The organism is Novosphingobium sp. NFX11 (assembly GCF_057376415.1).
On the sequence record NZ_CP080385.1, the window covers coordinates 62936 to 120606 of the forward strand.

General features: G+C 61.7%; 45 protein-coding genes and 10 pseudogenes (1 of these 55 cut by a window edge). 27 read left to right on the plus strand and 28 right to left on the minus strand.

The genetic code is table 11. The features are described from left to right. The 15 genes from KZO24_RS18080 to KZO24_RS18150 form a co-directional block, all read left to right on the plus strand. Window positions 1-11, plus strand: the 3' portion of a protein-coding gene (locus KZO24_RS18080; RefSeq protein WP_486487495.1) for a hypothetical protein. Its footprint begins 613 nt before the window's first position; only the last 11 of its 624 coding nucleotides appear in the window; the start codon falls outside the window, past its left edge; it ends in the stop codon at window positions 9-11. Window positions 12-95: 84 nt separating this feature from the next. Further along, window positions 96-1220, plus strand: coding sequence for a type IV secretion system protein (locus KZO24_RS18085; protein ID WP_486487496.1), 1125 nt, complete (start codon window positions 96-98; stop codon window positions 1218-1220). Then, a complete protein-coding gene (locus tag KZO24_RS18090; protein ID WP_486487497.1) occupies window positions 1217-2038 on the plus strand; it encodes a VirB8 family type IV secretion system protein in 822 nt (273 codons plus the stop codon). Before KZO24_RS18085 ends, KZO24_RS18090 begins: the two co-directional genes overlap by 4 nt. 35 nt (window positions 2039-2073) lie before the next feature. Further along, window positions 2074-2724, plus strand: coding sequence for a TrbG/VirB9 family P-type conjugative transfer protein (locus tag KZO24_RS18095; protein ID WP_486487498.1), 651 nt, complete (start codon window positions 2074-2076; stop codon window positions 2722-2724). Beyond that, on the plus strand, window positions 2717-3778 hold the full coding sequence (locus tag KZO24_RS18100; RefSeq protein WP_486487499.1) for a TraB/TrbI/VirB10 family type IV secretion system protein: 1062 nt from the start codon (window positions 2717-2719) through the stop codon (window positions 3776-3778). Before KZO24_RS18095 ends, KZO24_RS18100 begins: the two co-directional genes overlap by 8 nt. A gap of 325 nt (window positions 3779-4103) precedes the next feature. Continuing rightward, a complete protein-coding gene (locus KZO24_RS18105) occupies window positions 4104-4565 on the plus strand; it encodes an ATPase, T2SS/T4P/T4SS family (protein ID WP_486487500.1) in 462 nt (153 codons plus the stop codon). Then, complete coding sequence (locus KZO24_RS18110; RefSeq protein WP_486487501.1) at window positions 4496-4771, plus strand: ATPase, T2SS/T4P/T4SS family; 276 nt, start codon at window positions 4496-4498, stop codon at window positions 4769-4771. Before KZO24_RS18105 ends, KZO24_RS18110 begins: the two co-directional genes overlap by 70 nt. Before the next feature lie 529 nt (window positions 4772-5300). Next, complete coding sequence (locus KZO24_RS18115; protein WP_486487502.1) at window positions 5301-5630, plus strand: hypothetical protein; 330 nt, start codon at window positions 5301-5303, stop codon at window positions 5628-5630. Window positions 5631-6239: 609 nt separating this feature from the next. Continuing rightward, window positions 6240-7508, plus strand: coding sequence for a hypothetical protein (locus KZO24_RS18120; RefSeq protein ID WP_486487503.1), 1269 nt, complete (start codon window positions 6240-6242; stop codon window positions 7506-7508). Window positions 7509-7725: 217 nt separating this feature from the next. Beyond that, window positions 7726-8238: a hypothetical protein gene (locus KZO24_RS18125; protein ID WP_486487504.1), complete on the plus strand. Its 513-nt coding sequence runs from the start codon at window positions 7726-7728 to the stop codon at window positions 8236-8238. A 34-nt stretch (window positions 8239-8272) separates the two neighbouring features. Continuing rightward, window positions 8273-8602, plus strand: coding sequence for an RHS repeat domain-containing protein (locus KZO24_RS18130; protein WP_486487505.1), 330 nt, complete (start codon window positions 8273-8275; stop codon window positions 8600-8602). Continuing rightward, a complete protein-coding gene (locus tag KZO24_RS18135; protein ID WP_486487506.1) occupies window positions 8599-10167 on the plus strand; it encodes an RHS repeat-associated core domain-containing protein in 1569 nt (522 codons plus the stop codon). The genes KZO24_RS18130 and KZO24_RS18135 overlap by 4 nt, the downstream gene beginning before the upstream one ends. Before the next feature lie 412 nt (window positions 10168-10579). Then, window positions 10580-10843 carry a hypothetical protein gene (locus KZO24_RS18140; RefSeq protein WP_486487507.1) on the plus strand — a complete coding sequence of 88 codons (264 nt, stop codon included), beginning with the start codon at window positions 10580-10582 and terminating at the stop codon, window positions 10841-10843. Between the two features lie 459 nt (window positions 10844-11302). Then, a complete protein-coding gene (locus KZO24_RS18145) occupies window positions 11303-11566 on the plus strand; it encodes a hypothetical protein (RefSeq protein ID WP_486487507.1) in 264 nt (87 codons plus the stop codon). A gap of 458 nt (window positions 11567-12024) precedes the next feature. Continuing rightward, window positions 12025-12315, plus strand: coding sequence for a hypothetical protein (locus KZO24_RS18150; protein ID WP_486487508.1), 291 nt, complete (start codon window positions 12025-12027; stop codon window positions 12313-12315). 257 nt (window positions 12316-12572) lie between these two features. Here the strand turns inward: KZO24_RS18150 and KZO24_RS18155 are convergent. From KZO24_RS18155 to KZO24_RS18195, 9 genes and pseudogenes are all read right to left on the minus strand, one after another. Continuing rightward, window positions 12573-13049, minus strand: a pseudogene (locus KZO24_RS18155) (IS5/IS1182 family transposase); the annotation flags it as partial. Window positions 13050-13192: 143 nt separating this feature from the next. After that, a pseudogene (locus KZO24_RS18160) lies at window positions 13193-13732 on the minus strand (transposase); the annotation flags it as partial. Then, window positions 13723-15237: a group II intron reverse transcriptase/maturase gene (gene ltrA, locus KZO24_RS18165; protein ID WP_486487509.1), complete on the minus strand. Its 1515-nt coding sequence runs from the start codon at window positions 15235-15237 to the stop codon at window positions 13723-13725. The pseudogene KZO24_RS18160 and the gene ltrA, both read right to left, overlap by 10 nt. 648 nt (window positions 15238-15885) lie before the next feature. Then, a pseudogene (locus tag KZO24_RS18170) lies at window positions 15886-16558 on the minus strand (IS3 family transposase); the annotation flags it as partial. A gap of 84 nt (window positions 16559-16642) precedes the next feature. Further along, a pseudogene (locus KZO24_RS18175) lies at window positions 16643-16912 on the minus strand (IS5/IS1182 family transposase); the annotation flags it as partial. Continuing rightward, window positions 16912-17247: pseudogene (locus KZO24_RS18180) on the minus strand (DUF6444 domain-containing protein); the annotation flags it as partial. The pseudogenes KZO24_RS18180 and KZO24_RS18175, both read right to left, overlap by 1 nt. Window positions 17248-17893: 646 nt before the next feature. Further along, a complete protein-coding gene (locus tag KZO24_RS18185) occupies window positions 17894-18715 on the minus strand; it encodes an IS5 family transposase (RefSeq protein ID WP_271183144.1) in 822 nt (273 codons plus the stop codon). A gap of 259 nt (window positions 18716-18974) precedes the next feature. Beyond that, entirely contained in the window at window positions 18975-19787 is an 813-nt protein-coding gene (locus tag KZO24_RS18190) for a cyanophycinase (RefSeq protein WP_486487510.1), read from the minus strand. Next, complete coding sequence (locus KZO24_RS18195) at window positions 19784-19972, minus strand: hypothetical protein (protein WP_486487511.1); 189 nt, start codon at window positions 19970-19972, stop codon at window positions 19784-19786. The genes KZO24_RS18190 and KZO24_RS18195 overlap by 4 nt, the downstream gene beginning before the upstream one ends. Window positions 19973-20262: 290 nt before the next feature. Between KZO24_RS18195 and KZO24_RS18200 the strand changes: the two genes are divergently transcribed. Further along, window positions 20263-22998, plus strand: a complete 2736-nt coding sequence (locus KZO24_RS18200; protein WP_486487720.1) for a TonB-dependent receptor plug domain-containing protein — start codon at window positions 20263-20265, stop codon at window positions 22996-22998. A 54-nt stretch (window positions 22999-23052) separates the two neighbouring features. Here KZO24_RS18200 and KZO24_RS18205 read toward each other — a convergent pair whose 3' ends face one another. The 7 genes from KZO24_RS18205 to KZO24_RS18235 form a co-directional block, all read right to left on the minus strand. Further along, window positions 23053-23733: a Csu type fimbrial protein gene (locus KZO24_RS18205; protein ID WP_486487512.1), complete on the minus strand. Its 681-nt coding sequence runs from the start codon at window positions 23731-23733 to the stop codon at window positions 23053-23055. Between the two features lie 20 nt (window positions 23734-23753). Continuing rightward, window positions 23754-24080 (minus strand): hypothetical protein, encoded by a 327-nt coding sequence (locus tag KZO24_RS18210; RefSeq protein WP_486487513.1) that lies wholly within the window; start codon window positions 24078-24080, stop codon window positions 23754-23756. Then, complete coding sequence (locus KZO24_RS18215; protein ID WP_486487514.1) at window positions 24071-26281, minus strand: fimbria/pilus outer membrane usher protein; 2211 nt, start codon at window positions 26279-26281, stop codon at window positions 24071-24073. Before KZO24_RS18215 ends, KZO24_RS18210 begins: the two co-directional genes overlap by 10 nt. A 214-nt stretch (window positions 26282-26495) precedes the next feature. Further along, window positions 26496-26741: a hypothetical protein gene (locus tag KZO24_RS18220; RefSeq protein ID WP_486487515.1), complete on the minus strand. Its 246-nt coding sequence runs from the start codon at window positions 26739-26741 to the stop codon at window positions 26496-26498. An 8-nt stretch (window positions 26742-26749) separates the two neighbouring features. Continuing rightward, a complete protein-coding gene (locus tag KZO24_RS18225) occupies window positions 26750-27289 on the minus strand; it encodes a fimbrial biogenesis chaperone (RefSeq protein ID WP_486487516.1) in 540 nt (179 codons plus the stop codon). A gap of 17 nt (window positions 27290-27306) precedes the next feature. Then, complete coding sequence (locus KZO24_RS18230) at window positions 27307-27834, minus strand: Csu type fimbrial protein (protein ID WP_271183158.1); 528 nt, start codon at window positions 27832-27834, stop codon at window positions 27307-27309. A gap of 35 nt (window positions 27835-27869) precedes the next feature. After that, on the minus strand, window positions 27870-28427 hold the full coding sequence (locus tag KZO24_RS18235; RefSeq protein ID WP_370424454.1) for a Csu type fimbrial protein: 558 nt from the start codon (window positions 28425-28427) through the stop codon (window positions 27870-27872). A gap of 391 nt (window positions 28428-28818) precedes the next feature. On the opposite strand from KZO24_RS18235, the gene KZO24_RS18240 reads away from it, so the two are divergent. The 3 genes from KZO24_RS18240 to KZO24_RS18250 all read left to right on the plus strand — a co-directional run bounded on the left by KZO24_RS18240 (window position 28819) and on the right by KZO24_RS18250 (window position 30846). Beyond that, complete coding sequence (locus tag KZO24_RS18240) at window positions 28819-29493, plus strand: response regulator transcription factor (RefSeq protein WP_271183137.1); 675 nt, start codon at window positions 28819-28821, stop codon at window positions 29491-29493. Between the two features lie 97 nt (window positions 29494-29590). After that, window positions 29591-30595, plus strand: a complete 1005-nt coding sequence (locus tag KZO24_RS18245; protein WP_486487517.1) for a sensor histidine kinase — start codon at window positions 29591-29593, stop codon at window positions 30593-30595. Next, the gene (locus KZO24_RS18250; protein WP_486487518.1) at window positions 30478-30846 is read left to right on the plus strand and encodes a sensor histidine kinase; all 369 of its coding nucleotides are present in this window, start codon (window positions 30478-30480) and stop codon (window positions 30844-30846) included. The genes KZO24_RS18245 and KZO24_RS18250 overlap by 118 nt, the downstream gene beginning before the upstream one ends. 200 nt (window positions 30847-31046) lie before the next feature. Here the strand turns inward: KZO24_RS18250 and KZO24_RS18255 are convergent, their stop codons facing one another. Next, window positions 31047-31757 (minus strand): hypothetical protein, encoded by a 711-nt coding sequence (locus KZO24_RS18255; RefSeq protein WP_271183135.1) that lies wholly within the window; start codon window positions 31755-31757, stop codon window positions 31047-31049. Window positions 31758-32394: 637 nt separating this feature from the next. On the opposite strand from KZO24_RS18255, the gene KZO24_RS18260 reads away from it, so the two are divergent. Further along, window positions 32395-32538 (plus strand): hypothetical protein, encoded by a 144-nt coding sequence (locus tag KZO24_RS18260; RefSeq protein ID WP_271183134.1) that lies wholly within the window; start codon window positions 32395-32397, stop codon window positions 32536-32538. Between the two features lie 294 nt (window positions 32539-32832). Here KZO24_RS18260 and KZO24_RS18265 read toward each other — a convergent pair. Further along, window positions 32833-34972, minus strand: a pseudogene (locus tag KZO24_RS18265) (TonB-dependent siderophore receptor). Window positions 34973-35096: 124 nt separating this feature from the next. Further along, window positions 35097-35531: pseudogene (locus tag KZO24_RS18270) on the minus strand (transposase); the annotation flags it as partial. Window positions 35532-35800: 269 nt separating this feature from the next. Here KZO24_RS18270 and KZO24_RS18275 point away from each other — a divergent pair. Further along, window positions 35801-36196: pseudogene (locus tag KZO24_RS18275) on the plus strand (IS5 family transposase); the annotation flags it as partial. A 70-nt stretch (window positions 36197-36266) separates the two neighbouring features. Here KZO24_RS18275 and KZO24_RS18280 read toward each other — a convergent pair. The 6 genes and pseudogenes from KZO24_RS18280 to KZO24_RS18305 all read right to left on the minus strand — a co-directional run. After that, a pseudogene (locus KZO24_RS18280) lies at window positions 36267-36518 on the minus strand (transposase domain-containing protein); the annotation flags it as partial. A gap of 287 nt (window positions 36519-36805) precedes the next feature. After that, entirely contained in the window at window positions 36806-37567 is a 762-nt protein-coding gene (locus KZO24_RS18285; protein ID WP_271183130.1) for a GntR family transcriptional regulator, read from the minus strand. A gap of 104 nt (window positions 37568-37671) precedes the next feature. Further along, entirely contained in the window at window positions 37672-39396 is a 1725-nt protein-coding gene (gene nagE, locus KZO24_RS18290; RefSeq protein WP_271183129.1) for an N-acetylglucosamine-specific PTS transporter subunit IIBC, read from the minus strand. A gap of 8 nt (window positions 39397-39404) precedes the next feature. Then, window positions 39405-41942, minus strand: coding sequence for a phosphoenolpyruvate--protein phosphotransferase (gene ptsP, locus KZO24_RS18295; RefSeq protein ID WP_486487519.1), 2538 nt, complete (start codon window positions 41940-41942; stop codon window positions 39405-39407). 38 nt (window positions 41943-41980) lie between these two features. Further along, window positions 41981-43120 (minus strand): N-acetylglucosamine-6-phosphate deacetylase, encoded by a 1140-nt coding sequence (nagA, locus tag KZO24_RS18300; RefSeq protein WP_271183127.1) that lies wholly within the window; start codon window positions 43118-43120, stop codon window positions 41981-41983. Further along, window positions 43117-44139 carry an SIS domain-containing protein gene (locus KZO24_RS18305; RefSeq protein WP_271183157.1) on the minus strand — a complete coding sequence of 341 codons (1023 nt, stop codon included), beginning with the start codon at window positions 44137-44139 and terminating at the stop codon, window positions 43117-43119. The genes nagA and KZO24_RS18305 overlap by 4 nt, the downstream gene beginning before the upstream one ends. A gap of 537 nt (window positions 44140-44676) precedes the next feature. Between KZO24_RS18305 and KZO24_RS18310 the strand changes: the two genes are divergently transcribed. From KZO24_RS18310 to KZO24_RS18320, 3 genes and pseudogenes are all read left to right on the plus strand, one after another. Further along, a complete protein-coding gene (locus KZO24_RS18310) occupies window positions 44677-47394 on the plus strand; it encodes a TonB-dependent receptor (RefSeq protein ID WP_271183126.1) in 2718 nt (905 codons plus the stop codon). 84 nt (window positions 47395-47478) lie between these two features. Beyond that, on the plus strand, window positions 47479-49836 hold the full coding sequence (locus KZO24_RS18315; RefSeq protein WP_271183125.1) for an alpha-N-acetylglucosaminidase: 2358 nt from the start codon (window positions 47479-47481) through the stop codon (window positions 49834-49836). 62 nt (window positions 49837-49898) lie between these two features. Continuing rightward, window positions 49899-50953, plus strand: a pseudogene (locus KZO24_RS18320) (acyltransferase family protein). A gap of 112 nt (window positions 50954-51065) precedes the next feature. Here KZO24_RS18320 and KZO24_RS18325 read toward each other — a convergent pair. Next, the gene (locus KZO24_RS18325; RefSeq protein ID WP_271183123.1) at window positions 51066-51962 is read right to left on the minus strand and encodes a GGDEF domain-containing protein; all 897 of its coding nucleotides are present in this window, start codon (window positions 51960-51962) and stop codon (window positions 51066-51068) included. A gap of 234 nt (window positions 51963-52196) precedes the next feature. Between KZO24_RS18325 and KZO24_RS18330 the strand changes: the two genes are divergently transcribed. Further along, complete coding sequence (locus KZO24_RS18330) at window positions 52197-52925, plus strand: response regulator transcription factor (protein ID WP_486487520.1); 729 nt, start codon at window positions 52197-52199, stop codon at window positions 52923-52925. Window positions 52926-53105: 180 nt separating this feature from the next. On the opposite strand, the gene KZO24_RS18335 is transcribed toward KZO24_RS18330, so the two are convergent. Continuing rightward, window positions 53106-53465 (minus strand): hypothetical protein, encoded by a 360-nt coding sequence (locus KZO24_RS18335; RefSeq protein ID WP_486487521.1) that lies wholly within the window; start codon window positions 53463-53465, stop codon window positions 53106-53108. 78 nt (window positions 53466-53543) lie between these two features. Between KZO24_RS18335 and KZO24_RS18340 the strand changes: the two genes are divergently transcribed. Continuing rightward, a complete protein-coding gene (locus KZO24_RS18340; RefSeq protein WP_486487522.1) occupies window positions 53544-54248 on the plus strand; it encodes a hypothetical protein in 705 nt (234 codons plus the stop codon). Window positions 54249-54340: 92 nt separating this feature from the next. After that, window positions 54341-56425: a CHASE2 domain-containing protein gene (locus KZO24_RS18345; RefSeq protein WP_486487523.1), complete on the plus strand. Its 2085-nt coding sequence runs from the start codon at window positions 54341-54343 to the stop codon at window positions 56423-56425. A 268-nt stretch (window positions 56426-56693) separates the two neighbouring features. Here the strand turns inward: KZO24_RS18345 and KZO24_RS18350 are convergent, their stop codons facing one another. After that, window positions 56694-57626: a formylglycine-generating enzyme family protein gene (locus KZO24_RS18350; RefSeq protein ID WP_271183156.1), complete on the minus strand. Its 933-nt coding sequence runs from the start codon at window positions 57624-57626 to the stop codon at window positions 56694-56696. Between the last annotated feature and the right edge of the window lie 45 nt (window positions 57627-57671).

A 57671-nucleotide genomic window follows, 5' to 3' on the forward strand; every position in this document is an offset into this window, starting at 1 on the left:
GTGGGCACTGACAATTTTTCTGACGATCCAACAGCAAAGCACAATTTATGAATTGCCCGGCGCTTAGAACAGGTCAGGACTTTCTTGCCGGCACTTTGGCGCATATCGACTGCCAGGCGCAGTCGATCGGCAGCTTTGGCTGGGCTGGGCTCGCTGATCCGGGATCGCCCGTGTCGCTGGCGATAACCAGTGCCCTCACGATCTTCGTTGCGATTTTCGGTGTCCGGGTGATGCTGGGCTATCCGATCGGAATGCGCGACGGCGTGGCCGCGCTGCTCAAGGTCGGCATCGTCCTAACCCTTGCGGCAAGCTGGCCCGCGTGGCGGGTGCTGGGCTACGACCTGTTCCTCGATGGGCCGGCGCAATTGACCCATGCGATTGGCGCCGCCGCAGGCCTGCCCGGGAGCGCGGGTGACCTGGTATCGCGGCTGCAGACGGTCGATGAGGGCATCGCCGCGCTTAACCTCGTCGGCACTGGCCGGCTCGGCGTGGCCCAGGGCGACTGGTTCGAACTGGGCTTTGCGCGCATCGCCTACCTCGTCGGCACGTTGGGGCCGATGGCGCTGCTGCGCATTGCCACAGGCTTCCTGATCGCGATCGCCCCGCTGATGGGCGGGCTGCTGCTGTTTGCCGGCACTGCCTCGCTGTTCGAGGGATGGCTGCGCGCCTTGGTGGCGACATTCCTCGGCGCCATTCTCACCTCGCTTGTCCTCAGCGTCGAATTGTCACTTTTGGAACCCTGGCTGCAGGAGGTGCTGGACCAGCGCTCCGCGCAGCAGGCGACACTCGATGCACCCGTGGAACTACTGGTGATGAGCCTGGCATTCATGCTTATCTCCCTCGGCGCGCTGGTGCTTGTGGCGAAGCTGTGCTTCCATCCGGTGAACGCCAGGGCTGGGATCGAACGCTCGGAGGCAAAGCCCGAGGCAACTGAGCGACCGGCGCGCAGTGCAGCGGCGCCGTCTGCTGTAGTCACGAGCGAAGGCGCGGCAAGGGCGGTGACGGTGGCGAATGCCCTAACCGAAAACATCCGGCGCGAAGCGCGGCTTGGCGATGTGCTGCGCGGAGGTGAGGGCGCCCGCGCTTCAGGCGCCTCGCCTACGACAACCGGTCACCACCTAGCCGCTCACGGCGCGAGCGGAAATGCCCTTGGCAATAGCTGGCGCAGGCCTGCCGCGCGCGTCTCGCGCGCGGCGCAGCGCCGGGATGGAAGTCGATGAACGATATGAGCGACAAGACCTTGAAGCGCTATTACGAAGAGGCGGGAAGCTGGGCCGCCGATCGCAATCGCAGCGCATCGCGTTCGCGCAAGATCGCCTGGACCGTGGCCGGCATCGCCACAGGCGTGGCGCTCCTCGAGGCGATCGCATTGGCCGCCCTTGCGCCTCTCAAGACGGTGGTGCCATATACGGTGCTCGTCGATCGCCAGACCGGCAATGTCCAGGCGCTGAGCCCGCTCGGCAAGCAGGACGTCACCCCCGACGATGCGCTGGTACGCTCGCTGCTCGCGCAATACGTGACAAGCCGGGAGAGCTTCGAGATCAATGCGCTACGCGCCGACTATCGCAAGGTGGCGCTGTGGTCCGTAGGCGAAGCGCGCGATCGCTACCTTGCAGGCATGCAGGCGAGCAATCCGCAAAGCCCGCTCGCGACGATGCCGCGCGGCGCGGTGCGGGCCACGCAGGTGCTCAGCATCTCCTCGCTCAGCCCCACGACGGCTCTGGTGCGCTTCACCACGACCCGCAGCGATCCCGGCGCGCAGGCCGGAACGCCTGAGTACTGGGCTGCCGTCATCAACTATCGTTTTGCCACGAGCGCGATGAGCGCTGACGATCGCCTGCTCAACCCGCTTGGCTTCCAGGTCACCCGATACCGCAAGGATGCTGAGGTGGTGCCACCGCCTGAGGCACAGGTTCCAGAAGGGCAGCCGGTTCCCGGGCAGGCGCCGCTCCAAAACTCAGCTGAGCCCCAGCGTCAGCCTCAAGCCGCCCCGGCTGCATCGCCGCCGCGCCGCCAGTCCCCGGTCCGCCAGCCATGAAGACAGTGGCAGTAGCAGGATTGCTTGCGCTATCTATGGCAGGCAGCGCGATGGCGCAGGATGCCAGAGCCGACCCGAGGATCCTCTCGCTCTCCTCAGCTAGCAGCGGCACGCTTTACGTGCGCACCGCGCCCGACATGGTGCAGACCTTTCTGTTTGCCCCAGGTACGCGCATCACCGCGGTTGAACTCAGCGATCCGCGCGCCTTCTACGTCGTCGTCTCGGGAACCGCCGACAGTTTGACCCTTCGCGGAGCCAGGCTTGGCGGCAATGCAGTGATGACGGTGACGACCACTGCGCGGGCGTATGAGTTCTCGCTGGGGCCAAGCCAGGGCGATGAGGCGCCGCGCATCATTCGGCTCGTCCCACCGATGCAGAGCACGCCTTTCATGATGCCGCCCGCATCGGGCGACCAACAGCCGGCGAGCTACAAGGTTACCGGGGAGCGCGCGCTGCGCCCGAAGAGCATCCGCGACGATGGCCGCAAGACCTTCATCGAGTGGGCGAGCGATCAGGCGATTCCGGCGACCTTTGCCCTAGGCCCCACCGGTGAAGAACAGATGATCGACGGCTACATGCGCGGCGGATTGTACACGCTCGACCGGGTCTACGATGAGCTGATCTTCCGGATCGACCGTAAGGCTGCGAACGCACGGCGCCTTGAAGGGGAGAAGTCTGGTGGTTGAGCAAAATCTTTCACCAGCGACCAACGATATCCGTCCGCAGGTCACGCTGCGCAAAGGCAATGTGGCGGTCTGGGTCTTTGCCTTGGCACTCGTTGCTGCCGGCGGTGGCATTTTCTATGGCTTGCAGATGCGGCGCATTGGTCTCACCGAGGAGCCGCTGGTGCCACAGACGCAAATCAGCGGCATGATCGCCTCGCCGCCGCCGCTCGTCATTCCGCAGAACCTCGTGCGCCGGCCAATGGAAGCGGGAACCGATGGCTATCGGGCCGCACCGCCGCCGATGGTATCTGGAGGCCAGCCTCAAGCCTATCCGCAGATGCGGCAGAGCACTTCGGCGCCCGTGTTGCAGAGCCCTGCGCCGCCTTCCAGTTACCCAATTGCCGGTACATCGCCGGCGCCAGCGCAGATGGCGCCCGAGGGCGTGGTGTTTCAGCCCTCCTCGTCGTCCGGTCCCTCGCCTTCGGGCAAGGCAGACGAGAGCGCCAATGCCGGCGTTGGCCGTACCCGATCGAGCCGGTTGCAGGATCCGTCTGCGACCGTGCCGCAGGGTAGCGTCATTCAGGCCGTGATGGAAACCGCGCTCGATTCCACGCGGGCCGGATCTGCGCGCGCAATCATCTCACGAGACGTGATGAGCTTCGATGGCAGCCGCGTGCTGATCCCGCGTGGCAGCAAGCTGGTGGGCGAGTACAAGGCCGACGTCAGCCTCGGGCAAAAGCGCGCGCTGGTGCAGTGGCATCGCATGACGCTGCCTGACGGCGCGATTATCGATGTGGATTCTCCCGCCGCCGATCCGCTTGGGCGCGCCGGGGTCAAAGGCAAGGTCAACACCCACTTTTTTGAGCGCTTCAGTGGGGCGATCCTGCAGTCTGTGCTTGATGTTGGCGTAAGGGCAGCGACCAGTGAAGCCACCAACAACACCGTGATCATCGGCACGCCGACGTCGACGCAGACGGCTCTCTCCACACAGCAGAACAGCATCCAGCCCACGCTCAAGATCCGGCAGGGCGCCAGCGTCACCGTGTTCGTGGCCAAGGATCTGGTGTTTTCATGAAGACGGCAACTGCCTTTACCACACTGCAAGGACGAAACGACGTCTATCTCGGTTCGTGCCTTGCGCCACTAGCGGCCTACCTTTCCGCGCCCAACATAACCGACATCTACATCAACCGACCAGGTGAGGTATGGGTCGAGGCGCTAGGGCAGCCGCCTAAGCGACACGAAGCACCGGAGTTGAGCGCGAGCCTTCTCGATCGGCTCGCCCGCCAGGTCGCCGCACTCAATGCGCAAGGGATCAGCCGGGCGCATCCGCTGCTCTCTGGGGCATTACCCGATGGATCGCGTATACAGATCATCCTTCCCCCGCCACACGTGGTGCGGTGGCGATCGCGATCCGCAAGCATGTCTCTGCATCGATGCGGCTCGATGACTATCTCAGGGCAGGGGCCTTTGATGAGGCGGCTACAGCGACGCCCGCTCATTCGCCGATGCCGCAAGACGGATTCACCGACGCGCGAGCCATGCGTGATCGGTTGGCGTGTGCGGTCAAAGAGCGGCGGAACATCCTCGTCTCCGGTGGCACGTCCACCGGCAAGACAACTTTCCTCAATGCACTGCTGCACGAGATCGACGAAGATGAGCGCCTGGTGCTCATCGAAGATACGCCCGAACTGCAGATGACCCACGCCAATGCGGTCGGCCTGCTGGCGGTTCGTGGGGGCAGGGTGAGGCTGAGGTCACAGCGGAGGACTTGCTCATCGCTTCGCTGCGCATGCGGCCCGATCGAATTATCCTGGGCGAACTGCGTGGGCGTGAAGCGTCAACATTTCTGCGCGCGGTGAATACGGGTCATCCCGGATCGCTGACGACAATTCATGCCGACAGTCCCGAGCGCGCGATCGATCAGTTGGCGCTGCTGGTACTGCAATCGGGATCGGCGATGAACTGGGACGACATTGTCCGTTACATTCGCCATTCCATATCGATTGTAGTTCAACTCGAACGTCGAAACGGTGTTCGACGTGTCGTCCAATTGATGGATTTCTGAAGCCAAGACCGCAAGATACCGCTGCGGTTTACATCGGGATGCCGAATTATGAAGGTTCGCAAGATGAAGTCTCAACGGTTCGTTATCACAGCCGCCATCGCAATGGCGGCCATCCTCACGCCTTACGAGGCATTCGCTGCTGAAGGGTACACCAGCCCCGCGCAAGTCATGGATTTTGGACCGCGTGAGGTAAGTATCGATATCTATATGCCAGGTCCCGTTAGCCCCATGAATTGCTCGAGTGTGGGTTGATACCGGCTTAAGACCTCCGCATACAATTACGAAATGATCGCCTCGTTCATACTGACCCAGTTCGCGCAGAAGGCGCCATTGCGGCTGTATGTGAATGCCTGCGATAGCGATGGGGCTTCCGTCGTTGTGGCTGCCCGCACGATTTGATAGTCTTGCCGCAGCATGTGCGGCAATTTCAAATATTTAATTTGAAACGACTGGCCATTGCTGGCTGAGGTGCTAGCCTGATGTTCGGAAGTGGGGGCACTGCGTACGCGAGATGAGTATCAGGGGGATCATGCGAAAAATCTTCACAGCTCTGGCGCTGCTCGTGACATGTTTAGCCACTGCGGCTCCGGCGTACGATGCGCAGATCATTGGCAGGATCACGATGATCGAGCCGACCTACGTTCCGTCCCACATCGTGTTCAAGTCGGATAATGGTGCGGGCAGTTGTGTTGCTGGCGCCCTGCTGTCTTGGCCGGCACGTGGCAGTACGGCTGACGAGAAGATTGCCAACATTCAGGCTATCCTGGCCATGCTGCAGACTGCGAAAGCCACTGCGGGCAACGTCGCCATCTATGTGAATTTCGGCACTTGCACCGTTGAGTACATCCACTTCCTTTAGGCGGCAGTTTGGAAAGCGTCGCTTTCTTTGCCCATAAGATATGAGGTTCGTCGTGATCAAATATCGCAAGTGCGCATTGCTGGGAATGGCAGCGGGAGCGCTGCTCACTGCAGCGCCAGTGTTGGCCCAGGAAACAAAAACCTACACATATGACGTGCTGGGGCGGGTGACCGGGGTGCAAACATCGGGAGGTCCAGCCAGCGGTACCAATGCCGGTTACCAGTACGATGCGGCCGGCAACCGCACGAATGTTACCGTATCAGGATCACCCAATGGAAGCGCAGGCGGCGTTGATCCAGGTAGTGGGGCATCAACCGGGACAACCATGTACATAGTAGTGCCTCTCAATGGTTTCACGCTGATCCCAGTGACCCAATGAAGCGGGTTCTGAAGTCACCCAGCTGATGCACGCGCTTTCGCGCGAGCGGATCTTTTCTCATGCGGTCAAAGGCTACAGCGTTTAATGCGCCAGCTTCGACACCGCTGTGTCTCCTAACAATCGCAAGTCGCCGAATGGTCGGGGTGCGCGGTAGCGGCCATGAGGCGATTGAAATTAAATTGATTTTCCTTTGACGTGGCTGGCCACGAACTCTCTTGCGGGGGCATAAGATGATTACCAGTTTCAAACGGCTGTCGGCAAAAGCACGTCTGCGGGCTGTGATTTCTACAAGCGTCCTTGCGGTCGCCGTGCATGGTCAAGTCGCGCATGCGCAAGTCGCTGCGCCTGCGCCAGTACGCAACAACATTGATGCGAATGGCGTTGATCTGTTTCTTGGCACGATGAACTTTGATGGTCCGGAATTGTCCGGAGGTTCTGCGCCGCAAGGGCTTACGTGGCGAAAATTTGCACGTGGCAGCATCGCTATGGGTGATACCCTCGTTGCGACGCTCTCCGTCAGTGGAACGACAGTCTATGTTGCCTTTGGCGGGAAAACTTACCGTTTCACCCAAAATAACAGCACCTACACCTCCACCGAAGGCGACGGTAGCAAGCTGTCGAAATCGTCCGATGATTATACGTTTACAGCGCCAGACGGCACCCGGACCGTGTTTCGATCCGTGTACGTTGGTGGCTACCCCTACGGCTCTGTTCAAGGTGTCGTTGAAACGGTCACGAAGCCCGACGGTACTCTATTCACCTATTCGTATAATAGCATACAATCGTGCGCAGCTTCCAAGCCGGGTGCCAGCGGGCAAATCTGTACGCAGCGCCGAAATATTTACCGAATAGGTTCGGTAACCAGCAGTGGAAAGTACAAGCTGCAGTTCGTTTATGGGAATTGGGAAGGCAATTGGTCAAATCCTGACGAGGTCCCCGCGACAGAAGAGTTGCAAGCTTGGGGAAATATTACCTCAGTGCAGATGACTAACACGGCTGTTACCGGCTCTGTCGCTCGATCGCAAAGTTTTGGTTCTAGCTACAGCAATGGTACCAACTACATTACAATCACGGATTCTGCAGGCGGAGTAACAACCTACCGGGCGATTTCGGGTAAGCTGCGCGGTATTACCTACCCTGGCAGTCCGACTGAAAATGTGACGATCAGCTACGATAGCAACGGTCGGGTCTGGACTGTCGCCAATTCGAAGGGCACGACGACCTACACCTACGCGGACCTCGAGAACAATCGTACCGTAACCGTAACCGACGGTATCGGGCATGCGACGACTTACGTGTTCGATATTGCCAAACAGCGGCCTGTGACTGTCACGAACGGTGAAGGTAACACTACGACCCGCGAGTTTGATGACAAGGGGCGGGTGACCAAGATCATTTCTCCTGAGGACAATTACACAAGTTTCTGCAACGACAGCGGTCTTTGCTATGATGCAAACGGCAATGTCCCACTTACCAGATTCTGTCCCGAAAAATGGTAGCGGGATCGGAACGCTCAGCACCAGCGCGTCATATCCATGTTTGACGGCTGCGACATGCAGCCAACCGGAATGGATCAGGGATGCGCTGGGGCGCGAGACGAATTACACATACGATAACTTAACTGGCAATCTGCTGACGATCACGGCGCCGGCCGCGACTACGGGCGGCGCACGACCTACCACGACTTACAGCTATACGACGGTGAATGGCGTAAGCATGTTGAGCGCCAGTTCGACCTGTTTGACTGCGGCGAACTGTGCTGGAACTGCCAATGAGACAAAGGCGACCATCGCCTATAACGCAAATGGACTGCCTTCATCAGTCACCAAAGCCAACGGTCTGCCGGCGTCTGACAACGGTTTTATAGGCGCTACCACAACTCTGGGATATGATGATGCGGGCAATCTGACGTCCGTCGATGGCCCGCTTGCAGGAGCGGATGATAAGACAGTTTATGTCTATGACGTGCTGCGTCGGCCTCTCGGGGGCATGGGTCCCGACCCGGATGGTTCCAGTGCGCGCAAGAATGCTGCCTCGCGCATAACATACGACGCTCAAGGCCGTGTCGAACTGACGGAACAAGGCTATACTGCGGGACAGACCACTGCTGCGTGGAATGCCTTTACTCCGGCGGCAAGCGTCTCGACCAGCTACGATGCTCTAAGCCGAAAAGCGACCGAGACGCTGAAGAATGGGGGTAGCTTACAGCCTGACCCAATACGCCTATGATGCCGCAGGTCACACTCAATGTGTGACCCAGCGAATGAATACCGGCGGTTATGCATCCTTGCCGGATGCTTGTAGTTTGCAGTCTGGCGGTAGCCAGGGCCAGGACCGCATTACGCGGTACACCTATGACAATGCCAATCGGGTCAAGCAGGTCGAGTCAGGTTACGGAACTGCGCAGCAAGCCACCGAACTGACCGATTACACCGACAATGGGCTGACGGCCTTCGTTGTCGATGCGAATAATAATAGAACGACGTACGACTACGATGGTCATGATCGTCTGGTAAAAACGCGCTACCCGGTCACGGATTTGGGGGCAATGCCAGCGCCGGTGCTGCGTGCAATGGCGATTGTGAGCAGTTGACCTACGGGGACAATGTTCACATCACGCAGCGTCGATTGCGCGATGGTAACACAATCGACTTTGCCTATGATAATCTCGATCGCGTAACCGGGATTAGCGGCGCCACAATTCCGGCCCGGACTTTTACTTACAATTTGCTGGGAATGCCGACCGGTGCGACGCTGACAGGCAACAACCAGAGCGTCACCAATGCGTTTGATGCGCTCGGTCGTATGACTGGTCAGACTACGCCACAAGGTACGGTTAGGTACCAGTATGATGCGGCATCTCGCCGGACCCGCATTACCTGGCCAGATGACTTCTACGTCACCTATGCTTACGATGTGGCTGGCAACGTCACTGCGATACGTGAAAGCGGTGTCACGAGCGGTATCCAGGTCCTTGCAGCTTACAGCTATGACGACTTCGGTCGTAGGACGGGAGTGACGTACGGGAATGGCTCTTCCCGCAGCTTCGCTTACGATGCAGTCAACCGGCTTACGGGCCTCAAGATTGACGCTGCGGGTACCTCTAACGATCTGGTGATCGGTGCAGTCGGCGGAACTGGAACCCCGATTGGCTATAACCCGTCGTCGCAGATCACCAGTCTTGCCCGGAATAATGCGGCGTATGCCTGGACGGGGAATTACAATCTCAGCCGCGATTACACGACCAACGGACTTAACCAATATACGTCGTCGGGAAGCACCACTCTTGCATACGACGGTCGAGGCAACCTCACGGCCTCGGGTTTGACGACCTATTCCTACAATGGTCTCAACCAGCTAACCTCGGTGAGTGGTGGACCGTCGGCCACATTGGCGTATGATGCCGCCGACAGGCTTTATCAGCTGGTATCGGGTAGCATTACGACGCGGTATCTCTACGATGGTGTGAATATGATCGGCGAGTACAACGGATCGAACGCGCTATTGCGTCGGTTTGTGCCGGGGCCGGGCTCCGATGAGCCCGTGGTCTGGTACGAGGGGGCGGGAACGACCGATCGCCGTTGGCTGCAGGGCGATGAGCGCGGGTCGATCGTGACGGTGATGGATGCATCGGGCGCTGCAATCGGGCTCAACCGTTACGATGAATACGGCATTCCGCAGTCAAGCAATAGGGGGCGCTACCAGTACACCGGGCAGGTCTGGCTTGGTGAGGTGGGCCTTTATTACTACAAGGCCCGATTCTATTCGCCCACATTGGGGCGGTTTATGCAGACTGATCCAATTGGATATAGCGACGGACTGAACTGGTACAATTACGTCGGAGGTGATCCCATCAATGCAACAGATCCTAGCGGGTTGCGTACAGATAAGCCCTGTGGCGGCCATGAGCCGTGCTATGTATATTATCCAAACGGTAATGATTGGGTTAATAACTCCCTCCGTCTTCTGATGGTGCAGACATTATTACTAGCGGACATTTTTCTTCGATCGTTGTTGCGCCGTATCGGGTCGATCCTTATTCGATTGTCTGGCGGTACAATGTGGAAGATATTATTTCCGATGATGGCGTTAATGAAATTACTGTCACCGGATCGAGGCCGCAAAAGGATGACGTGTGCTCTTCCGGCGATCGCATAGTATTCTCGATAGGGGTGACAGGTACGGCCGCTGCATTCTTGTGGGGAGCCAATGCTGGCGGTTCGATAAATTTTGCAATCCCAACGTCATTCTCGCTGAAGGGCTCTCAGTTGTCTGTTAGCGGGCAAACGACCAAAATGATGGGTTGGGGAGCATTTGTTGGAGCAGGTGTGACAGGTGGCATTGGATATTCCCCAGGCCCGATGACGAAGGGTTCGTCTACAGCAACATATGGTGAAGCAGACGCGGGCGATGGCGGTTCTATTGGGGGAAGCCTGCAGGGCGATGGAGCTAGTCTGGGAGGTTCCACCGGCATTTTCCCGAAGATCGGTGGCGGGCTAGGACTTTACGCTGGAGGTGGTACGGCCAACGTTTCCACGCCAATCCTGATCAACTTTGGATGTTAAATGCAATGACCGGCGACATTTATATCCGCGCGATGAAAATTGCATTGGCCTTGGGCTGTATAATCGGATGCATATTCTTGCTGTCCGCGGCGGCGATTTATATGCATAAGCAAGGATTTAATTTTGCATCAAGTATAGTTCATCTGCTTAATCTTGAAGATTCGGTCGATGGAATCAAAGAATTGCTTCGACTTTCCGCCATAGTATTAGGTATTTCCGGCTTCATTGCGGTGTGGTTGAAGTGGATTTACCCAGCCATTCCAAGATAGAGAGTTGCCGCAAAAGGATGACGTGTGCTCTTCCGGCGATCGCATAGTATTCTCGATAGGGGTGACAGGTACGGCCGCTGCATTCTTGTGGGGAGCCAATGCTGGCGGTTCGATAAATTTTGCAATCCCAACGTCATTCTCGCTGAAGGGCTCTCAGTTGTCTGTTAGCGGGCAAACGACCAAAATGATGGGTTGGAGAGCATTTGTTGGAGCAGGTGTGACAGGTGGCATTGGATATTCCCCAGGCCCGATGACGAAGGGTTCGTCTACAGCAACATATGGTGAAGCAGACGCGGGCGATGGCGGTTCTATTGGGGGAAGCCTGCAGGGCGATGGAGCTAGTCTGGGAGGTTCCACCGGCATTTTCCCGAAGATCGGTGGCGGGCTAGGACTTTACGCTGGAGGTGGTACGGCCAACGTTTCCACGCCAATCCTGATCAACTTTGGATGTTAAATGCAATGACCGGCGACATTTATATCCGCGCGATGAAAATTGCATTGGCCTTGGGCTGTATAATCGGATGCATATTCTTGCTGTCCGCGGCGGCGATTTATATGCATAAGCAAGGATTTAATTTTGCATCAAGTATAGTTCATCTGCTTAATCTTGAAGATTCGGTCGATGGAATCAAAGAATTGCTTCGACTTTCCGCCATAGTATTAGGTATTTCCGGCTTCATTGCGGTGTGGTTGAAGTGGATTTACCCAGCCATTCCAAGATAGAGAGTTGCCGCAAAAGGGCCCTTACTATCTGACTGACTATGATTGCAGTTGGGGAGCAGGGATGCTCGCGAGGGCTGCGGGCAATGCCTTGGTTGATGCAGGGGGCTATCCCACGGCAATTGGAGGTGTTGGAGCGGGCGCGGGCGCGGCTTTAGGCATCTTCGGTGCGGTGACAGGAAATGTCCCTGCAGCGGGAGTTGGTGCGATAGCTACCGCTGTATTTACTCCGGTCGCTGCTGCGGGTGCCACAATTCAGGGTGCTGGTGCGGTAATTGCATTCGCTGGGGGCGAGTCGAGCCGCAGCTTGGTAAAGAACGCGAGCGCAGCCGTGATCAATCGCCTCCCCGGACCCGATTGGCTAAAGTCTGGATTGAAAGCTGGCTCCAAAATCGTGGCTGATTATGTGCCAGACGTAAGAACCTGTCGTTCTGGTCGATAAGGGTGCGACGGAGTCTGTTATGAAAGAGCGTTTCTGGAAATTTGCCCACCGAAGGTATCAGAGAAAGAAACCAAGTGTTCTGACTGAAGCGGCATTTTTCATATGGGGAGTGTTCTTCTTGTTGGTCTATTCTGCTGCAATTATCAGCGGATGGAGGCCAGTTGGCGCCATGGAGGTTATTGTCGGATTAATTCTGACTGCTACTCCTCTTATGGTGGCAGCGATGCATTGGAGAATTAGAGTTGAAGCTGCCAAGGGAACCGATGCTTTATATCGCAAGCTGGTTTCGGTAACTCGTAGAGTTTCTTGATCAGCATCTCTACAGACCTATGCCCCTGCCCAAAATCTCGTCGATGGCCCCGACCTGCGCCCCGTCGCGCAGGCCGAGGGCTTCGGTGAGGCGGGCGCGGCTATCGGTATAGAGTGCGGCATGGGACCGCGCTCTGCTGATGGCGACATAGGCGGCACGGGTATCGAGTCGGCCGTGAACAATGCGATGTTCGTTTCGGCGACGGGTAGATTGCGTCCGATGTGCCGTGAGGGGTTTATCGAACTGGTAGGCTGCTTTCAGGCAGCGCCCATTTTGGGCAGGACTGGGGATAGCCAGGCGGCGATGAGGGCGCGCAAAAGCGCAGTCAGCCATGCGACGAGCAACCTGAGATTGTGCCCCGCGGCGACCAGGATGGCGTTGATGGCATCGCCGGTGGCACCGGCGAGGTGATTGCGCTCGAGCAGGCCATCGGACTTGGTGTGACCGATGATCGGTTCGATGGCATTTCGTCGCCTGAGCTCGCGCTTGATCGTGGGTGAGGTGATCCCGCGGGTGTGGGCGATATAGACCCTGGCCTGCCCGCCATGCTTGTGCCCCTTGTAGCCGCGATCGACATAAGCCCGCTCAACGGTGACGCCGGTCAGGCGCTCGACTTGCTCGATCTGCCCGGACAGGGTGTGGCCATCATAGGGGTTGCCGGGCAACGCCTGCATGCCGACGATGAACTGGCCGCCGGCGGTGCGGGCGTTTGTCACCGCGATCGAGGTCTTTAAGAAGTGGCCCGGCTCGTCTGAACAGCCTTTGACGTTTGATAAGTGGATCGTCTGCGGGTTGGTTGTTCAAGCTGCCGCCTGCGGGGCGCCATGGAGGTCGGGCGTAGCCCGGCCGGAGTGACGCCCCGCAAGTCGCGGCCAATTCACGCTGCCACGACCTGTGGCAGATTGTCAAAGTAGGTTTGATCGGGCGGACGCCCACCGAGGCTCGAGTGAGGTCTCCGGGCGTTATAGAAACCCAGATATCGGCCGATCGCGTTGCGCGCTTCGCTGACCGAAGCGTAGGCGTGCAGGTAGACTTCTTCGTACTTCACCGAGCGCCACAGCCGCTCGACCACGACATTGTCGCGCCAGGCGCCGCGGCCGTCCATGCTAATCGCAATACCCTCGCGCCGGAGCACGCCGGTGAAGGCCTGGCTCGTGAATTGGCTCCCCTGATCTGTATTGAAAATCTCCGGCTTGCCATAGCGCGCCAGGGCTTCCTCGAGCGCTTCCACGCAGAAGTCGGCCTCCAGCGTGATCGAAATCCGATGGCTGAGAACCTTGCGGCTGAACCAGTCGACGATAGCTACGAGATAAACGAAGCCCCGCGCCATGGGGAGTGGAGTAGGAAGCGCATCAGCGCTTCCTCCCCGAACCGTACGTGCACCTTTCAGCGCATACGGCTCTCCATTCAACCCTGGCCCATGGCCATGGCGACGTCATGATAGCGGGAGGTAACGGTGTTTCGGATTTCGTCCCGGAAGATATAGGGGTTTCGATCCGGGTTCCGCCACCGGAACTGCATTTTCTGGCTTGTGACCAGTCTGCGCAGCGCCTTGCCGACAGCTTTTCCCTGATTGCTACGACCATAAATCAGCCAAGTTTTCGACTGGCCGATGTCCGGTACACGGTACCATTTGCGCATCAGAGGCTTGATGCGTGACCGGTATTTCCGCGCCAACCAGTGCGCCATTTTCCAGAACACGACGGTGTCGATGCGCCGGAATATGCGCGCTGTGAAGTCGGTGAACTTGTAGAACGCAGCCCATCCCGCCAGTTGACGGTTCAGGCTATCGATCATGTCCACCGTGGCAACATCATGATTGCCGGAGAGCGCCTTGATCAATCGGTGGGCGAAGGTCTCGGCTTTCTCCTTGGGTATCGTCGAGACCACGGACATGCGTCCTCTTGATCCCCGCCTGCGGATGATCCGGTGCCCGAGGAACACGAACCCGTCATTGACGTGGGTGATATGGGTCTTGCCCATATTCAACGTCAGTTTAAGGCCGCCCTCCAGAAAGGTCCGGCATTCATCACGGATGGCCTCGGCGTGTGCCTTGGTGCCCTTGACGATGACGACGAAGTCGTCGGCGTAGCGGCAGTAGGCGACAGCAGGTTTCCATTGCCGGTTCTCGCGAACCGTGATGGGGCGACCCTGCTGGATGCCGAAGTTCCACGCCCAGCGATCCTTTCGCGCCTTGTCGCTCAGATATTTCGCCTCCAGCCACGCATCAAACTCATGGAGCATGATGTTGGACAGGAGTGGCGACAGAACGCCGCCTTGCGGAACGCCTTCGCTTGAGGCCACGAACAGGCCACGATCAATGTGGCCTGCTTTCAGGAACCGCCGGAGCAGATCAACAAACCGGTCGTCCCGGACGCGCCGCCGAACGCAGCGAAGCAGAAGCCGGTGGTGAACCGTGTCGAAGTAGCTCGCCAGATCACCTTCAATGATCCAGCGGCCCCGCGTCCCGGCACCAGTATCCTGCAACTGTATCTTCACGGTTCGGACAGCGTGATGCACGCTGCGTTCCGGCCGGAAGCCGTAGGAGAGGCGATGGAAGTCGCTTTCCCAGATCGGCTCCATGGCCATCAACATCGCACGTTGGACGATGCGGTCTTTTAGTGTCGGGATACCCAGTGGACGTTTCTTGCCATTGGCTTTCGGGATATAGATCTGCCTGACCGGCTGCGGGATATAACTCCCCGTCAGCAAGTCCGTACGCAGACAGGCTAGATGTTCTGCAAGGCCTGCCTGCATCCGTTGCTTGTCCATTCCGTCAATGCCCGGCGTATGGGCGCCGCTTGACGCCAATACGATCCGGGCGGCTTCGGCAAGCCACGCCCGGTCAGCAATGAGCCTGAGAAGGCGGTCGAACCTACGGTTCGGCTCGCTCTCGGCCCATGTCGCGAGCTTGTGCTGCATTTCGCTGATTATCAAAGGTCTTCACCTCGTTTGGTCAGGTAGTTTGCACTTCAAGCAGATTGAACTGCCCCCTTCGCCATGTGGCCGGCTTTCCCGGTCGCGGACTACTACGGGGACTCCGCCAGCATGGTGGACATCGGGGCCAACTCCTTTCGCATTCCATCATGCCTTCCCTCGTTCATATGCTGGACTTTCACGCGCTGGGGAGGCTGCCGGTCGCAGTCCTTGTCCTTGCGTCCTGCAAGTCGATGCCGATGCCATGGCCTGGCTGCGTTCTCTCCATGACTCCATGCGGGCGTGCTACGTGTACGACCGCAGTCGGATGTCGCCGACTTACGTATCCGGCGCCATCATCAGCATTCCGCCTGTTAAGCCGTGTAGGCGAAGGCGACATTTCAGCCCTCGGATGCGGATTAACCGGTTCGTGTTCCTCAACCTTCCAGCGCTACAGCCTCGGGGACCATCTCGGCGTAACGGCTTCACCTCAATCCCCTTTACCTGCGGGCTACGTCACCCTGTCAGTTGACGACAGGTCACCGCCGCTTGGGCTCATGCCCCCTCACAGCAGAGGGCAGGGCAGTCGTTCATTCCTCCTTTCTCCTTTGCATTCCAACATACGCCCCCGGACCATCCGGGACGAGGCGCACTGTAACTGATGTCTGTCGCCCAGACTTGATTGGGCCTCACGATCGGAAGCTTGCGCAGGAGATAGGGATAGATCTTGTGCCCTGGCGCCGGCTTCGAGGTGCTGGGACGTCGATAGACCGCCTCGATCGCCATCTTCTTCATCAGGCTCGCGACATGGCAGCGGCCAATCTCGATACCCTCCTGGCGCAGGAAATCACGTAGCATTCGGCTTCCCGCGAACGGAAACTCCAGGTGCAACGCGTCGATGCGCCGCATGATCGCGAGATTCTCCGACGAAACCGGCCGGGGCAGATAATAGACACTGCCCCGGCTGATCCCCAGTTCCTTCGCCTGACGCTTCACCGGTAAGGTGTGCGTTCGGTCAATCATCGCTTTGCGCTCGGCAACACTCCTGCCTTGCCGAGCGCGCCTTCCAAAAATCATTCGCCAACGTCAACTCGCCTATCTTGGCATGCAGCGTCTTCACGTCGACGGCGGGCTCGTCCGAGGACTTCTCCGACCCGAATACGCCGGCCGCTCCTTCGAGCAACTGCGTGCGCCACGTCGTGATCTGGTTGGGATGCAAGTCATAGTCCTGCGCCAGCTCTGCCAGCGTCTTCTCGCCCTTGATCGCGGCAAGTGCTACCTTCGCCTTGAATGCCGGGCTGTGGTTGCGCCGGGGTCGTCTGCTCATTCTCTGCTCCTGTCTCGCAGCCTTCCTGGCTGCTCTCAGGCAGAAAATCCAATTATCTCAGTGCGCAGATTCCCCAGGCCACCTCTTTACCCCGAACTCGTAGCGGGTCCGCGCCTTGCCCTTGGCGATGCATTCCACCTCGGGCGCGTGCAGGGCATAAAGCTTGTCCGTGCTGCCAGCCTTCTGGGTGAGGATCTTCGCCACCCGCTCGCGGACGACGGCAAAGGCGGCCTCGAGTTCCTCATTTCCGGCGATCTTGCGGCCGATGTCGCGGTCGAGCCGGCCCAGCCAGGTGCGAAGTTTGCGCACCCAACGCATCGCCTGCTTGTGACCGCGCCCGTGGATCAGCCGGGACAATGCTGGGTCTGCGAGGAAACATCGGTCCCGCAATGGCAGCAGCTTGCCGCCATGACGCGTTCGGTTTTGTCCGGCGTCTCGGCCAGTGGGCGGTGCTTGCCTTCGCGCGGCGGGCGCTTGCCAGTCCTGGGCTTACCGCCTTTGCCGCCCCGCTCGCCGAAGTCGTCCTTCGAAGGCGGTATATGCGAATTCTTCGAGGTCTTGCGCGGCTTGCCGACCAGGGATTCCAACTCGGAAATCCGTGCTGCCATCCGCTCGATCATCTCGTGCTGAGCAAGCAGCAGCTCGTTCTTCTCGGCCTCGGTCAGAACATGAAGCGGCGGTGGTGGCATCCGTAGGGATGGATCAGTCAACCGACCTCCGCGCAACACTTTTCTGCCAACCCCGTGAGCAATTACAAATATCCTGGGGATGGAACGAGCACCTCTCGAAATGGCGAGTTATGCCGCGGCCCGAGAGCCGCTGAATAGCCGAGATGGTTGCGTTGCGGCTAATGCTTGCTGCCTCGCCGACGGCAACCTCCCAGCAGCAGCTGCCGTTGAAACCTTGATGGTGCCATATGCACAGCAAATGCAGCGTCCGACCGAACCAAATATGACAGAACGCAGGTTATCCCCAAAATTAGCACAATTTCTAGCACATAACACAAAATAAAATTAAAAACTGTTTTAATCCAATAAGATGGAGTTCGTCCTTCCTTCTCATAACCTGAAGGTCGTAGGTTCAAATCCTACCCCCGCAACCAAACATATCAATGACTTAGGCGCTAAGAGCCTAGCTATACGCAATGCCGTGTCCGCACTAGGTCCGTTTTTCCTCGCAACATTTTCTGAACAGAAGCGCGCAAGAACTTCCGGTTCCGGGCATCGGCTTCCCGTCGCCTGACGGCCGGAAGGGGTGAATGGCGGTCATTCCTACCGCGTAATCTCAAGAACCTTTGCATCTTGAGTGTCTGATTCAAAATTGCGGGCGTGGCAATCAGGGCCTTGCGATGCGGCGAGCATATAGCTGGATGGATGCGATAAAGAGCCAAGCCGTGGCGGACGCGATGGTTTCCTCGAAGTCCTTTGCCAGACGCCGGTTGCGGCTCAGCCATGCGAGCGTTCTTTCGACGACCCATCGTCGCGGCAAGACCTCGAAGCCCTTGGCAGTATCGGACCGTTTGATGATTTCGACGGTCCACTTTCCGATCCGGCGCAGGGCCTCCCTGAGCTTGTTTCCGGCATAGCCGCCGTCTGCAAACACGTGACGCAGCCAGGGGAAGCGCCTGACGATTTCTCCAAGGACCAGCGGTGCCCCGTCCCGGTCCTGAATGTCGGCGGCGTGCACAACGGCATGGACAAGATTTCCATCGGTGTCGGTCAGGATGTGCCGTTTGCGTCCTTTGATCTTCTTGCCTGCATCGTAACCGCACAGGCCACCGCTTTCGGTCGTCTTGACCGACTGGCTGTCGATCACGCCAGCGCTGGGAGAAGCCTCTCGCCCATCAGCTTCTCGGGCCATCATCAACAAGGTGTGGTTTATCGTCAGCCACAGCCCGTTGTCTCGCCACAAGTAGAACCAATGCCGCACGCTCGACACCGGCGGAAAGCAAGGCGGCAGCATCCGCCATGGCAGGCCTCCGCGCAGTAGGTACAGAATTGCCTCGACGATGCGTCGTAATGGCCATTTGCGGGGCCGTCCGACACGAGACGCAGGTGGAAGCAATGGCTCCAGCAGCGCCCACTCGGCATCCGTCAAATCGCTTGGCAAAGCTAGCCCTCTTCGCGCATGAAGGGCGCGAGTGGTATCGGTCCACATCGTTGAATCCATGGTAGTTTTTGGCGAAACCCATGAATCAATGACAGGCCAAAGCGTCAAGCTAACCTGCTGATACCACTCAACTTATTTTCTGATCAGGCTCTTAGAATTCATTAGGCTGGGACTGCACGTCAACCTACCGGTCGTTCATTCCGCGAAGCCGCTGCTGCTGCAGTTTTGCCGACGGCGGGGCGTCACGGTACATTGCACCGTTCAAGGCAAATGCGAGGGCTTTGCCCGCTCCAATGGCAGCGAGCGATCAGCGCGGCACCTCGACGACTTTGCCTTCCCGCACTGCGTAAGTGCGTACGAACAGCGGGGCGTCGACCGTGCCGCCCGGCAGGTGTACTATCGAACGTGCGCCTATTCCGGTGACCGTCACACGATCGGCGGCAAGTGTGCCGGATGCCGCAGTGGACTTCAATCCGGCACCATCCACCAGCCAAGCGCCGCCATCCGGCGCCGTGGCGTAGATCCGCCCGCTGCCGTCCGTCTCGATTGCAAGCGCTGCGCTCTCGTCCACGCCAAGTCCGATCATTGGTTCAGTGCGCGCCGCCTGCGCCTTGGCGACGAAGGCGAAGAGGCGGCCCAACCGGTCGCGTTCCTTGAAATGCGTGTCGGTGACGATGCCCTTGAGCGTCGCCAGATGCAGGAAGTCGCCCTCGATCGTGTTGCCCGGCCCGAACGGATCTGCCAGAGCTTCGATGCTCGTCAGGCTGCCACCGTCCATCGCCCCGTAAAGCTTCTCCCCGAGCATCGCCAGGCCCGCGCTTGTACCGCCGAGCGGCTTGCCGGCAGCGACGTGGGCGTCGAGCGCTGCGGCGACCGGAGTGCCGCGCCAGAAGCGCACGTAGCGGGACTGATCGCCGCCGGCGATGAAGATGCCGTCTGCCTTGTGCAGCGCGGCGATCACTTTCGGATCATAGGCGGCCTTGCGATTCCTGAACACGAATGTCTCGGCTGAGCGAATACCGCCGATTTCGCGGTAGAACTCCTCGCCGATCTCCGGACCGAACGACGCGCGCAGGATCACGATGTGGCCCTGGCCGGCATGGACGAAGAACCACTTCATCGCATCGATGTTGCGGTCTCCCCGCCCATCAGCAGCAGGCCGCCGGAATGAGGCGCTGTCGTCGGCGTGTCCAGGTCGCCCACAGCGTAGTGCTCGTAGCCCGTCCGCGCGATGGCAGAGGATGCGGGCATCAGTCCGGCAAGGCCGAGGGTAGCGACGAGAACGGGAGCTGCGGAGAATTTCATGCATCGTCCTCCGAATACGTCGCCAAGTCTTCCGGAAGACGGGTTGCGACATTTTGCGCACACCAGTCTGCAATGTGAAGTAATATAATGTCAAATTGATTGAGGCGGCGTCCGTGTTGTGGTTTCGTGACAACGTCGGAAGCATGGGCGGGCAGGGGCAAGCCCGCTTTCGACCGGGGGACACTATGGGTTCTGGTGCGTTTGCAGGTTCCGGTTTATATGGCCGCCGCGGGGTGTGGGCTTTTGGATGCAGCATTCTTGCTCTGTGCGTGCAGCCGGGTAGCGGCGCCATGGCGCAGGAGGCGACGCAGGATGCCTCCCGGGATGCCGTGCAGGAGGATGCGATCGTCGTAACCGGCTCGCGCATCCCTCGCGTGGCGAGCGAGGGGCCTGCGCCTGTAACCGTCATCAATTCGGAATCGATCCGCGCGAACGGCTACGCCAGCGTTCCCGACATCCTGCGCGCGGTCACGCAGAACGGCGGCGAGACGCAAAGCCAGCAGTCCTTCAGCGGCGCGAGCTTCACGCCCGGCGCGCAGCAGGTCGATCTGCGCGGGCTCGGTCCGAACCATACCCTCGTGCTCGTTAACGGGCGGCGCATCGCGGACTTCCCGCTGCCGTTCCAGGGCCGCAGTAACTTCACCGACATCTCGAACATCCCGGTCAGCATGATCGAGCAGGTGGAAGTGCTGAGCGGCAGCGCCTCGGCCATCTACGGATCGGATGCGATCGCCGGTGTCATCAACTTCAAGCTGAAGGACAAGATCGACGGCACCACCATCGACTACCGCCACGGCCGCACCGAGCACGGCGGCGGCATGTCCCATCGCCTCTCGGTGACGAGCGGCTGGTCGACCGACCGATTCCATATCATCGGAGGCGCGGAGTACCTGCTGCAGCGGCCGATCTGGGGCTATCAGCGCAAGTTGCAGGATAGCACCGCGGACAACCCCACGACTGCTACGCCGCTCGCGCGCCGCACGTTCCTGCGCTATGATCCCGATGCCGACGAATACGTCGATCCCGGTGCGGCGACGTGCGCGGGCCTCGGCGGGCTCAACGGTGGCTCGACTTATTACGCCTCGCGTCCGCGCTACGGCGCCTACGATCCCGATCTCGACGACTACGGCCCCGGTTACTTCTGCGGAAGCAACACCTCGATCGGCTACGGCACAATCATTTCCCGGCGAGAGGGCTTCAACAGCTTTGCCTCGGCCGGATACGAACTGTCGGATGCGGCCGAACTCTTCGTTGATGCGCAGTTCGGCATCAGCAAGGTCGCGCTCATGCCCGACGTGCTTTCGTGGGGCTTTCAGGATGCCTCGGGCAGCAGCGACACGACTTTTTACAATGCCTTCGACGATCGGCTGGACGACTGGTATCGCCAGTTCACACCCGAGGAATGGGGTGGATTTCGCAACCTGATGACGCGCAACCGGCAGACGACCTTCAGCATCACGCCCGGCGTCAAGGGATCGCTGTCCGGAAAGTGGTCCTACGAGGTTTCGTTCAACCACAGCGAGTATCGCGCCCGGGTTGCCTTCCCGCAGGTGATCGCCGCCAAGGCCAACGCGCTGTTCCTGGGTGAGCAGATCGGCACCGACGAGGACAGCGGCTATCCGGTCTTCAACGCGGCCCCCGCGCGCCTCTACACGCCGCTGACCCTGACCGAGTACGACAGCATCACCGCCTATTCGGTCTATCGTCCGAAGAGCTGGACCGACAACCTGCAGGCCACGCTGACCAGCACCAGCCTGTTCGACCTGCCCGCAGGCCCGGTCGGGTTCGCGGCAGTCGCGGAGGGCGGCAAGCAGGGCTACGACCTCAATCCTGATCCGCTCGCGCTGACCGACTATTACTATGGGCTCAAGGATAGCGACGGCCATGGCAAGCGCAGCCACTGGGCGCTTGGCGGCGAACTGCGCGTTCCGGTAACCAGCTTCCTGCAACTGTCCGGCGCGGCGCGCTATGACGGCTATCGCTTTGCCGGCAACACGATCGGCAAGTTCACCTACAACGGCGGTGTCGAGTTGCGCCCGATGCAGAGCCTGCTGCTGCGCGCGGCCTATGGCACGGGCTTCCGCGCGCCGGACCTGCACTATGTTTTCACCGGGCCGGGCAATACCCATCCTTCGGCGACGGACTATTACCTGTGTCGTACCGACGAGCCCGACGAGGACATCGGCGATTGCTCCTATGCCGACGAAGGCATCGTCGCCAAGCGTAATGGCAATCGCGCCCTGAAGCCGGAAACGAGCAAGTCGCTCAACGGCGGGTTCGTATGGCAGCCGAGCCGTCATTTCGATGTTTCGGTGGACTACTTCCGCGTCTCGCTGTCGAACCAGGTGCAGGACCTTTCCATCGACAAGTTGCTGCGCGACGAAGCCGACTGCCGGATAGGCACCACTACCTCCGGCAGTGCGGTAGATGTCGGTTCGCCGACCTGCCAGGATGCGCTTTCGCGCGTCCAGCGCTATGCCAGCGGGGTCAACGAAGGCGAACTCGACGCGGTTTCAATCAACCCGATCAACATCGCGCACGAAAAGACCAGCGGCATCGACGTGGCTCTTCATGGTAATCTGCCGACCGATTTCGGTGATTTCTCGCTTTCGGCCTCGCACACGCACGTCTTCACGCATAGCTTCCGCCAATATCCCGGCGATGCGTCGATCAACAAGCTGGCGTACGACAGCGGCTACGACATCCCGCGCGACAAATCGACCGCGAGCCTGACCTGGAAGGTGGAGCAGCTTTCGTGGACGCTCTCGGGCACCCGTCTCGGCAAGCTGCCGAACTACGATCAGGACGCTTATATAAAGGCGAGCTACCTGTTCAATACCAGCCTGCAGTATGACTTCACCGATCATCTGCGCGGTTCTCTGACGGTGAATAACGTGCTGGACACCAATCCCGTGAAAGACCGGAGCTATGCGTCTTATCCGTATTACGACATCAGCTGGTTCGACAGCGTCGGTCGCAGTATCTACCTTGAGATGACCTGGAAGATCGGCGGCAGCGGGCTCTGATTTCTTGGTTTTAGAGCGTGTCCAGTCAGGTGGGGCCACCTGACTGGACACGCTCTAGAATCCGATGTCCACGATCACCACATCGCCGTAGACTCCTGCAGCAGGCGTCATCTGGGCGGAGTCGATGACCGCGCGATAGGTGTATCCTTGCAGAGTACTGCTGTCGTAGATGCCCGGATTGCTGTCTGCGGATGCGCTGCTGCGGCGCTCTGCCGCAATCGCGCTGCCCCATCGACCCGCACTGACGGAACTGCCGCGATAGATTTCGTAATTGAGGTAATTGCTGGTCGTGCCCTGCCGCATGCGTCGTGTACCCGAGAAGTTCTGCCCGTTGCCGAGCCCGACGGTATAGGTCGAATTGAGGCTGCAACGAACTGAGATCGTGCGAGTCACCGCGCTGAAACTGCCGACCAGCGGAGCAGTGCCAAAGGCCAGGTCGGGCGCGGTGATCTGGCAGTCTGGCAGGACCTTGAGCGTCACTGTCACCGTTAGCGGCACGCCCGTGCCCCAGCTGGTCAATGGCCCCAATAGAGTGCTGCGCGTGGCGCCGGGGCTGTTCGATGTCCCGACGCAGGCGTTGAGGGCACCGATCGTGCAGATCGAAAAGTACCAGCGCAGCATCACCGTACCGGTGTATGTCCCGGCAGCAAGCCCCGAGGTCGGCGTGGTGCGCACGTAAAGCGGGATACTGGTTCCCGGCCCGCTGAACAGGGTGATCAGGGCCGTGGTAGACAAGTCCGCCTCGCTGCCCGCAGTCAGCGCTGTCCCCCCGAAGCGGACGAAAGCGTGAACGGTATGGTCTGCCCGCCCGGCCCGGTCAGCAGGAACGTGGAGGAGTCTACCCGGACCTTTATGTAGGACGTGGTGGCTACCGTCAGCAGGCTGGAGCAAGACAGGCCGCCCGCGCCGCTGCTCGCCTGTGCCTGTCCTGCCACCGAGAATGATCCGGCATCCCCGATCGTGATCGTGGAGGCGGCCACAGTGCAGTTCCCGTAAGTCTGCGCCCGCGTGGTTCCGCTCCATGCAGTGAGGATCACTGCCAGCAAAAGGGCGAGCGCGCGAAAATGGGGGATCATTGGCATGTCAGCGTTCCCATGTCGGCGATCTTGCCTTGTTCCACCTTCATGTCGAAGACCGTCCGGCAGCTTGCCCCGTCCGGCAGGGTGACGACCAGATCGTTGTGCGCGGCAAGGTCTTCGGCGAAGACGAGCCCGTCCCACCCGACATAGGCGGTTCCCCGGCCATTGACGCGTATCACGGCGCCCACCGGTAACGGTGCTCCGGCCTTGTCCACCAGCGCGATCTGCGCAGCAATCATCCGGCGGACCGGGAAATCCAGGATGTAGCCGCTGCCCCGTTTCACAGCCACTTTCTGATCTACGACATCGGCGGTCAGGTCCTCGCGGAAGCCCAGAGGGTCGATGGTGTACTTGCCTGGATAATAGGCTGCCGCCCACGGGATAAGGACATGCCCGTGGGCATCGGTGCGGCCAACCAGCTGGTTTTCATAGTAGACGGGCACGCCGGAATAGCCCCGTGTCGAAACCAGCGCGAAGGCGTCCGCTACTCGATTGGCCGCGAAGACCGCCTTGTCCATCCAGATGACTGATCCCGATGCGCCCAGCCAGCGTGTCACGTCGCCGCTGCGGCCGTACGCGCCGCCGCGCAGTTCCGCAAAGCGGGTGCGCCAGGTGACGTCGGCATTGCCGTGGAGGTCGCCGTGGCCCAGGCGATCTACGCCCGCGTTCCAGCCGATGCCGCCTTGCGTCGGCACTGCGCGGTTATAGTCGATCCGGGTGCCATAGCGGCCGTCCGCCTCGCGCATCACGCCGCCGTTGACGGTGCCGCGATTGCCGCCCAGCGGGACCTGCAGGCTGAGCGAGGCCGTCCAGCCGCGCTCGCCCAGGTCGCGCGTCGCCGAGGCAAAGATGCTCGCCGAGCCCCCGACCGGCATCGTCCAACTCAGGTTCGCCAGCCGCGTCCTGCCTTCTCCCCGTGCCCGGCTTTCGAGGTAGGCGCCGCCGATCGATCCGAAACGGCCCAGCGCCACGCTGGCGCTTGCCGATGTCATCCTTGTCGCCCGGTCCCGATCCCGCGTCAGGGAGGCGAGGTCGAAGAAGCCTGCATTCTGCCGCTGGTGATTGACGGAGAAGGAAAAGTCGCGGCGCTGGTACTGATAACCGACGGAGACCTGTCCCCCGTTCCGGCCGCCATTACGGCTCATGCCGTAGGCCGCATTCACTACGCCGAATGTCCCGATCCGAACGACGGCGCCTACGCCCAAAACGGCCGTGGCGCCACTCAGTTCGAAATGGCCTTCCGCCGTCAGCGTTTTGGAAAGGCCGTGGCGTAACGAGCCGCTTGCAGCCATCGTGCCGTAATCGAAACTGCGTTGTCCGTAGTGCCGGCGCATCGCCCCTGCCGCGATTGCGTAATCGGTAAGACCGGGCCGCAGCAGGGTGGTCGCTACATAAAAGGGAACTTGCGTCGCAACCTGTCGGCCGAGCGCATCCGTGACCACAATGCTGGCTTGCCCGGCGCCGTTGATCTGGGGCAGCGGGTTCATCACGAAGGGGCCGGGCTGGATCGATCCGCCGAATGCCTCGTGATTGTCGATGAACAACTGTACCGACGACGGCAGCGCCGCCTCTCCCGCGAAAGCCGGCACTGGATATGTGACCACATCGGGCCGGACCGCGAAATCGCGCGAGACCTGCACCCCGCCCAATCTGATCGCGTTGCTCCACGGCAGGGTCCGGGTGACGAGGTCGCCTGCCTCGTAAGTCGTCATGCTGTCCTCGTCGGATCGAATCCAGCGTGTGTCGTACCGCATGAAGGCCGTGTTGCCGCCCGTTCGCGCAACGCCGGTGGTCGAGAACAGCCCGGCAGGTCCGAATACCCGGAAATCGGTCCATAGCGAAGCCGATGGCGGTGCTCCGGGCGCATCGACCGCGTAAAGATCATAGTTGAGCATCACGCCAATGCTGCTGCGCGCGGGTCCTTCGTTGCGGCGCGGTCCGAACCCGATCTGCTGGCCTTGTAGCCACCGGGCAGGAACCTGCAATTTCAGGCGCTGGTTGGGCATGTCGTATTCCACTTCCACCCCGGGCAACTCATCCACCGTGACCTGTGCGGAAGCTTCGCCCTCCACTGGCAGCGAAAGAGCACGCATGTCGCCGGCGGAAATATGGAAATGGCCCTCGCTTGCCTGTACCGGCACGATCACTCCGCTCGGCACGCCGTTGACCACGACCTCGAGTTGCAGTGGCTCGGCTTCGGCCACGGTTCCCCTTTCGGCATAAGACGCGGCGGCGGGAATATCGTCGTATTTTGTCGCAGCTTGGCAAGGAGCCACGATCAGCGCAGCGCATGTTCCGGAAAAGAGCGCCCATTTCAACTGACGAAAAATGGCCGCGAGAAGCAACATTCACCTTCCATTCCCATGGGCCATTCCGACAAGGATGCAGAGCACCCGTCTGCCGGTTCAACCGTCCTCCTCAGGGCTGTCGGTGCGTCATTGGCGAAGAGGAATCCCCCTCGACTTCGGCGAAAAGCCGCGCTTGCGGCGCGATGGCCTGCGTGATCGCGAAGCGCATCGTTGCCCCGGCCAGGACATAGCCATGCGCCCCATCCAGCTTCAGCGATGTTCCGTCCGCCCGCTTCATCGTGACTGTGGTGAGACGGCTGTGCCGGGTGCCCGGATTGTGGACTTCGAGCGACGTCGCTCCGCCTGTCTCGACCACACGCCACTCTAGCGCGGGAGCCGAGCCTGCCCGATCCTTGGCCCGATCCCTTGCGGACCGGGCTTCGTCGCCCGTTCCGTACGTGAACAGGGGGAGCGAATAGCGCATGCGGAACTGGATCGCCGCTGCGGCCTGCCTGGGCTCCCCGTGCCCGGTTGGGCCGGTGTATCGGCAATCGGAATCTCGTCGATAATGACGCGATAAGACCGCTCGCCATCGGAGGGAGGAGCGATCCGGGTCAGGCGGATGAGTTGCTGCTGGCCGGCCTCGATACGCACCATCGGAGGCGTGCCCGTCACTTCCTTCTGCTCGACGAAACGCTCGTCGCCATCGATCTGCTGCCAGCCGAAAATGCGGATCTGCATCAGGATCGGCCGCGTACCGGGGTTTTCGAGGCGCAACGGCGTGGCGCGCTCTCCACTCTCGATCACAGGGTTGACCGGCCAGATGACGACCGAATTGGTACTTTGTGAATACGCAAAATCGGGCAGGAGCAGGAAGATGCCGAAAACCGGAAGTCGTCGCAGAACTGTGAAGAGCCGCATCATAGTGTCCTCAGTCCATCCTACCAGCTCAAGGTCACTGTCACCGTATCGGTGTAAGTGCCCGGCGGAGTATTGCCCGGAAGCGTCAGTCGCCCGTAGATCGGCAGCCGGACATCGTTCATGTTGGCGGACGTCACTGTGATGCTGGTCGGCTGGGCGATCCCGATTACCTGCCCGCAGGCGGCGTCCGCGCAAAGGCCATATGCCAGCCGGTTGGAGGTTGTCCCCAGTTGCAGGGTGCGGCTCGTCGCCTGATGCAGGCCGCCGTCGATCGACATGGAAAGGCTTACGCCTGGCGTGCAGCGCAGGGTTATGGTCTGGGACGCGGACAGGCTTGCCTGAACCGTGGACGTGGCCAGGGCGGGCTGGGACGTGAACGTCAGGGTTCCCATCGTTCCTGCATTCCCGCTCATCCCCACACCATCGACGGCGCATCCAGGCGACACGGTCGCGGACACCGCGAAAGTCCTGCTCGTTTCGGCGTGGGCCTGCGTGCAGGAAAAAAGTGCCAGAGTCCCGACCGCGAGCACCAAGTGACGCGAGAACATATTCATGTGGACCAACTGCCGTTCGCCTGTCTCGATCAGGCGCCGAAAGTAATCGTCACCACGACGACGTCGTTGTAGGTGCCCGTGATCAGGCCTGCGGCACCATAGGCGGTTCCATAGACGGCGACGTTCTGCGCGCTGCCATCGGTCGCCAGAACGATGGGTGTGTTTGCCACGATCGGCGTCGTGCCGCCCGCGTCACTGTACAGGTTGTACGTCACGTAACTGGCTTGCGTCGTGTGCTTCATCGATCGGGTGCCGGTGGTGCCGGTGTTGCTCGATCCTGATCCTGCGGAGTTGCCGCCCGAGAATGAAATGCTTGGTGCGGTGCCATTGCTGCACTGAATGGCGATGCCGTTGCCTGCCGTACCGAGGAGTTCTGCCGTCGCCTGCGTGAAGTAGGTGTTCTGCGTGCCGAAGTTAAGCGTGCCAAAGTCAACGTTCGTTGTTGCATCAGGTACAACAGTATTGTTGATTCTGCATGCAGTAGTGAGTGTGATCGTGGCGTTGATGTTTCCGGTTATGCTCGCGTTTGCGGGAGAATTGACCCCGACAAAAGCAAGAATTGCGAAACCAGTCACAATTTTTTTCACAATGCAGTCTCCCAAAGGTACCTTCTGTGCGTGTACTGCAAATTTTGGCATGCAACTCCTATAAATTTGTTAAAATAACATTCACAATGGTTCTATTAATAATTACGTATACTTCTGAACATTCCAGTCGATACTTTCTGGATTGCAATCGACCTGACCTTCGGCTTGTAATTGCTTCATGCGATTGGGAAAACTGGTTTCGCGATGTGCCGCTTCCCTGCCTGAAGCATGGCGTCCAGATTAATGCTGGCGGCTGTCGAGATGCGGAGGGATGCGCAAAGCCGTATTTCCAACGTTGATTTTCCCCAATGTTTCTTCTCGGCGCTTATCGAGCCTCCGCAGCGAGGTAAGGTGAGTTGGGTCGGGGGAACTTCGCGCTAGAGACCGGCCGATGCGGATATTGCTGATAGAGGACGATGCCGAGGTAGCCGGCTTCATCGCCGAAGGACTTGCGGCGAACGGCCATGTCGTCCTGACCGAGCCGGCAGGCCGCCAGGGCCTGCGCCGCGCGCAGAGCGAGAATTTCGACGTCCTGATCGTGGATCGGATGCTGCCGGACATCGAAGGCATCGATCTCGTTTCGCAAATGCGGGCTCTGGGGTTATCGCTTCCGATCCTGATCCTCACGTCCCTGGGAGCGATAGAGGATCGGGTGAAGGGCCTTGGCAGCGGCGCGGACGATTACCTCGTCAAACCGTTCGCTATGGCTGAACTGTGTGCGCGGATCGATGCACTCGGCCGCAGGGGGCGCGGCGGGCTGAGCGACACCGCTGCTTGCGGGACGATCAAGATCGACCGCATCCGTCGCGAGGTATGGCGTGACGGGCAGCGGATCGTCCTCCAGCCCCGCGAATTCGAACTGCTGGAGCAACTGGTTCGCCAGCAGGACCGGGTGGTTTCGCGGGCGATGCTGCTGGAACAGGTCTGGCATTTCCATTTCGATCCGCAAACCAACATCGTGGAAACTCACATGAGCCGGCTGCGACAAAAGCTGAATGCCGGTTTCAGCCATGATCCGATCCATACGGTGCGCGGTGTCGGATACAAGCTGTGCAGTGATGCCTGACCTGCGATCTGGACGCCTGGGGACGATCACGCGCATCGCGGGTTGGTTCGTCGTCTTCTACACGATTGCGACGCTGGGGCTTGGCGCGGGCATCTACGTGATCGGCGAAAGCGCGTTGCGCGAACAACTGGACGATCGCATCCTGGCCGAGAGTGATTACCTCGTGCAGGTTCACCATCATCGGGGCATGGGAAGCCTTCGCGACACGCTGCAGCGCCGTGATGACCGCGGCGTCAACGCATTGGGATACCTGCTGACGGATCGCTCGGGACAGCGGCTTGGCGGAGAGCTGACGACCGATCAACCACCGAACGGCTGGGCGCAGATCGAGTTTCGCGATCAGGACGGAAAGCGCAACGTAGCCCGTTCGCTGACGGTCGATCTGAGGGATGGCAGCAACCTGACGGTGGCGATGGAACTGGCCCCGGAACGCGCCTTGCGCCGCACCACGGGGCTGCTCCTTCTGGCGGGGCTTGGCACGACGCTGGTGGGCGGAATCGCCGGCGGGGTTTGGCTGACACGGGCGATCCGCGCGCAGCTCAAGGCAATGAACACGACCGCGCAGGGCATCATCTCGGGCGACATGAGCCTGCGCATGCCTGTTTCGCAACCAGATGACGAGCTTGGCCAGCTTTCCGCAACGCTCAATACGATGCTGGATCGCAACAGCGCGCTGATCGAGAACTTGCGAGAGGTTTCGAGCGGCATAGCGCATGACCTGCGCACACCGCTCGCCAAAATCCGGCAGCGGTTGGAGCGCATGACCGGGCTGGTGCCGCGCGAAGGTGCCTTGAGCGATGAGGTTGAACGCTCAATCGTGGAGATCGATGCCGCTCTTTCTCTATTCAGCGCGCTACTGCGGATCGCCGAAGTGGAAGCGGGTGCGCTCAGGCAATACTTCCGGGTGTTCGACCTGGGTGCGGTCGTTGCCAACGTATGCGAAAGCTACATGGCCGTGGCCGAAGACAGCAAGAAGTCGCTGGCTTGCGATCTCGCCGGGGAATACAGGTACTGGGTGACGATGAACTCGTCTCGCAAGCGCTCGTCAACCTGCTTGAGAACGCCATACGTTACACCGCGCCCGGATCGTCCATCCGAGTGACGCTGGGCCGTGGACATGGGCGGGCGGTGCTGACCGTGACGGACGATGGCCCCGGTATTCCGGCCGGACAGCGCGACGTACTGACGCAGCGCTTCACGCGAGGTGACCGGTCGCGGGCAAGCCCGGGTTACGGACTTGGCCTCAACCTTGCCCGGGCGGTGGCCGAAGTGCACGGCGGGCACCTTAGCCTTGCCGACGCAAGGCCCGGCCTTCAGGTCGACATTGAGATACCCGCCGCTACCGGACACTGACGCGCAGCGCTGCGATCACCTGCGAAGCGTGATCCGGCTCCGCAAACCGTAACGATCGGAGCGCTTCCCGCCAGCTCCACTGTGCGACGCCCCTCATTGCGTTGATGCAAATGTCTGATCGTTCGAGCTTGGCGGCAAGTGCGTCCGCATTCCTGCGGATGGATGCGAGGGGAGCAGGATGGGGCCGGCATGGCAGGCCGTCACAGCTCGCGTATGATCCGCAAGCCGGCTTGCGGGCGCCACCCCAGCTCTGCATCGTGCGCGGCGCCGAGACCCGCCTGCAGGGAGAGATCGCCGCCCAGCTTGTGGTGCAACTGTGGCATGATGAGAGCCTCCTGGGCACGTCCTGATTTGAAATTGATCTCGAGGCCCACGCGGCTCGCTTTCGAGAGGTCGTAGAACGTAGATTGATTGAGCAGCAGGCGTCCGCCACCGTCGCGACCGGAGCTGACGTCACCAAGACCGACTATCGCCATCATGCTCCAGTGCTCGTCAAAGCGGAAGCCCAAGAGATAGAGCGCGCTGCTTTCCCAACGCGTGTTCTCGCGATTATAGAGGCCGAGATACTGGAGGCCGTGCACGCCCCTGCCGTTGGCAAGCGTACCGAAGGTTCCCTGTAGCCCGATCTTGTAGTCGGTGACGCGCGTGCCCTCGAAGGGCAGCTCCAGTTCAACTGCGAAGCCGTCTGCAACCGCCAGTTCGATCTCGGGCGCCCATTCGACGACCTGGTCCGGGCCGGAAAGGCGTGTCTGGGCAAGGGTATTGACCTCGAGCTCTCCGGCCCGCGCGCCCAGTGGGCGGACCATGTCGAAAACCATGGGTTCGGGAACGTCAGGATAATCGCCCGCATGTGCCGGACAAACCGACATGGTGAGGACGAGCAGGGACAGGGCCGCGATCAGCGAGCGCATCGTAAAGGTTTCTCCCTGGCAGAGCCCGGATCCTGGCTATCGTCAGAATTCGGCGGCGCGAGGCGGTGGAACCCGGCCGCTTTGCGGCACATGCATTCGATTTGACAGAGAGTTGGCGGAACATTGGGAAGAAGCAATGTTCCTCGATGGGCGCGGGGGCACATGACAGATGCCGGCTGCCCGACCTTTTCCTTGGTGGGCCGAGAATGCGGGCTGCCTAGCCATCGCCCGGAAGGCCGATGATCATACGCTTGATCCCGTCAGAAAAAATAGCCCTTGCGGTGTCACGCACGGGCCATCGTCAAGGTCTCTTCGGTTGTGTCAGAAGTCCTCGGAGATTGTCACGCCCGCGATGCGCAGGTCCGGCACGCCGACGACCAGCGAATTGTCGTTGGCGGCTAACAGCGTGCGTTCGAGCTTGGCGCTTGTCGCCCTCGACACTGGCTCCGGGTCCTCCGCTGAAATGCACCCCCAAACTCGTCGAAGGTGACGGTTGCTTACCCGGATGGCGCGCGCGGCTACGAAGTGAACCTCGTCATCGACGCCGCGCATCCGGGCCGCATCAGTTGGCGCCCGACGGTTCGCTGCAGGTGGAGACGCCGAAGCCGCCAGCTTCATCGACGTGCTATACCAGCAGATGAGCCGGCCGTTCCACATCATCGCTACCGTCGTATTCGCCTTTCACGACGATTTCTATGGCGCCCAGCGGTTGGCCTTCGTCGATTGGCGCGCGGTGCCGTCGCTCGACGGCGCTCCCAAGATCGCGCATGATCTTCTATGAGTAAGCCCGTGCGGTGACGCTCGCTTTTTCGGAAGCAAACGGTTTGCGGGCAGCTTTGAGGGCTTTGGCGGATCCCATGATTGGCCGCGACCATCTGGCACTCGACCCAGCCGATCCGAAGATCGGCGCCCGGACATCGGTGGATTTATCAAGCCTAGCAGTTTTTCGATCGGTTCTCGATCATCGCTGACGAGTCAACTGAGCTCTGCCTTCCTGCGCCTGCCATGCGAGGTCGAAGCATGCAGCCTCGCCATCGTGCGCAGTGGCGGCGCACGATGGCTAAGCGTAGCAGGATCAGAAGCGATATCCGATCGAACCCATCACGTTGCGCGGAGCCGCCACGAAGCAGTCGCCGCGCGCCAGGCAGGAGGCGTACTGAATTTCGTTGAGCAGATTCTGTCGCGTTAACCGAGAAGCGCCAGTTCTCCCAGGTGACTTCGGCCAGGGCATCGACGTTCGTGCGCGAGGGCGTGACTATGGACCAGGTCGGGCTGGTCGAGCGGCTCTTGCCGTTATAGGTCACGCCTGCGCCAAGGCGCAGCTGCGCGTCACCCGGGATGCCGAAGGTCTTGGTCGTCCACGCCGATGCGACATGGCGGGGCATATAGTCCAGACTGGTGTCGGTTTCGGACTTCAGCTTGTTGTAGCCGTAGTTGAGCAGCAACTGGAAGTCCCCAGGCAGTGTGTGACTTGCGTCGACTTCAATGCCCTTGGTGTTCAGCACGCCCGATTGGGTGGTCGCGTTTTCCGCCAGATAGAGCACGCGGTTCTGCTCCTTGATCTTGAAGGCGGTGACGGTGACGAGCGTGTGCGGCTCGGGCTGCCACTTGACGCCCGCTTCGTACTGGGTGCCGGTCAGCGGCTTGTACGGATCGCTGGGGATGCCGCCGGGCAGCATGATGGTGCCGGCCTGCGGCAGGAAGCTCTCGGTGTAGCTGAAGAAAGGCGAGAAGCCTGCACCCAGTTCGCCGATGATGCCCGCGCGGAAGGTGGTGGCATTGTCCTTCTGGCCCGAGGAGCCGGTCACGCGGTCGCGGCGGGCGCCGACGACGACCGAGACGCGGTCGAATGCGCGGATCTGGTCCTGCACGTAAATGCCAAGCTGCTTCTGCGATTCATAGGCGTACGGGCCGGTGGGATCGTAAGTCTGAAGCGCATCGTAATCGATGTCGTAGATGTCGATCTTTTCGATGGCGTCGAAATTGGGGGTGCCGTTTGCGTCGTAGGTGATGCCGGGCGTCGCCGCATAGCGCTTGCCCACCTTGTTCCAGCTATAGTCGATGCCGACCAGCATGGTGTGCTCGATATTGGCACTGGTGTTGAACTTGAACTGGACGTTGTTGTCCGTCGAGAAGACGTTCATCCGCGCGTCGCTGGCATCGGCATAAAGGCCGATGGTGCGGCCATACGTGCCGTACTGGGCATAGGGCAGGAACGGATCGGTCGGGTTGGAATAGCTGTCGGCGTAGTGGGTGTTGTATTCAAGGTCGCTGTCGATGTAGCGGGCCTTGAGACTGACGCGGACGCTGTCCGAGAAATTGTGAGTGATCGCGGCCCCGCCCTGCAGGGAGCGACCAGCGTAGCGGTCCCAGCCTGCCTTGCCGACGAAGGTGTAGGGATCGAGCTTGCCGCTCGGGTTGGCAGCGTTGGGCAGGAACGTGCCGACGATCGGCAGGAACTGCGAGGTCGAGCCGGTGTCGTCCTCCTGATAGAGCCCGGTCACCACGACGTTGGTGTCGGGCGTGGGCTGCCAGCGGATCGAAGGCGCGAACATAACGCGGTCGTCGGGTACGTGATCGACGTAAGTGTCGGCGTCGCGCACGCGCGCCACGGCTCGGATCGCAAGATTGTCGGCCAGCGCGACATTGATGTCGCCCATGGCTTCCTTACGGTCGTAGCTGCCGTAGACGACATTGAATTCGCCGCCTGTGCGGAATTCCGGCGTCTTGGAGACAAGGTTGACGATACCGCCGATCGAACCCTGGCCGAACAGCACCGAAGCGGGACCGCGCACGATCTCGACACGCTCGAAGTTATAGGGGTCCGAGGTGATGCTGGCGTAATAGGAGAATACGTCGCGCATGCCGTCGCGGAACTGCAGCGCGTTGATGCCGCGCACGCGGAAGCCATCAACGCGAGTGTCGCGGCCATAGGCATTGGCGAGCACGCCTGCGGCGTACTTCACTGTGTCGCTGATGCTGATCGCGCCCTGCGAGAGGTATTGCTCCGAGGTGATGACGGTAACCGGCTGCGGGACTTGGATCAGAGGTGTCTCGGTCTTGGTACCTGAGATAGCTCCAGTAACGATGATTTCGTCGCCGTCCGCCGCTGCGGTTGGGGTCTCTGCGGCCGGTTCCTCTGCATGGGCAGCGCCTGCCGTCATCACCGCAAAAGCTGCGGCACTACAAAGCGCGATTGAACGAACGGAAGACATACCCACCCTTTTGCAACGAAATCTCAATAACTGGGGTCGTTACCGCTATTGCGAATTATTGGCAATATGCGACATTCAATCTCCAATATCTGTGTTATTTGGGCAACACTAGAGTAGTTTTCGATTATTCTGTTTCGTAGCCACATGATCTGAAGTAGTTGGAGCATTCCTGGGGCTGGAAAATATCGACGAGTTTGCCGATCAAGCTCGACAGGCCATTGACGGTACGCTGGCCCGCTTTACGGAGCATGGCCTTGAGGCGGGAAAATGCTTTCTCGATCGTGTTGAAGTCGGGGCTGTAGGGCGGGAGAAAGCGCAGGTTGGTGGCTGCGGCCTCGATGAGCACTTGTACCGATGCGCGCTTGTGGCTCGACAGGTTGTCCATGATGACGACGTCGCCAGGCCGCAGTTCGGGGACGAGTACCTAAGCGACGTAGGCTTCGAACCAGTCGCCGTTGATCGGCCCATCGAGCACCATGGGCGCGACCATGCCGGTCATGCGCAGGCCAGCGACCAACGTGGAGGTCTTGCTGTGGCCGTGCGGTAAACCCATCCGCAAATCCGGCCGGAGTTCGAGCACATCCGCAAAAGGTATTGGGACAGCGCTTATGGCAGGCTACTTTTCGACGGCCTCCGGCAACCTCGCCGACGACATCGTCATGCAGTATCTCAACGAGCATACCCGCGAGAATAGCTGCAGCCTCGCCTCATGATCCTACCGAAGTCAGCTGGTCAGTCAGATGAGCGCAAAGTTCCTTTCCGAATCGACAAAGTGGATTTCCAAATGGGCTGAGTTCTGATCCAAGGCTGCTCTTTGCGGGAGTGGTAATGGCTCGTGGCGATCTGACGGACGAAGAATGGGACGTCATTGCGGGGCTGCTGCCCTCGGAGCGCGACCGCAAATTCCGTTCAGCGCATGATAGCCGGCGCTTTCTCAACGGTATGCTGTATGTGTTGCGGGTCGCCTGCCCATGGCGTGACATGCATGAGCGGTACGGCTTGTGGAACTCGATCTATGTGCGGTTCCGTCGCTGGGCCGAACAGGGCGTCTGGGATGCGATCTTGGCGACGCTGGTCGAACTGGGGCTGACGGACGACTGGCAACATATGATCGATAGCACCACCGTTCGCGGTCATGTTTCGGTGGTGGGCGGAAAAAAGGGGGCTCGTGCGCAGGCTTTTGGTCGATCACGAGGCGGCTTTACGTGCAAGGTCCACGCCCGCTGGTAAGCGGTAAAATCCCCCACGTGGCGGTGGAGCCGCCACGGCAGGTTTGGCGATGTAATTTCGGTGATCAAGCAGCGGTGGCGATGTTGCTCATTTCGAGCATGGTTTGCCCGGCGTTTGTATTGACCCAGTTGTATGGGAGCAGGTCGTCGATTGGATCGGTGTCGGAGCGGCTGATGATCCGGGCGAGCACATCGGAGAGGTAGGCGTAGGGCTCGAGGTCCAGCATCTTGCAGGTTTCGACCAACGAGGCGATCGCAGCCCAGTTTTCGGCGCCGAGTTGGTGGCCAGCGAACAACGCATTTTTTCTCTGGAGAGACCGCGACTTGGGTTTCAGGGGCTCGACCTCGATGATCGGCCCGCCGATGTGGAGGGCTACTCTTTTTCGTCCAGTTCGAAGTCGGAAATTCGACGCAGCCATTGCTGCAGCTAGATCATGATTTCGCACTTGGTGAAGTGCGATCCGAGTCAGCGGTGTGGGCTGAGGCCGAAAGTCACGTGGTTGTTCATCTTGCGGTCCAGATCGATCGTCTCGGGTGCCTTGAATGTGCTGCCGTCGCGGTTGGCGACCGTATTGGGGATCACGATGCGATCGTGGCGGGGGAATCAGGGGCTTCCCTGCTCGACGACCAGATCATAGGCGTCACCGCGATAGTAACAGTTCGTGACCTCGACCAGACGGCCGTCGGGCAGAAATGCGCGGCGCTCGATGGCCAGGCAGGGATCGCCCGCGGAAATGCCAAGCATCTCGGCATGTTCCGGGCTAAATCCCACCGATCGCAAGCGCTGCAGCGCGCGTACCGGACGGTTTCCCTCTGCGTCAAGCGCAGCGTATAGCGAGTCGTCGACGACATCGGGTGATGGTAGTGCCCAGCCCGGGACAACGGCATGTTCGATCGCCATCGTCTCGCCATCAGCGCAGCGGATGCGATTGAAGCGGAGTATCCGCGAACCCGGCGATAGGCCAAGCAGCATCGCCTCGTCCGGCGTAACTACGCCCTCAAGGCGGTCAATCCATATGTTGCTAGGTTTGCGTCCGCGCGTCACCATATCCTCGGAAAAGGAGGTCATGATGGAAAAGCTCTTTTCCACCCGCGTGCCCTGCTCGGGCTGGCGAAGCGCCGCGACGAAGGTGCCCGCACCCTGTCTCCTTTCGAGCATGCCCTCATCGACGAGGCCATCGATCGCTTTGCGCACGGTGACGCGCGACACGCCATATTCCTCGACGAGTTCGCGTTCGGTCGGCAGGGCGGATCCCGTCGCGATCCGGTGCTTCTCGATGGCTTCGCGGATGAGACGTTGGAGCCGCATGTAACGCGGCCCGGTGTCGCCATCGCGAAGAGGGCCAATCTTGTCCACGGCTGCCATAGGTCTCCTCTATGCGCCTGCGATACGCCGGGATGGGATCGGGACAACGCGATAGTGATTAGTATCGCATTGGTATTAAAAAGCTACCCGTTAGCATCGGCATATCAACTTTCGCTGTGCCAGGCCTTCATCGCTTCAGGTTCGAAAAGGAGGTGCCATCGCGATCCCACCAGCGCGCCACGGCGTAAGCCGTGAGCTGCGAGTGCATCAAGGTCGGGCCTTGCCATGGCTTCGACCAGCAGGCGACCGTGCGACATCCAGACGGCCGCATTCTCGCCTAGCGCATTTCGCACCCCTGCGGGCAGTCGCAGTGGATCGAGCGGGCAGGGGCCAGCCTGCGCTTTCGGCGGGGGCAGGGCGGTCGCCGCAACGCTTGGTCCGCTGCGCGAGGCATCGCGGATTTCATCTGCCACGGCATCCGCGATCGGGCCAAGCACGACCTGCACGCCATGGGCCGAAGGCCTGATGACTCCCTTGGCGCCCAACGCGCGCAGTTCGGCCTCGTCGATAAGCCCCTGTTCGGCCACCACCAGACGAAGGCGCGTCGTGCACGCCCCGATCTCGCGCAGATTTCCGGCTCCGCCAAGGGCAACGAGGAAGGCAAGACCCCGCTCGGCGGCTGGTCGCTCGCGCCTGTCCGAAGAATCTGCAAGATCCTCGCGGCCCGGCGTCTTGAGGTCGAAGCGCAGAATCGCCCAGCGGAACACGGCGTAATAGACAGCGAAGTAGGCCAGCCCCACCGGCAGCAACAGCAAGGGCTTCTGTGCCTTGCCCAGGTTGAGGATGTAGTCGAACAGTCCCGCGGAGAACCCGAAGCCGAGATGGACGTCCAGCGCCGACATCAGCGCCATGGATACACCTGTCAACACCGCATGAACCACGAAGAGCACCGGTGCGAGGAACATGAAGCTGAATTCGATAGGCTCGGTAACCCCAGTCAGGAACGAGGTTGCTGCGAGGCTCAGCAGCATGCCGCCGGTCGCTTTGCGTCGCTCCGGCAGGGCCGAGCGATACATGGCGAGGCATGCAGCCGGCAGGCCGAACATCATTACCGGGAAGAAGCCTGTCATGAACGCACCCGCGCCCGGATCGCCCGCGAAGAAGCGGCGCAGGTCTCCGGTCACGCCATGGTAGTCGCCGAGGACGAACCATGCGACATTGTTGATGATGTGGTGCAGGCCGGTGACCAGCAGCAGCCGATTGAGTAGCCCGTAGACGAACAGGCCCCATTCGCCGCTTGCCAGAGCAAGGCGGCTCATGCCGTCGATCCCGCCGTTGACGGCCGGGAACGCTGCTCCGATGATCCCGGCGATGACAATGCCCACCGTCCCGCTGACGATCGGCACGAAGCGTCGCCCGCCGAAGAACGCCAGGTATTCGGGCGCGCGGAAGTTGTGGAAGCGGTTGTAGGCGCTGCCCCCAATCATCCCCGAGACGATTCCGATCGGCACTGAGAGCCGTGCGATCTGTGACTGGCTCCATGCGCTCGCCAGTGCCGCCTTGACGTTGGCGGCATCGCTTGCGACGCTCGCCGTGACTTCCGGAGGGATTGCGAGCAACGCCCGCGCGCCTTCGCTAGCGACCAGGAAGCAGACTGCTCCCGCAAGCGGTGCGGCGCCGTTACCGTCTCGTGCAAAGCCGGTGGCTACTCCGATAGCGAACAGCAGACCGAGGTTCGCGAACATGGCATTGCCCGCCGCGCTGACGAACTCGAGTCCCAGAAGGTCGGGCTGGCCGAGGCGCAACAATAGCGCTGCCACCGGCAGCACCGCGATCGGCAGCATCAGGGCGCGGCCAAGGCCCTGCAGCCTCTGCCCCAGCGATCTCATCCAACCCGTCACAGTCCCACCTCTCTGAGCATTTCCGTCGCAAGCGCGCGGACTTCCGTTGCGCTGGCGGCGTCGAGAGCCTTGCGCGCCAGCGCCTTGCATTGCGCGTCCGTCACCGCCGCGAGCGACGCCTTGACCTCAGCTACCTGGCCCGGCGCCGCAGACAGTTCGCCGACGCCCAGTCCGACTAGCAGCCCTGCCGCCAGCGGATCGGAGGCAAGGCCCCCGCATACACCGACCCATTTCCCGAAGCGCTCTGCGCCCGTGCAGGTCTGCGCGATCAGACGCAGCACTGCCGGATCCAGCCCGTCGAGCCCTCCGGCTACCGCAGGGTTCCCGCGATCCATCGCTAGCGTGTACTGTGTCAGGTCATTAGTGCCGACCGACAGGAAATCACATTCGGCAGCCAGGCGGTCGGCCATCACGGCGGCCGCCGGTGTCTCCACCATTACGCCCAGTTGCGGAACGGCGATGCCCAGCGCCCGGGCCTCGGCGAGCAACACCTCTCGCACCGCGCGCAGTTCCTCGACCCGGGCGATCATCGGCGCCATGATCCGTATGTCGCCCGAAGGCGTCGCGCGCAGGATGGCGCGCAGCTGCGTTGACAGCACTTCTGGCCGCGCGAGCCCTACGCGAATGCCTCGCAGGCCAAGCGCCGGGTTTTCCTCTGCCGCGATCGGGAGATAAGGCGCGGGCTTGTCGCCACCGATGTCCAGCAGTCGCACGATGAGCGGCCGCCCTTCCAGCGCCTGTGCGATTGCGGCGTAGCACGCCATCTGCTCGTCCTCATCCGGTGCTTCGGCGCGGTCGAGGAACAGGAACTCGGTCCTCAGCAACCCGCAGCCTTCTGCGCCTTGCGCCAGAGCGGGCGCGACATCGTCGAGCTTGCCGAGATCTGCGAAGACCTCGATCCGTTTGCCATCTGCAGTCGCACCGTCACGCCCCGCCGCCGCGAGCGCCGCAGCACGGCGCGTTTCGCGCATAGAGGCGGCGGCTCGCGCTGCGCTCAGCCGTTCGGCTGGCGGATCGACTTCGAGCGTCCCCATCACCGTATCGAGCACGACCATGGTGCCGTCCGCGATCTCCAGCACCGCGCTGCCCAGTGCCACCAGTGCGGGTAGACCCCGACTTGCGGCAATGATTGCGACATGCGACGTCGGCCCGCCACGAGCGGTCGCGATCCCGGCGACGCCTCCCGGAGAGAGCGCCGCCACTTGCGAGGGTAGCAGGTCGTCCGCGATCAGGATCGCACCCGCAGGCGGCACCATCACCGGAGGCTCGTCGCCTGCGAGGCACCATTGCACGCGCAGGTCGAGGTCGATGAAATCCGCAGCGCGCTCGGCGAAACGGGCATCGCCGGTCGCACGCAGCCCCGCTGCCTCGGCATGGAGGACGCGCCGCCAGGCCGCTCCCGCGCTCACGCCATCAGCGATTAGCGCCTCCGCCGCTCCCGTCAGTTCCGGATCGTCGAGCAGTGCGAGATGGGCGCCGAGGATCGCTTCTTCTTCGGCATGCGCGCCCGCCGGACTGCAGAGCGCGGTTCGGACCGCGATCAGCGCGTCACGCAGTCGCGTCGTCTCGATCTCGGGACCCGCACTGATTTCATCGATCACGGGTTCGGTTTGAACCGGGCGCCAGACGGGGCCGACCGCTATCCCCGGCGACGCCGCTACGCCCGGCAGGGCTGCTCCTGCAGCCGGGACGGAAAATTCGGCGCCTGATACCGAGGTGATCGGTGCTCTGACGGCAGATTCGGCAGGAAAAGGTGCGCCTTCTCCCATGCCGCTCTCGATCATCTGTACAAGCTGGTCGAGCACCGGCTCTGCGTCGGGACCACTCGCCAACAAAGCGACTGTGTCTCCATGACGCACAGCGAGGCGCAGCATCGCGGTCGGGCTGGCCAGAGACGCTTCGCGGCCTCCGACAGCAACGTGAACCTTCACCGCAGCAGCAGTACGCACTATTTCGGCCAGTCTTGCGCACGGACGGGCGTGTAGCCCATGGGCAAGGGGAATTCGAACCTTACGCTGCAGCCTGGCTTCCGGCGCTCGGCCCGTATCGAGGGGCTGATCCGACGATGTGGCCTCGTCGCGAACGAGACGGGCCAGCGGCTCGCCTACTTCGATCGTGCCGAAAGGCGCAATCCACTCGATCGCATATCCGGCCGGTTCGGTAACGAGCAAAGGCGTAACGAGACTGCGCGTCTTGCCGACGACTTCGTCGAGGGCGACGCGCAAGAGCGGCTGTCCTTCATCGACATGCGCGCCGATGCATACCAGCGGTGTGAACCCGGCTCCGCCCAGGCGCACCGTGTCCAGGCCGAAATGGAGCAGTAATTCCACGCCTTCACGCAGACGCAACGTGACGGCATGCCCCGCTTCGTGAAAGCCGATGACTTCTCCCGCAGCCGGTGCGTGCAGCACTTCGCCGAGCGGGTCGATGGCCACGCCTTCTCCCAGCATGCCTCCGGCGAAGACCGGATCGGGAACTTCGTCCAGCGGGCAGAGCCAGCCGGAGAGCGGTGCGCTGAGGGAAATGGACGGCATCTCGGTTCCCGGCAATTGGACGATCGAAAAAAGGGAATTCAGGCGAAGCGACGGCCGCCTATCCAGGTCTGCACCGGCTTCAACTCACTGTCGAGCAGCGCAAAATCGGCACGATACCCCGGCTGCAACGCGCCGTAGTCTCCGGCGAGGCCGAGGAAAGCGGCGGGCGTCGCGGCGGCCATACGGGCCGCTACCGGCACGGCGATCCCCGTCATCGCAACGACGTTGCGAACAGCGCTCGCCATGTCTAGCCCCGAACCGGCAAGCGTTCCGGCGGCGTCGGTGCAGATACCGTCGCGCACGAAGATCTCGTGGCCGTCGAGGTGGAACGGCGCACCATTGTTGCCGACGCCGGGCATCGCATCGGTGACAAGCATGATCCGCTCTGGCGACTTCGCCTTCAGCGTTAGACGCAGGATGGAGGGGACGACATGGACGCCATCGGCGATAAGACCGCACCAGACCTCATCGTTGTCGAAGGCCGCGCCGACCAAACCCGGCGCGCGATGGTGCAACGGCGCCATCGCATTGAACAGATGCGTAACGCCGGTGATGCCGTGCGCGAAACCGTCGGCCGCCTGTTCCGAAGTTGCGTCTGAGTGGCCTGCGCTGAGGATTACCCCTGCCGCGACAAGCTTGGTCAGATCGGCGGGATCGGCCAGTTCTGGGGCGAGCGTCACCATTACCCGGCCCCGGCGAGGTCGGGTGAGCAGCGCCATCGTTTTGTCGTCGAGCGGGATCAGCCGCTCTTCGGCGTGGATTCCCTTGCGACGCGGATTGATGAAGGGCCCTTCGACATGAATGCCGACCACACCGGGGACACCCGCTGCGATCGCCTCATCCACCGCGTCGAGGCCCCGGGCGATTACGGAAGGGTCGGCACTGATCAGCGTAGGCAGAAACGCGGTCGTGCCGTAGCGCGCATGCGCTGCGCCGATCGCGGCGATGCCTTCCAGCGTCGGTGTGTCGTTGAACAGAACGCCGCCACCGCCGTTGACTTGCACGTCGATGAAGCCGGGGAGCATCCAGCCCCTGGCAAGGTCGATCCTATCGTCCGCCCGCTCCTGACCGAAGGCGGCAATTGAGACGATGCGCTCGCCCTCCATGGTGATGCGTGCTTCGGAAAGTACCGCGTCGGCCGTGGGAATGTAGCCATTGAAGACATGAAGGACGGTCATCGCGTGCGCGTCACCTTGGCAAGATAGGGCGGGCAGTCGGGATCGTTCCCGCGCGCGAGGGACAAGGCATTGGCCATGCGATAGAAAGACGCGATCGTCGCGAGCGGCGCAAGCTCCGCGCGCAGCGGCAGGGCCGGAAGGTGATGAACGCCTTGCTGCCCTTCATCCCGTGCAGATGCCAGCCAGACGCGGGCGCCGCGCGCCGCGAATTCGCCGCAGAGCGTGCGAACGTCATCTCCGGCGCTGTCGGGGCCGGCGAAAGCGATCACCGGGAAGCCCTCGCGCACGACGGCCATCGGTCCGTGACGCACTTCGGCCGAGCTGAACGCCTCGGCGTGGAGGCCGGACGTTTCCTTGAACTTGAGCGCCGCCTCCTGCGCGACGGCGAGGCCGTAGCCGCGCCCGATCACGAAGAGATTCGCGGCATCGCGCAGGCCTTCTCCCAAAGCGGACCAGTCCAGCGCGAAAGCCTCGTCCAGCGCGGAGGGAAGCGCTGCGAGATCCGCCTCGAACGCCGTATCGCCGCGCCAGGCTGCGACGATCGCGGCAATGCCCACGAGCGAAGTGATATAGGACTTGGTTGCCGCAACCGAACGCTCGGGGCCAGCGCACAACGGCAGGACGACGTCCGCCATCGCCGCCAGCGGCGAATCCTTGTCGTTGACCAGCGCCACCACGAGCGCGCCCGCCGCCTGCTGACGCTCGACGGTCGCCAGCATGTCCGGACTGCGGCCCGACTGCGAGATTGCGAGACAGAGTGTCCGTCCCGCCGACGGCATGACCTGTGCATCATAGAGAGATACGGTGGAGAACGCAGCCGATACGGTCGGCACGCCGAGCAGAGTCTCCACGAGGTACTTCGCATAAGTCGCGGCGTGGTCGGAGGAACCGCGTGCGCACGTTACCAGCAGTGCAGGCGGGGCGGCGCGCAGGCTCTCGCCCAGCAGCCCGAGCGCCACACGATTATGCGAAAGGAAGCGCGACACCGCAGCCCCCGCTTCGGCCGCCTCGGCGTGCATGAGCGTGACGCAGGATTCGCCGCCCTGAACTTCGGGTGATTCCGTCTGGGAACCAAGGGTGGCGTCTGCTGTCACGTTCGATGTTTCCTCGTTGGCGAGCGCTGATGCGAGATCGGGGAATATTGCGAGAGAATGTCACCAGGACATTGGCATCATATGGCGTAAAATTCATAACACAATGGTATTTTAAAGGTATTTAAATAGGTGATAAGATGGATCGCTTGCCTTCGGCGACCGGCTAGTATCTCCACAGCACTCCACCGCGCATAACCCGGGGAAAGTAGCTGAATTCAGGGTAATTCAGGAACTTGCGAAGGTTGATCGCGATGACACGGTGCAGGCAAGCGCCCGATCCAAAGGCTGCCAATGATTGCAGGCGGAAGCAATACCAAAATATTCACTTTCGTCTTCAAATGGACTTGACTTGCTTCCAGGTCTTTGTGACATCATTGGATAACAAATCAAAAAACGTTCGCAGGAGGTGCGGAGGGTCCACCGGGCTTTTCCGTTCCCAGAAACACGTCTCAGGGGGTAGTCATGACAAGTTCAGAACGCGTTATCGATCCGATTGCACGGCGCCTCGCCAAGGCCGCCCTGCTCCTTTCCTGCTGTGCACCGGCACTGCTGGTGCCGAGCGGCCCGGCCATGGCTCAGGAAGCCGCCGCGCCCGCAGAGGGCGATGCCGCCGACATCGTCGTCACCGGCTTCCGCAGCAGCCTTGCCAACGCCCTCGACGCCAAGCGCAACGACGTGCGCGTGACCGACGGCATCTCCGCCGAGGACATCGGCAAGTTCCCCGCCGAGAACATTACCGAGGCAATTCAGCGCATCTCCGGCGTCCAGATGTCCAACATCAACGGACGCGGCGCGACGATCAGCATCCGCGGCCTTGGCCCGCAGTATGCGATGACCACGATCAACGGCCAGACCTTCAAGAGCGCCGACTTCACCGACGGTTTCCGCTACGATATCATCCAGACCGAACTCGCCAATGCGATCGAGGTCATCAAGTCGCCCACGGCTGCGATGGACACCGGCGGTCTTTCGGGCACCGTCAACATCTCCACGCCCAAGCCGCTGGACTACAAGGACCGCCAGATCATCCTGTCGGTGAAGGGCCAGAACTCGGAATACGCGGGCGGCAAGATCACGCCCAAGATCAGCGGCAGCTACGTCGACCAGTTCGCCGACGGCACCATCGGCGTCTACGCCAACCTCGGCTACCAGAAGCTGCGCGACCGCGCCGACTACATGTGGATGGACCGCTGGGCCACCACCACCGTCGATGGCGAGACCGTGCAGCTCCCGCGCCGTCCGCGCTACCGCCGCATCGACCGCGACACCGAGCGGCTGATGGCCAGCGGCGGCCTGCAGTGGAAGCCGTCCGACCGCTTCGAGATGAACGCGACGGCGATCTACGCCCGCGACAAGACCGATTACGACCTCAACCAGCAGGTCTTCCTGTTCGACACCTCGCGCATCACCGTGAACGAAGTGAACAACGGCGTCGCCACCAACGTGACCGCCACGAACTTCACCATGGAAAACAACCGCCAGCACGAGGACCGGAACCTCACCAGCCAGGGCTACACCCTTGGCGCCAAGTGGAACGACGGCACCGGCTGGGTCGCCAGCACTACGCTGAACTACACCAAGGGCACGACCTATCAGGATGAAAAGGCGGCGATCGTCGGCGTCAACATCCCCAGCGCCTCGATCGACTTCTCCGATCCGAACGACGTGAACTTCACCGTCGGCACCGACCTTACCGATCCGAGCCTGTATCAGCGCAGCACGCTGACGCGTAACGAGTATCCCAACGGCGCCACCCGCCGCATGAACTCGTCGGAGAAGTCCGCGCAGTTCGACCTCAGCCGCGAAGTCACCTTCGGACCGATCTCGAAGCTCAGCACCGGCGTGAAGTACCGCCACGAAACCTTCAGCCGCTACGTCTCGCGTCACGACATGGTCGCTCTGGCCAATGCCCCGAGCGCGACCAGCAGCGTCTTCCCGGACATGACGACGACCTACTACCCGGTCTCCGGCTTCCTCAACGGCGCCTCGGGCATCCCGACCTCGTGGATCGGGCCGGATCTCAACGCCTACGAAAAGGCGCTCGCCGCCGCCGGGATCGTCGTCCCCGACATCTTCGCGCCGGAAGCGAGCTACAACGTCGATCGCTACATGCCCTCGGTCTACGCGATGGCGGACATCGACACGACCATCGCGGGCATGCCGCTGCGCGGCAACGTCGGCCTGCGTTACGAGCACACCAAACAGAAGGTGCTCGGCAACGTCACCGAGCCACGCACCGACGGCTACGAGGAAGTCCAGCAGAAGATCGGCGAGTACACGCTCACCCAGAAGTACGGCAACTTCCTGCCCAGCCTGAGCCTTGTGGCCGAGCCGGCCAACGACCTGCAGGTCCGCTTCGCCGCCGCCAAGGTCCTGGTGCGTCCGTTCATGGACTCGCGCACCTCGATGGCGCAGACGACCTCGACTTCGGCGAACACCGATCCGGTCGGCACCAATACGGTCACCGTCGATCTCGGCCAGGCCGGCCTCAAGCCGCTGACCGCCAAGCAGCTCGATCTGGGCGTCGAGTGGTACTATGACCACGGCAACGCGCTCTCGATCAACGGCTTCTACAAGTGGATCAAGAACGGTACGTATTCGTCGCTGGTCTGCCCGACCTCGTTCGACGGCACGGCGCTGTCGAGCAACGCGGGCGGTGAGTGCGTCGATACCTCGGGCAACATCTACGACATCACCCAGACGCTCAACGATCCCAGCACGATCCGCGTGAAGGGCTTCGAGGTCAGCTGGACGCAGTCGTTCGACCGCTTCCTGCCGGTGGACGGCTTCGGCATCATGGCGAACTTCACGCGCGTCTACCCGCAAAAGGTCGCGATCGGCACCGGCTACACCATCCGCAACCTGTCGAAGGTGACCTGGAACCTCGTGCCCTACTGGGAGAACGAGCACTTCAACATCCGCGCGGCGATCAACCACCGCAGCGGCTACGAGCAAAACAGCGCCGACAGCTTCTTCGCCTATGCCGGCCACGTCGTGAAGGCGCGCACGCAGGTCGACATCAGCGGCGGCTATTCGCCCAACGAATGGCTGAGCTTCTCCGCCGGTGTCATCAACCTCAACAACAGCCGCGAGGAAGCGTACTATACCGACTCCTCGATCTGGCAGGAGAGCAGCTTCTACGGCCGCAGCTTCTACCTTTCGGCGACGCTTAAACTCTGACATCGCCATGACGACAAGGTGCGTGCCCGGGCCTGTGCCGGGCACGTACCAACCTGTTCAAGACTGTTGCAAGGACTACCCCCGATGACCGCGATCCGCATCCCGCGTCCGTTCAAGAAGGGGAGCCTGCGATGGGCGGGCACCGCCCTGCTGCTGGCCACCGCCGCGCAGCCTTTCGCGGTCGCTGCGAAAGACAATCCTTCCCCGGCTTCATCGGTCAACTCTCCTCCGGCCGGTGAACAGCCCGGCGTCGATTCCGCCGCCGCCGCGCTGGCCCGCTTCGGCATTCCGGCCGACAGGCTCTCCCTCAGCCTGAAGCCGGATGCCGGGGCGGCGCACTACCGCGTGCGCATCCGCGGCGGACATATCGAGGCCGAAGGCACCTCCCCCGTCGCGCTGGTGCGCGGTGTCGCCACCACGCTGGAAAAGCTGGGACGCCTGCACGTCAGCTGGGAAGGCCGCCGCCTCGGCGCGCTGGACGCCCTGCCGGAGATGGATACCGGCGAAGTCGCCTCACCCTTCGCGCTGCGCGCCTACCTGAACACCTGCACGTACGGCTACACCACGCCCTGGTGGGGCTGGGATCGGTGGGAGCAGGAGATCGACTGGATGGCCGCGCACGGCGTCGACACGCCGCTGGCGATGGAAGGCCAGGAATACGTCTGGCGCGAACTCTGGCGCGAAAGCGGCCTGAGCGAGACCGCGATCGCCGAGGGCCTCTCCGCCGCGCCGTTCCTGCCGTGGCAGCGCATGGGCAACCTTGCGGGCTACCGCGCGCCGCTGTCGTCGGGCTGGATCGAGAAGAAGCACCAGCTCCAGCTGCGCATCCTCGCGCGCATGCGTGCGCTCGGCATGAAGCCGGTGCTGCCCGCTTTCGCCGGATACGTGCCCGAGGCATTCGCCAAGGCCCACCCCAGGGCCCGCATCTACAAGATGCGGGCGTGGGAGGGCTTCCCGCCGACCTATTGGCTCGACCCGTCGGACCCGCTGTTCACGCAGTTGGCCGCGCGGTTCGTGACGCTTTACAACCGCACGTATGGCGAGGGTGAATACTACCTCGCCGATGCCTTCAACGAGATGATCCCCCCGATCGCCGAGGACGGCAGCGACGCCGCTGCCGCCGAGTACGGGGACTCCATCGCCAACACCGCCGCCACCCGCGCGGCGGCATTGCCGCCCGCAGTGCGCGATGCGCGCCTTGCTGCGTATGGCGAGCGGCTTTACGGCTCGATCACCGCCGCCGCGCCCAAGGCCACATGGGTGATGCAGGGCTGGCTGTTCGGCGCCGACAAGGCGTTCTGGACGCCCGAGGCGATCGCCGCCTTCCTCAGCCGCGTGCCCGACGACCGCATGCTGATCCTCGACATCGGCAACGACCGCTACCCCGGCATCTGGCAGAAGACCGACGCCTTCGACGGCAAGGCGTGGACTTATGGCTACGTCCACAATTACGGCGGCAGCAACCCCGTCTACGGCGACCTCGAATTCTACCGCCGCGACATGGCCGCGCTTCACGCCGATCCGCGCAAGGGCCGCCTGACCGGCTTCGGCCTGTTCCCCGAAGGCCTGCACAGCAATTCGGTGGTCTACGACTACGCCTACGACCTCGCCTGGGGCGAGCCCGACCGCCCGCTTGCCGACTGGCTGGGCGAGCACCTGAAGGCCCGCTATGGCGAGGTTTCCCCGGCGCTGGCGAAGGCCTGGGAACAGGCGGCTGCGGGCGCCTATCGCACCCGGTACTGGGAGCCGCGCTGGTGGCAGCAGCACGCTGGCGCCTACCTGTTCTTCAAGCGCCCCATGGCGGAAGGCGCGGACTATCCCGAAGCGCCCGGCGATCCCGCCAAGCTGCGCGAGGGGATCACCGCACTGCTGGCCGCCGCGCCCGGCAAGCCGTCAAAGCTGCTCACATACGACATTGTCGATCTGACCCGGCATTACGCCAGCCTCGAACTCGACCATCTGCTCAAGGCGACGCTGGCGGCGTATCGGGACGGCAAGCTGGCCGAAGGCGACCGGACACGCGTCCGAATGGGCACGCTGGCACGGCAGATCGACCTCCTCGCGGGCAACCAGCAGGAAACGCTCGGCTCATGGATCGCCGATGCGCGCGCTTATGGCGATACGCCGGCCGAGAAGGCCCGCTTCGAGGAGGAGGCCAAGACCATAGTCACCGTCTGGGGCGGCGAAGGCCACTTGTCCGACTACGCCTCGCGCGCATGGCAGGGCCTCTATTCCGGCTACTACCTGCCGCGCTGGGAGAGCTTCCTCACCGCCCAGCGCGCTGCGGCAGCCGCTGGAAAGCCGCTCGACGAGCCCGCCACCCTCGGCGCAATTCGCGCATGGGAGCAGCAATGGGTCGCCGACGGACGCCTGTGGAAGCGTAAAAGCCCGAAGGACCCGCTCAGGCTTGTCCGTGACATCCTGAACGAGACCCGGCCGTGACCGCCGCCAAGCCGCAGCGCTTCGCCTCGCTCGATGTGTTCCGGGGCGTCACCATCTTCCTGATGATCCTCGTCAATACGGCGGGTCCGGGCGCGCCCGCGTTCGCCCAGCTGGTCCACGCCAGGTGGATCGGCTTCACGCTGGCCGACCTCGTGTTCCCGAGCTTCCTCTTCGCGATGGGCAACGCGATGAGCTTCGCCATGCGCAAGCCGATCGCCACCGGACCGTACCTCGCGAACCTCGCAAGGCGCGGGATGATCATCTTTGCGCTCGGCTTCCTGATGTACTGGTATCCCTTCGTCCGGCATGACGCCGACGGCTGGAGCCTTGCGCCCTTCGCGCTTACCCGGGTCCCCGGCGTGCTGCAGCGTCTGGCTCTGTGCTACGTTCTTACCGGACTGGTGGTGCGATGGCTGGACTGGAAGAAGCTGGTGCTTGCCTGCGTCGCCCTGCTGCTGGGCTACTGGGCGATTCTGCTCGCGTTCAGCCTGCCCGGCGAGGCTTATTCCAAGACCGGCAACGCCGGGACCCTGCTGGACCTGTACCTTCTGCCCAGGGAACACCTCTACAAGAAGGACGGCGGCTTCGACCCGGAGGGCTTCCTCGGCACGCTTCCCGCCACGGTCAACGTGATTGCCGGCTATCTTGCCGGCCTCGCCATCCTGCACGCGGGTTCGCTCGAAAGGACGTTGCGGGCGCTTGCGCTGGGGGGCTGGTGCTTACCGTGGCTGCTCTAGCCTGGAGTCCGTGGTTCCCGATAGCCAAGAAGCTGTGGACCGGCCCGTTCGTGCTCCTCACCGTGGGACTGGCCATGATCCTGTTGGCGCTCGCCAGTTGGCTGTTCGAGGTCAAGGGGCTGCACGGGGGCAGGCGCTTCTTCACGATCCTCGGGCGCAATCCGCTGGCGATCTACCTGTTCTCCGAACTCTTCGTGGTTACGCTTAATCTCGTGCGCGTCGCCGGCTATGGCGGACTGTATGACTGGATCGGCATCGCCATCTTCCAGCGCATCGCACCAGGCGCGATCGGCTCGCTGCTATGCGCTTTGACATACACTATGGTTTGCTGGAGCGTTGGCTGGACGCTCGACCGTAAGGGACTGATACTCAAGGCATAGTATCGTCTTCGGTCTGGGCGGAATTATGTTTTCTGCAGGAAAGCTGGCGGGGCTGCACATCGCTCGGTGCGAGGCCGGTAAAGAGCGAAAGCGACTGTGACTTTTCAGGAAGCTACCGCAACGAACGCTCTGCTGCCGAACAGTCATTGATCTCCCAGCGGTTTCGACCGTTGTTCTTTGCCCTGTACAACGCAGTATCGGCCTGTGCGAAAAGCCCTGTCGGATCGACGGGAATCGATAAGGCTTGCGCTGCAACGATGCCGATGCTGGTCGTGAGCCGCCCGTATGCGCTGGCGGGATGCGCGATCGCAAGAGTATGTATCGCCTGCTGGCAATTGGCCGCTACGGCCACTGCACCCTTGGCATCGGTTTCGGGAAGGATCAGCACGAACTCCTCACCGCCATAGCGACAGGCGAGATCGCTTGCCCGCCGCAAGCATGTACCGAGAGCGTCGGCGACGAGACCAAGGCATCGATCGCCTTCCTGGTGCCCAAGATTGTCATTGTAGGCCTTGAACCAGTCAATATTTATGATCAGAAGCGAGAGAGGGGTCGCCGATCGCCTTGCCCGTCTGACTTCACGGTGGAGCGCGGCATCGAACCCGCGCCGGTTCAGCAGTCCGGTGAGGTGGTCCTGGCGGGATGCCATCAGAAGGCGTCGACGCGAAGCGCGAAGTACACGTTCGATCCGGAGACTGCGGGTAACGTCCATGGCTACGGCCAGCAGCGCGGTGATGCCGAGGCCTGCGTGTCGCAAGGGATGAAATGTAACGGCATAATCACGCCCGCCCATGATGAACCGGTGATCAGGGAGAGGCAGGCCGAAGTCGGCCAGCTCAAAGCACCGGTGCAGCACCGGCGCGGCCCCGGGGACCAAGTCGTCAGCTTGCCGCCCCAACAGCGTCGGAAGGCCGAACATCGTGGCCGCCGCCTTGCTGGCCTTGCCGATTGTAAGATTGCGATCGAACATGCAGGCTGCCAGCGACATCGATCCGAACAGGTGTTCCACGATCCTCCAACGGCGCTCGCAATGGAAATGTCGCAGCCGCCTGTGAGGCTCCCGTCAACCATCGCCTTGTTCTCTAGGGACTTTCCCTAGTTAGCTTGAGTCGCGCCATAAGCGGCGTGGTTTGGGACTGTCATGTAAAGGAGTGCAAAATCGGACCTGCCCTTCTTCGAGACACCACCTGTAAAACATTGCAAAGCCCGGCCGCCCCGCCTCGCAATCGGCATCGGCGCTGCTATGGCGGAGTCTCAGCCCTGTGCAGGGGCAAAAAGGGCGGCCGTGCGGATAGCGATACTTGAGGACGATGTGGCCCTGGCTGGGCTTGTGGAGATGACGCTCGCAGAGGCTGGCCATTCCTGCGAAGTGTTCGGCGAGGGTCAGGTTCTCGTGCGGGCATTACACCGATCAACCTACGATCTCCTCATTCTCGACTGGAACGTGCCGGGGCTGTCCGGCCTTGAGGTCATATCGTGGGTGCGAGACAATCTGGAGATCGCACCGCCTTCGCTGATGCTCACCAGCAGGTCCGCGGAAGAGGATATCGTCGCCGGGCTGACTGCCGGAGCCGATGACTATGTGATCAAACCGGTCGCACCGGTCGTGCTCAAGGCCAGGATCAACGCCTTGGCGCGCCGGGCCTATCCCGCAGCGCTGTCGGGTTTCGAACACTATGGCAGCTACTGCTTCGACACGCGGGCCGAGACGGTCGAACTCTCCGGAGAGCCGATTGCGCTGACCGCGAAGGAATTCGCGCTGGCGCTGCTCCTGTTCAGGAACATGCACCGCGCTCTGGCGCGCGCCTACATTTTCGAAGCCGTATGGGGACGCAACCCGAACCTCCCCACGAGAACCCTCGACGTGCACATCTCAAACGTCAGGACCAAGCTGCATCTTCGCCCGGATAACGGCGTGAAGCTGGTCCCGATATACTCGTATGGATATCGACTTGAAGCCCTGGCATCGTAGAACCCGCGTATCGACAAGCGCCGCCCTCCTGCTGCTGGCGGCAGTTCCCGGCGGGATGGCCGTCGCTAGGCCCGACGGCACCGCGGTGGTGGAGCCGGCGCGCCCTGATGTGCGTTACGTGGTCCGGCCCGGAGACAACCTCTTTCGGCTGGCCGCCAACTACTTCATCCGCACCGAAGACTATCGCATCGTCCAACGGCTCAACCGGGTGGCGGATCCGCTGCGGTTGCCGGTGGGGATGGTGCTCGTCATCCCGCGCGAACTGCTGAGGCACGAGCCGGTGAGGGGAACCGTGCACAGCGTTCGCGGCGCGGTGCGGATCGGCGGAAAGCCGGCTGCCGTCGGCATGACGGTGGGCGAGGGGATGCTCATCGAGACCGGGCAGAAGTCGTTCGTCACGCTCGCGTTGCCCGACGCGACGACCATCGCTCTGCCGTCGCAGTCGACCGTGCGCGTGCAGCGCCTGCGCCGGTTGGTGTTCGACAGCCACGTCGAGCGCCTGTTCGGCATCGAGCGGGGCGGCGCGAGCGCCACCGTCACGCCGATGACTGACCCGCAAAGCGATTTCCGGTTCTCGACCCCCGGGCCATTACCTCGGTGCGGGGCACGAAGTTCCGGATGGCCTATGATGCGGATGCCGGGCTGGCGACGAGCGAAGTGCTGGAAGGCAAGGTCGGTTTCGATGCCGAGGCGCACGAGACACAGACGCTGCCCGCAGGCTTCGGAACGACAAGTGAACTGTCGGAGCCGGTCGCCCTGCTGCCTGCTCCCGAACTGCTTGAGCCGGATGCGGCCCAGACCGGCGAAGGCCTACATTTCATCCTGAAGCCGTTGCCCGGCGCCACGGCCTACCATGTGCAGATCGCCGCCGACGCCAGGTTCCTCGAGGTTCTGGACGAGGCGACCAGCAAGTCTCCGGAGTTGCGGTTCGCGTCGCTGCCCGATGGCGCCTACTTCGTGCGGGCAACCGCTATCGACCGTAACGAGTTGGAGGGCGCGCCCGCGACATCCTCCTTCCAGCGCCGCCTCGAAGGGCTGCGCATGGGCATCGAGATGGGTTGGGCGGGGCCGTATCGCCAATACCTGTTCTGGTGGAACGCGCGCGATTGGTCGGGCGCACGGTTCCGCTTCCAGCTTGCCAAGGCAGGCAAGGAGGCAAGACCGCTGGTCGACCTGCCCGAACTCTCAAACACGTCCCAGCCGGTGATCGATCTGCCGCGCGGCCGCTATCGCTGGCGCGTGCAGACCAGCCGGCTCGTCGACGGTAAGGTCAGTACCGAATGGTCGGATTACGGCGAGTTGAGGGTCGAGGGGAACTGGTGAGGGTACGGCGGCATCTCAAGCTGCGTACCCAGTGGTGGCTGATCGCCATCGTCACCAGCCTGCTGGTCATGCTCATGACGATGGACCGCACGATGGAGCGGTTCGACAACGGCATCTACGATCACCTGCTGCAACTCGTTCCGTCGCCGTCATCCGATGCGATCCTGCTGGTCGAGATCGATGACGATAGCGTGCGAAGGATCGGTCGCTGGCCATGGAACCGCGCGACCCATGCAGCGCTAATCGACCGGCTCAATGCGGCGGGGGCGAAGGCGATCGGCTACGATGTGCTTTTCACCGAGCCAACCGATGCGGGCAACGATGATGCGCTGGCGCGCTCGATGGCAAGTGGTGCTCCGGTCTACCTGCCGGTTCTCCCGGGCCTTTCATCGGGCAGCGGCGCCGCGGCGATCCTTCCGATCGACCTGTTTCGTAACGCCGCCGCCGGGATCGGCGGCGCCACCATCGCGCCGGACCCGGACGGTGTCGTGCGCGCGGCACCGCGTTCGGATCAAGGGCCCGGCCGGTCCCAGCTGCTGATGCGCGTCATGGCGCAGTCCCTCGCAGGAGGCAGGAAAGTCTCCTTGCAGGGCAGGCTGATCCCGTTCGGCGGTGGCGCAGGGCGCTGGCCCGAGATCCCGGCCGCAGCGGTTCTGGCAGGGGAGGTGCCCGCCGAGTTCGTAAAGGGCAAGATCGTCCTCGTCGGCGTAACTGCGTCCGGGCTCGGCAGCCGATACGCAACGCCCGCCGGCGGCGTGTTGTCCGGGCTCGAAATTCAGGCCTATCTGCTTCAGGGGCTGCGTGCCGGCACGATGATGATGCAGGCCAGCCTGTCTTCCTGCCTCGTCGCGGGATTGCTGCCGCTGTGGATCTTGATGTTGGGGCTGGGGCCTTTCAGGCGGATGCCGGCGCTGGCCTGCCTGGCATTGTGCTCGGCACTGGTGCTGGGCCTATCGATCTGTGCACTGATGCTGCTGCGCATATGGCTGCCCCCTTCTGCAGCGCTGACCGGTCTTGCATTGGCCTATCCCATCTGGGGATGGAGGCAGTTGGCGGCGACCGAACGGTTCATGCGCGCACAACTCGAGCGCCTGCAGGAACAGCCTATGCTGGTTCCGCAAAGCGACGTCGTTCATACCGAGAGGGGCGTCGAATACACGATCGCATTATTGAACGCCGCGATCACCCGTCACCGCGAGATGCGCCATTTCGTCGCCGACCGGCTCGACCAGTTGCCGGACGCAACGATCGTGTCAGATCTGAATGGCGCCATCCTGCTGGCGAATGTGGCGGCGCGCAAGCTTTTCGCTGCCGAGGTCGGGGGACTGCAAGAGGGGAGCAGCGCGGCATCGATCATGAGCCGATGCCGCCTCGCGGGCAGCGGTGAGGCGGTTCGCTTTCCTCCTGCGATCGAGGAGCCGATCGCCTGCGAGGTACAACTCGATCAGGGGCGTTTCTTTCTTGTCGGAATGGCCGGACAGACCTCGGCAGAGGGAGGATGTGTCGGCTGGGTTATCCGTTTTGTCGACGTCAGCGAAGCCAGGGCCGCGCAAAAGCAACGCGACGACGTTGTGCAACTGCTCACCCATGACATGCGCTCACCCCAGGCATCGATCCTTGCGGTACTCGAAACCGCGCCTTCCGATCGTATTTCACCCAGGGAATCCGGTATCATCCGGCACTATGCGGAGCGTACTCTGCAACTCGCCGACGGGTTCGTCCAACTGGCCCGCGCGGAAAATCTCGAGTATGCCTTGGAGGAAGTCGATCTCGGCGACATGCTGATGGACGCGATCGATGATCTCTGGCCGCAGTCTAAGGCCAAATACATCGACATCGTGACCCGCGGGGACGAGCGGCTACTGGTCATGGTGGAGCGGTCCTTGCTGACCAGGGCGCTGGTCAACGTGATCGGCAATGCCATCAAATACAGCATGCAAGGGACGACCATTACGTGCGCGCTTTCCAGCGAGCCGCGAGGTGATGGCTCGATGTGGGCCGTGTGCGCGATCGAGGACCAGGGACCGGGAATCGAGCCGACTTTGAAGCAGGCGATCTTCGAGCGCTTTCACCGTGGGCCGGTCGGCTTGGGGCCGAGGACCAACGGTGCCGGTCTCGGACTGAGCTTCGTCCATACAGTGATGATCTCGTCATCACGGGCAAATCGAATGCTATAGCGAGCTTGGACGGGGGACAGGATTTATGCTCAAGCTCCCTTTGCAAAAAGGAAATTCCACTTCAAGAGATTTCGCGTAATTTAATGCTAAATTGTTGAAATAGCTTGCATTCATAGTGAATATTTAACAAATGGTGGTGCGATATATTATTTTGTTTGCTAATTTAATCGGCGAAATTTATGTAAAATCGCGGCGATGTTCGGTGATATAGCCTGAGGCGAGAGCAACCGCTTACCTCAGCTTGTAGGTCCGTCGTGCCCGCTTATGTTCATACCGTTGGGCGCAGCACGCAGCGAAAGCCGATGTGCGAGGTTGCGGTGTCTATCATCTCGGGGTGACGTGCTGCTGGACGATAGCGCTGGCAGTAATTGGCCGCGCACAGGTGTGATCCACCTTTCAGAACCTTGCGACCGATCCGGACCCGTGGCTGATCGGGGTCGAAACTGTCCTTCAATCTGCCGCCGCGAGGATTGCTGACGGTGCAGCATGACTGGCCCGCTTTCTTCTTCGAAGCACCGGGGTTGTCGCTCCACCAGTCGGAGGTCCATTCCCACGTGTTGCCGATCATGTCGAACACGCCGTAGCCGTTGGAGGGATAAGTGCGGACCGGAGAAGTGCGTTCCCACCCGTCGAGCATCTGGTTGGCGAAAGGAAACAGCCCTTGCCAGTAGTTCGCCATCATCGCTCCGCCGGGGGCCAGTTCGTCGCCCCAGGCATAGTCGGCGTCGTCCAGCCCGCCGCGTGCGGCAAACTCGAACTCGGCTTCGGTCGGGAGGTCCTTGCCCGCCCACTTCGCATAGGCCTCGACGTCCGCATAGGCGACCTGCACGACAGGGTGATCCCATAGGCCGAGCCTGTCGACATCACTGTCGGGGCCGAGCGGATGGCGCCAGTCGGCACCGAATTCGAAGCGCCACCAGTTGCCGGGGTTGGCGGTGTCCACCGGCGTCGCGGTCTTGTGGAACACGAGGGATCCGGCGCGGTCCATGCCCGGCAGCATTCCGGGATAGTCCTTGGGGTCAGGCGCGATTTCGGCGACGGTCGTGTATCCGGTCGCCTCGATGAAGGCGGCGAACTGGCGGTTGGTCACAGGCGTGGTGTCGATCCAGAAGCCATGCACGGAGACCCGGCGCGACGGGGCTTCTTCTGGGTAGAAACGGTCGGAGCCCATCGTAAAGGCACCGCCCGCGATCCAGGTCATGCCAGTCGGCGCAGTGGTCTGCTCCGGTGCGGTCAGGTGGTCGGT

Excerpts from the sequence above, each read along its gene's own strand:
- KZO24_RS18090 (WP_486487497.1), top strand. The coding sequence starts at position 1,217 with ATGAACGATATGAGCGACAAGACCTTGAAGCGCTATTACGAAGAGGCG.
- KZO24_RS18095 (WP_486487498.1), top strand. The coding sequence starts at position 2,074 with ATGGCAGGCAGCGCGATGGCGCAGGATGCCAGAGCCGACCCGAGGATC.
- KZO24_RS18110 (WP_486487501.1), top strand. The coding sequence starts at position 4,496 with ATGCGGCCCGATCGAATTATCCTGGGCGAACTGCGTGGGCGTGAAGCG.
- KZO24_RS18115 (WP_486487502.1), top strand. The coding sequence starts at position 5,301 with ATGCGAAAAATCTTCACAGCTCTGGCGCTGCTCGTGACATGTTTAGCC.
- KZO24_RS18120 (WP_486487503.1), top strand. The coding sequence starts at position 6,240 with ATGATTACCAGTTTCAAACGGCTGTCGGCAAAAGCACGTCTGCGGGCT.
- KZO24_RS18125 (WP_486487504.1), top strand. The coding sequence starts at position 7,726 with ATGTTGAGCGCCAGTTCGACCTGTTTGACTGCGGCGAACTGTGCTGGA.
- KZO24_RS18130 (WP_486487505.1), top strand. The coding sequence starts at position 8,273 with ATGAATACCGGCGGTTATGCATCCTTGCCGGATGCTTGTAGTTTGCAG.
- KZO24_RS18140 (WP_486487507.1), top strand. The coding sequence starts at position 10,580 with ATGACCGGCGACATTTATATCCGCGCGATGAAAATTGCATTGGCCTTG.
- KZO24_RS18145 (WP_486487507.1), top strand. The coding sequence starts at position 11,303 with ATGACCGGCGACATTTATATCCGCGCGATGAAAATTGCATTGGCCTTG.
- KZO24_RS18150 (WP_486487508.1), top strand. The coding sequence starts at position 12,025 with ATGAAAGAGCGTTTCTGGAAATTTGCCCACCGAAGGTATCAGAGAAAG.
- ltrA (WP_486487509.1), bottom strand. The coding sequence starts at position 15,237 with ATGCAGCACAAGCTCGCGACATGGGCCGAGAGCGAGCCGAACCGTAGG.
- KZO24_RS18185 (WP_271183144.1), bottom strand. The coding sequence starts at position 18,715 with ATGTGGACCGATACCACTCGCGCCCTTCATGCGCGAAGAGGGCTAGCT.
- KZO24_RS18190 (WP_486487510.1), bottom strand. The coding sequence starts at position 19,787 with ATGAAGTGGTTCTTCGTCCATGCCGGCCAGGGCCACATCGTGATCCTG.
- KZO24_RS18195 (WP_486487511.1), bottom strand. The coding sequence starts at position 19,972 with ATGAAATTCTCCGCAGCTCCCGTTCTCGTCGCTACCCTCGGCCTTGCC.
- KZO24_RS18200 (WP_486487720.1), top strand. The coding sequence starts at position 20,263 with ATGGCGCAGGAGGCGACGCAGGATGCCTCCCGGGATGCCGTGCAGGAG.
- KZO24_RS18210 (WP_486487513.1), bottom strand. The coding sequence starts at position 24,080 with ATGCCAATGATCCCCCATTTTCGCGCGCTCGCCCTTTTGCTGGCAGTG.
- KZO24_RS18225 (WP_486487516.1), bottom strand. The coding sequence starts at position 27,289 with ATGATGCGGCTCTTCACAGTTCTGCGACGACTTCCGGTTTTCGGCATC.
- KZO24_RS18230 (WP_271183158.1), bottom strand. The coding sequence starts at position 27,834 with ATGTTCTCGCGTCACTTGGTGCTCGCGGTCGGGACTCTGGCACTTTTT.
- KZO24_RS18240 (WP_271183137.1), top strand. The coding sequence starts at position 28,819 with ATGCGGATATTGCTGATAGAGGACGATGCCGAGGTAGCCGGCTTCATC.
- KZO24_RS18255 (WP_271183135.1), bottom strand. The coding sequence starts at position 31,757 with ATGCGCTCGCTGATCGCGGCCCTGTCCCTGCTCGTCCTCACCATGTCG.
- KZO24_RS18260 (WP_271183134.1), top strand. The coding sequence starts at position 32,395 with ATGAGCCGGCCGTTCCACATCATCGCTACCGTCGTATTCGCCTTTCAC.
- KZO24_RS18285 (WP_271183130.1), bottom strand. The coding sequence starts at position 37,567 with ATGGCAGCCGTGGACAAGATTGGCCCTCTTCGCGATGGCGACACCGGG.
- nagE (WP_271183129.1), bottom strand. The coding sequence starts at position 39,396 with ATGAGATCGCTGGGGCAGAGGCTGCAGGGCCTTGGCCGCGCCCTGATG.
- ptsP (WP_486487519.1), bottom strand. The coding sequence starts at position 41,942 with ATGCCGTCCATTTCCCTCAGCGCACCGCTCTCCGGCTGGCTCTGCCCG.
- nagA (WP_271183127.1), bottom strand. The coding sequence starts at position 43,120 with ATGACCGTCCTTCATGTCTTCAATGGCTACATTCCCACGGCCGACGCG.
- KZO24_RS18305 (WP_271183157.1), bottom strand. The coding sequence starts at position 44,139 with ATGCACGCCGAGGCGGCCGAAGCGGGGGCTGCGGTGTCGCGCTTCCTT.
- KZO24_RS18310 (WP_271183126.1), top strand. The coding sequence starts at position 44,677 with ATGACAAGTTCAGAACGCGTTATCGATCCGATTGCACGGCGCCTCGCC.
- KZO24_RS18315 (WP_271183125.1), top strand. The coding sequence starts at position 47,479 with ATGACCGCGATCCGCATCCCGCGTCCGTTCAAGAAGGGGAGCCTGCGA.
- KZO24_RS18330 (WP_486487520.1), top strand. The coding sequence starts at position 52,197 with ATGGCGGAGTCTCAGCCCTGTGCAGGGGCAAAAAGGGCGGCCGTGCGG.
- KZO24_RS18340 (WP_486487522.1), top strand. The coding sequence starts at position 53,544 with ATGGCCTATGATGCGGATGCCGGGCTGGCGACGAGCGAAGTGCTGGAA.
- KZO24_RS18345 (WP_486487523.1), top strand. The coding sequence starts at position 54,341 with ATGGAGCGGTTCGACAACGGCATCTACGATCACCTGCTGCAACTCGTT.
- KZO24_RS18350 (WP_271183156.1), bottom strand. The coding sequence starts at position 57,626 with ATGACCTGGATCGCGGGCGGTGCCTTTACGATGGGCTCCGACCGTTTC.